General features: G+C 60.4%; 52 protein-coding genes, 3 tRNA genes and 3 pseudogenes. 20 read left to right on the top strand and 38 right to left on the bottom strand.

The window, feature by feature from the left end; all coding sequences use genetic code 11:
- Positions 1-13 precede the first annotated feature (13 nt).
- The 3 genes from DDE77_RS04940 to DDE77_RS04930 all read right to left on the bottom strand — a co-directional run bounded on the left by DDE77_RS04940 (position 14) and on the right by DDE77_RS04930 (position 2,940).
- Positions 14-901: an NAD-dependent epimerase/dehydratase family protein gene (locus DDE77_RS04940; protein ID WP_108396337.1), complete on the bottom strand. Its 888-nt coding sequence runs from the start codon at positions 899-901 to the stop codon at positions 14-16.
- Positions 902-964: 63 nt separating this feature from the next.
- Positions 965-1,960 carry an aldo/keto reductase gene (locus DDE77_RS04935; protein WP_108396336.1) on the bottom strand — a complete coding sequence of 332 codons (996 nt, stop codon included), beginning with the start codon at positions 1,958-1,960 and terminating at the stop codon, positions 965-967.
- Positions 1,961-2,010: 50 nt separating this feature from the next.
- Entirely contained in the window at positions 2,011-2,940 is a 930-nt protein-coding gene (locus tag DDE77_RS04930) for an aldo/keto reductase (protein ID WP_108396335.1), read from the bottom strand.
- A gap of 351 nt (positions 2,941-3,291) precedes the next feature.
- Here DDE77_RS04930 and DDE77_RS19390 point away from each other — a divergent pair.
- Positions 3,292-3,591, top strand: a pseudogene (locus tag DDE77_RS19390) (DUF1684 domain-containing protein); the annotation flags it as partial.
- On the opposite strand, the gene DDE77_RS04920 reads toward DDE77_RS19390, so the two are convergent.
- From DDE77_RS04920 to DDE77_RS04860, 13 genes are all read right to left on the bottom strand, one after another.
- Positions 3,473-4,198, bottom strand: coding sequence for an SDR family oxidoreductase (locus tag DDE77_RS04920; RefSeq protein ID WP_108396334.1), 726 nt, complete (start codon positions 4,196-4,198; stop codon positions 3,473-3,475). The pseudogene DDE77_RS19390 and the gene DDE77_RS04920 overlap by 119 nt on opposite strands.
- A 26-nt stretch (positions 4,199-4,224) precedes the next feature.
- Positions 4,225-5,844, bottom strand: a complete 1,620-nt coding sequence (locus tag DDE77_RS04915) for an FGGY-family carbohydrate kinase (protein WP_108396601.1) — start codon at positions 5,842-5,844, stop codon at positions 4,225-4,227.
- 23 nt (positions 5,845-5,867) lie between these two features.
- Positions 5,868-6,599 carry an SDR family oxidoreductase gene (locus DDE77_RS04910; protein ID WP_108396333.1) on the bottom strand — a complete coding sequence of 244 codons (732 nt, stop codon included), beginning with the start codon at positions 6,597-6,599 and terminating at the stop codon, positions 5,868-5,870.
- Positions 6,600-6,633: 34 nt separating this feature from the next.
- A complete protein-coding gene (locus tag DDE77_RS04905) occupies positions 6,634-7,608 on the bottom strand; it encodes an ABC transporter permease (RefSeq protein WP_108396332.1) in 975 nt (324 codons plus the stop codon).
- Entirely contained in the window at positions 7,598-9,100 is a 1,503-nt protein-coding gene (locus DDE77_RS04900) for a sugar ABC transporter ATP-binding protein (protein ID WP_108396331.1), read from the bottom strand. Before DDE77_RS04900 ends, DDE77_RS04905 begins: the two co-directional genes overlap by 11 nt.
- 59 nt (positions 9,101-9,159) lie before the next feature.
- Positions 9,160-10,071 carry an ABC transporter substrate-binding protein gene (locus DDE77_RS04895; RefSeq protein WP_170116480.1) on the bottom strand — a complete coding sequence of 304 codons (912 nt, stop codon included), beginning with the start codon at positions 10,069-10,071 and terminating at the stop codon, positions 9,160-9,162.
- 92 nt (positions 10,072-10,163) lie between these two features.
- Positions 10,164-11,045 (bottom strand): helix-turn-helix domain-containing protein, encoded by an 882-nt coding sequence (locus DDE77_RS04890; protein ID WP_108396329.1) that lies wholly within the window; start codon positions 11,043-11,045, stop codon positions 10,164-10,166.
- A 209-nt stretch (positions 11,046-11,254) separates the two neighbouring features.
- Positions 11,255-11,662: a VOC family protein gene (locus tag DDE77_RS04885; protein ID WP_108396328.1), complete on the bottom strand. Its 408-nt coding sequence runs from the start codon at positions 11,660-11,662 to the stop codon at positions 11,255-11,257.
- 151 nt (positions 11,663-11,813) lie between these two features.
- Positions 11,814-13,217, bottom strand: a complete 1,404-nt coding sequence (locus DDE77_RS04880; RefSeq protein WP_108396327.1) for a CehA/McbA family metallohydrolase — start codon at positions 13,215-13,217, stop codon at positions 11,814-11,816.
- An 83-nt stretch (positions 13,218-13,300) separates the two neighbouring features.
- Positions 13,301-14,404 (bottom strand): ABC transporter ATP-binding protein, encoded by a 1,104-nt coding sequence (locus DDE77_RS04875; RefSeq protein ID WP_108396326.1) that lies wholly within the window; start codon positions 14,402-14,404, stop codon positions 13,301-13,303.
- Between the two features lie 6 nt (positions 14,405-14,410).
- Positions 14,411-15,241 carry a carbohydrate ABC transporter permease gene (locus DDE77_RS04870; RefSeq protein WP_108396325.1) on the bottom strand — a complete coding sequence of 277 codons (831 nt, stop codon included), beginning with the start codon at positions 15,239-15,241 and terminating at the stop codon, positions 14,411-14,413.
- Positions 15,242-15,245: 4 nt separating this feature from the next.
- Positions 15,246-16,184 carry a carbohydrate ABC transporter permease gene (locus DDE77_RS04865; protein WP_245895092.1) on the bottom strand — a complete coding sequence of 313 codons (939 nt, stop codon included), beginning with the start codon at positions 16,182-16,184 and terminating at the stop codon, positions 15,246-15,248.
- A 173-nt stretch (positions 16,185-16,357) separates the two neighbouring features.
- On the bottom strand, positions 16,358-17,707 hold the full coding sequence (locus tag DDE77_RS04860; RefSeq protein ID WP_108396599.1) for an extracellular solute-binding protein: 1,350 nt from the start codon (positions 17,705-17,707) through the stop codon (positions 16,358-16,360).
- Positions 17,708-17,988: 281 nt separating this feature from the next.
- Between DDE77_RS04860 and DDE77_RS04855 the strand changes: the two genes are divergently transcribed.
- Positions 17,989-19,026, top strand: a complete 1,038-nt coding sequence (locus DDE77_RS04855; RefSeq protein ID WP_245895091.1) for a LacI family DNA-binding transcriptional regulator — start codon at positions 17,989-17,991, stop codon at positions 19,024-19,026.
- An 11-nt stretch (positions 19,027-19,037) separates the two neighbouring features.
- The gene (locus DDE77_RS04850) at positions 19,038-20,963 is read left to right on the top strand and encodes a DUF5054 domain-containing protein (protein ID WP_108396324.1); all 1,926 of its coding nucleotides are present in this window, start codon (positions 19,038-19,040) and stop codon (positions 20,961-20,963) included.
- A gap of 18 nt (positions 20,964-20,981) precedes the next feature.
- Here the strand turns inward: DDE77_RS04850 and DDE77_RS04845 are convergent, their stop codons facing one another.
- A complete protein-coding gene (locus tag DDE77_RS04845; protein ID WP_108396323.1) occupies positions 20,982-21,236 on the bottom strand; it encodes a hypothetical protein in 255 nt (84 codons plus the stop codon).
- A 102-nt stretch (positions 21,237-21,338) separates the two neighbouring features.
- Positions 21,339-21,806: an Lrp/AsnC family transcriptional regulator gene (locus DDE77_RS04840; RefSeq protein WP_108396322.1), complete on the bottom strand. Its 468-nt coding sequence runs from the start codon at positions 21,804-21,806 to the stop codon at positions 21,339-21,341.
- 122 nt (positions 21,807-21,928) lie between these two features.
- Here DDE77_RS04840 and putA point away from each other — a divergent pair, with 122 nt between their 5' ends.
- A complete protein-coding gene (putA, locus tag DDE77_RS04835; RefSeq protein ID WP_108396597.1) occupies positions 21,929-25,303 on the top strand; it encodes a bifunctional proline dehydrogenase/L-glutamate gamma-semialdehyde dehydrogenase PutA in 3,375 nt (1,124 codons plus the stop codon).
- A 309-nt stretch (positions 25,304-25,612) separates the two neighbouring features.
- Here the strand turns inward: putA and DDE77_RS04830 are convergent, their stop codons facing one another.
- The 5 genes from DDE77_RS04830 to DDE77_RS04810 form a co-directional block, all read right to left on the bottom strand.
- On the bottom strand, positions 25,613-26,101 hold the full coding sequence (locus tag DDE77_RS04830) for a GAF domain-containing protein (RefSeq protein WP_108396321.1): 489 nt from the start codon (positions 26,099-26,101) through the stop codon (positions 25,613-25,615).
- A gap of 133 nt (positions 26,102-26,234) precedes the next feature.
- Entirely contained in the window at positions 26,235-26,969 is a 735-nt protein-coding gene (locus tag DDE77_RS04825) for an ABC transporter ATP-binding protein (RefSeq protein ID WP_108396596.1), read from the bottom strand.
- Positions 26,966-27,799, bottom strand: a complete 834-nt coding sequence (locus tag DDE77_RS04820) for an ABC transporter ATP-binding protein (RefSeq protein WP_108396320.1) — start codon at positions 27,797-27,799, stop codon at positions 26,966-26,968. Before DDE77_RS04820 ends, DDE77_RS04825 begins: the two co-directional genes overlap by 4 nt.
- A gap of 37 nt (positions 27,800-27,836) precedes the next feature.
- Positions 27,837-28,739 (bottom strand): ABC transporter permease, encoded by a 903-nt coding sequence (locus tag DDE77_RS04815; RefSeq protein WP_210204346.1) that lies wholly within the window; start codon positions 28,737-28,739, stop codon positions 27,837-27,839.
- A complete protein-coding gene (locus DDE77_RS04810) occupies positions 28,739-29,752 on the bottom strand; it encodes an ABC transporter permease (RefSeq protein ID WP_245895109.1) in 1,014 nt (337 codons plus the stop codon). The genes DDE77_RS04815 and DDE77_RS04810 overlap by 1 nt, the downstream gene beginning before the upstream one ends.
- A gap of 194 nt (positions 29,753-29,946) precedes the next feature.
- Between DDE77_RS04810 and DDE77_RS04805 the strand changes: the two genes are divergently transcribed.
- Entirely contained in the window at positions 29,947-30,615 is a 669-nt protein-coding gene (locus DDE77_RS04805; RefSeq protein ID WP_108396594.1) for a helix-turn-helix domain-containing protein, read from the top strand.
- A complete protein-coding gene (locus DDE77_RS04800) occupies positions 30,612-32,198 on the top strand; it encodes an ABC transporter substrate-binding protein (protein WP_108396318.1) in 1,587 nt (528 codons plus the stop codon). The genes DDE77_RS04805 and DDE77_RS04800 overlap by 4 nt, the downstream gene beginning before the upstream one ends.
- A gap of 46 nt (positions 32,199-32,244) precedes the next feature.
- Here DDE77_RS04800 and DDE77_RS04795 read toward each other — a convergent pair whose 3' ends face one another.
- A complete protein-coding gene (locus DDE77_RS04795) occupies positions 32,245-33,480 on the bottom strand; it encodes an ROK family transcriptional regulator (protein ID WP_108396317.1) in 1,236 nt (411 codons plus the stop codon).
- Positions 33,481-33,615: 135 nt separating this feature from the next.
- Here DDE77_RS04795 and DDE77_RS04790 point away from each other — a divergent pair, with 135 nt between their 5' ends.
- The 4 genes from DDE77_RS04790 to DDE77_RS04775 all read left to right on the top strand — a co-directional run bounded on the left by DDE77_RS04790 (position 33,616) and on the right by DDE77_RS04775 (position 37,369).
- Positions 33,616-34,632 carry a sugar ABC transporter substrate-binding protein gene (locus tag DDE77_RS04790; protein ID WP_108396316.1) on the top strand — a complete coding sequence of 339 codons (1,017 nt, stop codon included), beginning with the start codon at positions 33,616-33,618 and terminating at the stop codon, positions 34,630-34,632.
- A gap of 71 nt (positions 34,633-34,703) precedes the next feature.
- Positions 34,704-35,768 (top strand): ABC transporter permease, encoded by a 1,065-nt coding sequence (locus DDE77_RS04785; RefSeq protein ID WP_210204344.1) that lies wholly within the window; start codon positions 34,704-34,706, stop codon positions 35,766-35,768.
- Positions 35,768-36,559 (top strand): ATP-binding cassette domain-containing protein, encoded by a 792-nt coding sequence (locus DDE77_RS04780; RefSeq protein ID WP_108396315.1) that lies wholly within the window; start codon positions 35,768-35,770, stop codon positions 36,557-36,559. The genes DDE77_RS04785 and DDE77_RS04780 overlap by 1 nt, the downstream gene beginning before the upstream one ends.
- A 117-nt stretch (positions 36,560-36,676) precedes the next feature.
- On the top strand, positions 36,677-37,369 hold the full coding sequence (locus DDE77_RS04775) for a spermine/spermidine synthase domain-containing protein (RefSeq protein ID WP_108396592.1): 693 nt from the start codon (positions 36,677-36,679) through the stop codon (positions 37,367-37,369).
- A gap of 35 nt (positions 37,370-37,404) precedes the next feature.
- Here DDE77_RS04775 and DDE77_RS04770 read toward each other — a convergent pair whose 3' ends face one another.
- The 3 genes from DDE77_RS04770 to DDE77_RS19385 form a co-directional block, all read right to left on the bottom strand.
- The gene (locus DDE77_RS04770) at positions 37,405-37,821 is read right to left on the bottom strand and encodes a GreA/GreB family elongation factor (protein ID WP_157959676.1); all 417 of its coding nucleotides are present in this window, start codon (positions 37,819-37,821) and stop codon (positions 37,405-37,407) included.
- Between the two features lie 165 nt (positions 37,822-37,986).
- Positions 37,987-38,514, bottom strand: a complete 528-nt coding sequence (locus tag DDE77_RS04765; protein ID WP_108396313.1) for a GreA/GreB family elongation factor — start codon at positions 38,512-38,514, stop codon at positions 37,987-37,989.
- Between the two features lie 112 nt (positions 38,515-38,626).
- The gene (locus DDE77_RS19385; RefSeq protein ID WP_157959675.1) at positions 38,627-38,797 is read right to left on the bottom strand and encodes a hypothetical protein; all 171 of its coding nucleotides are present in this window, start codon (positions 38,795-38,797) and stop codon (positions 38,627-38,629) included.
- 303 nt (positions 38,798-39,100) lie between these two features.
- On the opposite strand from DDE77_RS19385, the pseudogene DDE77_RS19850 reads away from it, so the two are divergent.
- Both DDE77_RS19850 and DDE77_RS04755 read left to right on the top strand, forming a co-directional pair.
- A pseudogene (locus DDE77_RS19850) lies at positions 39,101-39,377 on the top strand (hypothetical protein); the annotation flags it as partial.
- A pseudogene (locus tag DDE77_RS04755) lies at positions 39,378-39,717 on the top strand (helix-turn-helix domain-containing protein); the annotation flags it as partial. It lies immediately after the preceding pseudogene.
- A 113-nt stretch (positions 39,718-39,830) separates the two neighbouring features.
- Here the strand turns inward: DDE77_RS04755 and DDE77_RS04750 are convergent.
- From DDE77_RS04750 to DDE77_RS04730, 5 genes are all read right to left on the bottom strand, one after another.
- Entirely contained in the window at positions 39,831-41,456 is a 1,626-nt protein-coding gene (locus tag DDE77_RS04750) for an ABC transporter permease (RefSeq protein ID WP_245895090.1), read from the bottom strand.
- Between the two features lie 81 nt (positions 41,457-41,537).
- On the bottom strand, positions 41,538-42,551 hold the full coding sequence (locus DDE77_RS04745; protein ID WP_108396591.1) for an extracellular solute-binding protein: 1,014 nt from the start codon (positions 42,549-42,551) through the stop codon (positions 41,538-41,540).
- Between the two features lie 123 nt (positions 42,552-42,674).
- Complete coding sequence (locus tag DDE77_RS04740; RefSeq protein WP_108396311.1) at positions 42,675-43,760, bottom strand: ABC transporter ATP-binding protein; 1,086 nt, start codon at positions 43,758-43,760, stop codon at positions 42,675-42,677.
- A gap of 211 nt (positions 43,761-43,971) precedes the next feature.
- Positions 43,972-44,283, bottom strand: a complete 312-nt coding sequence (locus tag DDE77_RS04735; RefSeq protein WP_245895089.1) for an SDR family NAD(P)-dependent oxidoreductase — start codon at positions 44,281-44,283, stop codon at positions 43,972-43,974.
- A gap of 15 nt (positions 44,284-44,298) precedes the next feature.
- Positions 44,299-44,374 (bottom strand) — tRNA-Thr (locus DDE77_RS04730).
- 284 nt (positions 44,375-44,658) lie between these two features.
- Between DDE77_RS04730 and cysD the strand changes: the two genes are divergently transcribed.
- A complete protein-coding gene (gene cysD, locus DDE77_RS04725) occupies positions 44,659-45,567 on the top strand; it encodes a sulfate adenylyltransferase subunit CysD (RefSeq protein ID WP_108396310.1) in 909 nt (302 codons plus the stop codon).
- Between the two features lie 11 nt (positions 45,568-45,578).
- On the top strand, positions 45,579-47,453 hold the full coding sequence (gene cysN, locus DDE77_RS04720) for a sulfate adenylyltransferase subunit CysN (protein WP_245895088.1): 1,875 nt from the start codon (positions 45,579-45,581) through the stop codon (positions 47,451-47,453).
- 194 nt (positions 47,454-47,647) lie between these two features.
- On the opposite strand, the gene DDE77_RS04715 is transcribed toward cysN, so the two are convergent.
- Positions 47,648-49,075, bottom strand: coding sequence for a mannose-1-phosphate guanylyltransferase/mannose-6-phosphate isomerase (locus DDE77_RS04715; RefSeq protein WP_108396308.1), 1,428 nt, complete (start codon positions 49,073-49,075; stop codon positions 47,648-47,650).
- A 228-nt stretch (positions 49,076-49,303) separates the two neighbouring features.
- Between DDE77_RS04715 and DDE77_RS04710 the strand changes: the two genes are divergently transcribed.
- The 5 genes from DDE77_RS04710 to DDE77_RS04690 all read left to right on the top strand — a co-directional run bounded on the left by DDE77_RS04710 (position 49,304) and on the right by DDE77_RS04690 (position 52,927).
- A complete protein-coding gene (locus DDE77_RS04710; RefSeq protein WP_108396307.1) occupies positions 49,304-50,431 on the top strand; it encodes an S-(hydroxymethyl)glutathione dehydrogenase/class III alcohol dehydrogenase in 1,128 nt (375 codons plus the stop codon).
- 62 nt (positions 50,432-50,493) lie between these two features.
- Positions 50,494-50,973: a type II RES/Xre toxin-antitoxin system antitoxin gene (gene parS, locus DDE77_RS04705; RefSeq protein WP_108396306.1), complete on the top strand. Its 480-nt coding sequence runs from the start codon at positions 50,494-50,496 to the stop codon at positions 50,971-50,973.
- Positions 50,970-51,476 (top strand): RES family NAD+ phosphorylase, encoded by a 507-nt coding sequence (locus DDE77_RS04700; protein ID WP_108396305.1) that lies wholly within the window; start codon positions 50,970-50,972, stop codon positions 51,474-51,476. Before parS ends, DDE77_RS04700 begins: the two co-directional genes overlap by 4 nt.
- Positions 51,477-51,500: 24 nt before the next feature.
- Positions 51,501-51,971, top strand: coding sequence for a YaiI/YqxD family protein (locus DDE77_RS04695; protein WP_108396304.1), 471 nt, complete (start codon positions 51,501-51,503; stop codon positions 51,969-51,971).
- Positions 51,972-52,048: 77 nt separating this feature from the next.
- Positions 52,049-52,927 (top strand): polysaccharide deacetylase family protein, encoded by an 879-nt coding sequence (locus DDE77_RS04690; RefSeq protein WP_245895087.1) that lies wholly within the window; start codon positions 52,049-52,051, stop codon positions 52,925-52,927.
- On the opposite strand, the gene DDE77_RS04685 is transcribed toward DDE77_RS04690, so the two are convergent.
- From DDE77_RS04685 to DDE77_RS04675, 3 genes are all read right to left on the bottom strand, one after another.
- Complete coding sequence (locus DDE77_RS04685; protein ID WP_108396303.1) at positions 52,924-53,316, bottom strand: hypothetical protein; 393 nt, start codon at positions 53,314-53,316, stop codon at positions 52,924-52,926. The genes DDE77_RS04690 and DDE77_RS04685 overlap by 4 nt on opposite strands.
- Positions 53,313-54,068, bottom strand: a complete 756-nt coding sequence (rlmB, locus tag DDE77_RS04680) for a 23S rRNA (guanosine(2251)-2'-O)-methyltransferase RlmB (protein WP_108396302.1) — start codon at positions 54,066-54,068, stop codon at positions 53,313-53,315. The genes DDE77_RS04685 and rlmB overlap by 4 nt, the downstream gene beginning before the upstream one ends.
- Positions 54,069-54,310: 242 nt before the next feature.
- Positions 54,311-54,395 (bottom strand) — tRNA-Tyr (locus DDE77_RS04675).
- 240 nt (positions 54,396-54,635) lie between these two features.
- Between DDE77_RS04675 and DDE77_RS04670 the strand changes: the two genes are divergently transcribed.
- Positions 54,636-54,709: transfer RNA gene (locus DDE77_RS04670), tRNA-Gly, on the top strand.
- A gap of 18 nt (positions 54,710-54,727) precedes the next feature.
- Here the strand turns inward: DDE77_RS04670 and DDE77_RS04665 are convergent.
- Positions 54,728-55,018, bottom strand: a complete 291-nt coding sequence (locus tag DDE77_RS04665) for a hypothetical protein (protein WP_108396301.1) — start codon at positions 55,016-55,018, stop codon at positions 54,728-54,730.
- A gap of 206 nt (positions 55,019-55,224) precedes the next feature.
- On the bottom strand, positions 55,225-55,450 hold a 226-nt coding region (locus tag DDE77_RS19720), incomplete at its 5' end, for a hypothetical protein (RefSeq protein WP_210204342.1).

Here is a 55,450-nt window from a genome sequence, read left to right as displayed (position 1 = left end):
TTGGTTCAGCAGGCTAAACGTAGCGGCGCCAATTGTGCTCTTCCTTGAAGCCCAGAACCTCCCGTATTTTGCGGTTCGAGAGCGGCGCTTCCTGCCCCACCATAGGCCTGGTGAGCGGGGTATTGGGTGCCCATTTGGCAAGGAAATCTGCCGTGGGCTCGTTTGCAGTGATCTCGTCATTGACGGCGTTGAAAATTTGGAAGCCCAGCCCGTCTCGCGCAATGCAAAGGTCAACGATCTGGCCGAGGTCTCGGGCGTCGATATAGCTCCAGGCGTTGCGCTTGCGCGATGGGGGATCGGCTACAAAGCCGGGGAAGCGATCATATTCGTGCGGCTCCACGACATTGCCGATGCGGAGGGCGTATATGTCTGCGCCCGAGCGCATGGCAAAAGCCCGGGCGGTCTTTTCGTTGACCACCTTGGACAAGCCATAGCTGTCCATGGGGTCGATGTCGTAATCCTCTTCCAGCGGGAAGCTGTGATAATCCTTATCGCCTTCGGCAAAGCACACGCCGTAAATGGTTTCACTCGAGGCAATGATGATCTTGCGGATGCCCAGCTTCACCGCAGCTTCGATTACATTATAGGTGGAGACAACATTGGCTTGGAAGGTCACATTGTCGGGCTGAAGGAGGATGCGCGGCACGGCCGCAAAATGTACGACGGCGTCGACCGGGGCAGGGCCGTTGCCGGTCTCCAGCCCGCCGATGTCGAAGTGCATGGACAGGGCATTGAACACCTGTCCGCTGTCGCGAAGATCCACGTTGAGCGTGGTGACCCCGGGGTGATCAAGTGGCTGCAGGTCTAGATTAAAGACCTGGTGCCCTTTCCCCAGCAGGTAGGGCACGACGTGTCGGCCTGCCTTGCCACTGCCGCCGGTGAAAACAATACGCTTGCTCATGATGTTCTATGCCCTTTGTTGGGGTGCCTGGATGTCCGATGTGGCCGGCTCGCGGTCCTATGCCTAGATCGTAGGACGTTGCGGTCCGATCCCAGCGCCTGTGGTCTCGATAGCTTGGGCCACAGCGTCCAAATCCTCGCTGTCCAATTGCAGGCTTGCCGCATCGATCCAGGAGTCTACCTGGCCAGGAGAACGGGCGCCCACGATGGCGCCACTTAAACCAGGCCAGGACAGCGCCCAGGCTAGAGCTATGCTGGCCACCGAGGTGTCGTGCTTGGCAGCGATGGGGCGCAGGGCCTCGGCAAGAGCGAGGTTACGCTCGAGCTTGTCACCGGTAAATTCCGGGTTGGACTTGCGCCAGTCATTGTCGGGGAGCGCTTCTGCGCGCTCCCGCGTGAAGCTCCCGGTCAAAAGCCCTGCCTGCATGGGGCTATAGCAGATGACGCCAGTTCCATGATCCCGGCACCACGGCAATATGTCCTGCGCCGTGTCACGCCGGATCATGGAAAACGGCGGCTGCAACGTCTCGACATGCCCAAGCGCATCGGCGCGTTCCAGGGCCGGCAAGTCATGGTTGGAAAGGCCGACATGGCGCACCTTTCCCTCGGCTTTGAGCTCCAGCATAGTTCCCCAATAATCCTCGAGAGGAACGTCGTCGGCAGGCCAGTGGACTTGATAAAGATCGACCACATCGAGCTGCAGCCGCTGCAAGGAGGCCTCCACTTCGGCCCGCAGGTGTGCGCGTTCGCCGATACGGCGCGGGTTGAGACCCTGGCTGTCGCGAACAATGCCGCCCTTGGTGAAAACAAAGGGGCGGCTATCGGCGGGCATTTCCTTGAGGGCCCGGCCAATCACGGTTTCGGAGTGTCCGTTGCCGTAGACGGCCGCCGTGTCGATCCAGTTGATGCCATTGTCGATCGCGTGGCGGATCGCGGCGATTGAGTCAGCGTCGTCCTGCGGACCCCACATGTTTCCGCCCATGGCCCAGGCGCCAATGCCCAGGAGCGTGATGTCGATGCCGGTTCGGCCGAGCGGGCGGGTGGGTAGCGTCGTTTTCATGAATGCTTCCTGTCTCGAACTCAGGCTGTTTATTTGGGGTGCTTGATGTCTCAGGGAACGATGTGACCGGCAAGACGGAACAGGCGGTACCATTCTTCGCGCGTAAGTTGCACATCGGAGCCCGCGGCGCTTTCCCGGACACGGCTCGGCTTGGTTGTTCCGAGCACCACCTGGATGTTTGCGGGGTGCCGCGTTATCCAGGCTACGGCGATCCCGGTCGGCGTAACCTTGTAAGCCTCTGCCAGCCTGTCGAGTTCATCATTGAGTTCGGGGTAGTTCTCCCGATCGCCAACGAATACACCATCGAAGAACCCTTTCTGAAAGGGCGACCAGGCCTGCAGCATGACGCCGTTCAACCGTGAGTAATCGAGCAACCCGATATCGCGCGTAATCGACTGATCACTGCCGCCCATGTTCGCGGCAACGCCCTGCGCGATGAGGTTGGAATGGGTCATGCTCAGTTGAACCTGGTTGAAAAGAAGCGGCTGCCGAACGGCTGATTTGAGCAGCTCGATCTGGCCTGGGGTGTGATTGGAGACGCCGAAATGGCGAACCTTTCCGGCTGAATGAAGCGCTTCGAAAGCCTCGGCAACTTCCTCTGGCTCTACCAGCGTATCAGGACGATGCAGAAGCAGCACGTCGAGATAATCTGTTTGGAGAGCTGCAAGCGATTCATCCACCGTGTTCAGGATGTGCTCCCGCGAGAAATCGAACCAGCCCCGACGAATGCCGACTTTGCTCTGGATAAGTATCCGCTCCCGGTCGCTCTTGGAAAGCGAGACCGCTTGGCCAAACCGTTCCTCGCATCGATGGCGTTCGCCGCCATAAATATCGGCATGGTCAAAAACTGTAATGCCGGTCTCGACAGCCGTGTCGAAGAGCTCCCGGATTGCCTCGTCCTCCATGTCCGCAATGCGCATCAGTCCCAAAACGACGCTTGAAACGGTCAGATCGGCCTGCGGAACTTTGTAGAGCTTCATTCGAAATCCTCCTGAATCACTGATCATCCAGCTGGGGTTGCGCCGATGAGGGTGGGCGGATGAATTCGTCCCCGCGTCAATGTCTGGCGCTGATAATCGCTCCCCGCTGAGTTCTTCAAGCCGGGCTTATTGCGGTGGCGATACGATCGTCCATCCAGGCCTGTCCCGATACGCGATCTTGCAAGCAGAATGATCTATGCTGTCCGTCGAGCAAGGTTTGCGGCGGCAAAGGCTATTGTTGTTGGATAATGGGGATTGCTGACGCCCTGCGAAGCCGTCGGTGGGACGCAATGCTAGCCCAACAACACCTTCGCCGGCTGGTGCTTCCATCATCGCGAGGACGTCACCGAAAGCACAGTGGTGCTCGACTTCAACAAGGCGGTAAACCTGCCCTGTGAGCCCACCCAACACGCCGTCTGCTCACTGCCGACGCCGGAGAACGTGCTGCCCATCCGAATTGAAGCTGGTATGAACAGCCACTTATATTCTCGTGTAGGGCCAAGGGGACGAGCCGCTCTCCACAACGGCCCAATCAAACAGCCAGGAAGCCGCCGTCGACTGGAAGTACGGCGCCAGAGATCATGCGGCTGTCGTCTGACAAGAGCAGGGCGATGCTTTGGGCGACTTCGTCGGCAATGGCGAAGCGGTTGAGGGGGTGGCGCACCATCATTGGAGCGCTCTTGGCAGGATCGCTCCACGCTTCGGCAGCGAGTTCCGTCAGTGTGATGGTGGGCGCGACGCAGTTGACGCGAATGCCATGGGGGCCAAGCTCCTTGGCCATGACGCGGCTGGCACCCTCGAGCCCGGCCTTGGATGCCGCGTAGCAGAGGTGATCCTGGAAACCGCGATGGCCGGCGATCGATGTGATGTTGACGATGGCGCCCTCGCCACCTGCAGCAATGCGCGCGCGGGCAAATTCCTGGCAGGTGATCAGGGCGGCACGCAGATTGATGCCAAGCACGGCCTCATACCCCGCTTCAGTCATGTCCACGACGCTTTCAAGGACGTTGATGCCGGCGCTGTTTACCAGAAAATCGCAGGTGCCTGCCTCGGCCATTGCCGCGCGCGTGGTTGCAGGATCCGCTAGATCCACCCGGATAGAGCGTCCCCCGATCTCGGCACGAAGGCTATCAAGGTCCGACTGGGTGCGGCTCATAGCGATGATCTCGGCCCCACGGGCGGCGAGCAGTTGGGCACAGGCGCGGCCGATGCCCTTGCCGGCGCCTGTGATGATGATGGATTTGCCAGAAAATTGCATAGTGCCTCGAGCCGTGTGTGAGAAGCTTAGTTCAGGTGGGGTGCCGTCGTCGCACGAATGTCGCGGGCAGTCTTCTGCAGCAGAAGGAAGGCCTCGTATCGCGCATCATGCAGGGCGCGCACGCCGGAAACGGGGGCGAAGCTCGTTGCCACGCGTGACATGGCGGGCATAGCCGATTGAAGAGTCGGGTAGATGCCGGAGGCTACCGCGCCCAGCATGGCTGAACCGAGCAGGACCGGCTCCTCGCACGCGCTGATATCGACTGGCAGGCCCGTCGCATCGGCCAGAAGCTGGCGCGTAAGGGCATGAGCGCCCGCCCCTCCACTTAAGCTGATGGTTTCAACCGGAGCACCGTGCGCCGCCTGAGTTTCGACAATCTGACGCAGGCCATAGCCCAGGCTACAAACTCCGGCGACGTAAAGTGCCACCAGCGAGTCGGTGCCGCTGTCCATGCCTTGTCCCATGATGACGGCACGGGCATGGGGATCGGCAAAAGGCGCGCGGTTGCCCAGGAACTCGGGCACGACATGAAGTTCGCCGGCTAGATGTACGGATTGGCTTGCCGCTGCGGAAAGTTCCAGTGCTCGATCAGCCAGCCATTGCGGCAGCAATTTGCCCGCAGCCTTCGCATTGGCGCTGGCCTGGGCGGTTGCGGGGTGTAGTTGCACCAGTTGGTCGATGGCAGCACCGGCCGCAGACTGGCCACCCTCGTTGAGCCAGGCGCCAGGTACCATGGCGGAGAAGTAGGGGCCCCACACGCCAGGCACAAAGGCAGGTTGGGCCGTTGTGGTCATGGTGCAGGAGGAGGTGCCGAACACATAGCCCATGGCGCGCGTGGCATCGCCACCGGCAGCAACCGTGCCGACGCCGCCGGCATGAGCGTCGATCAGGCCCGCAGCAATTGCCGTACCGGGGCGAAGGCCCATGTCCTGGGCGGAAGCTTCGGTCAAGCCACTTCCGAGTGCTGTGCCAGGATCAACAACGCTCTGGCCAATCCGCAGGAAGTTTTGGTCGGCAAGATCGTCCAATCCGATCTGGCGGAAATAGCTGTCGTCCCAACGCCTCTCATGGGCGAGGTAGGTCCATTTGCAGGTGACTGTGCAGGCAGACCGATCAAGCGCGCCGCTTGCCTTCCAGGTCAGAAAATCGGTGAGATCAAAGAAGTTTTCGGCACGAGCGTAGGTGTCAGGCCGGTTTTCGCGCAGCCACAGGAGCTTGGGCGTTTCCATCTCGGGCGAGATGCGACCGCCGACATATTTGAGCACCTTATGGCCTTGCCGGTTGATGCGTTCGGCCTGTTCAAGGGCGCGGTGGTCCATCCAGACGATGATGTCCCGCTCGGGGTACGCCGGGTCACCTACGGGAAGGCTCTTGCCGCCCGGGCCAAGGACGACAAGCGAGCAGGTGGCATCGAAGCCGATGCCAGCCACATCAGCCGGGTCAATTGCTGCCTGAGCCACACTTTCCCGGACAGCGGCACAGACGGCCTCCCAGATCTGGACGCTGGATTGCTCGGCAATAACCCCAGCTTCACGATGCATGTCGATAGGGCGCTTGGCCGTGGTGAGCATGTGCCCGGCTGTGTCGAACACGCCCGCTCGCGCGGAGCCCGTGCCGACATCGATGCCGATCAGATACTGAGCCACGGCCATTCTCCCGTTGGAACGCGTTAGACGCGGTCGAAATTGGTTGGCAGGACGATCATGTCCCGGATGGTCACGGTGCGCTTGCGGGTGAGCATATAGACGATCGCGTCGGCGATCTCCTCGGGATCTATGAGGCTGCCGCTTTCCTTGGCCTTGCGCAGGTTTTCTTCAGGCCAATCTGCCAGGAGGGCCGAAACCACCGGGCCGGGAGAGACCTGAGCCACGCGCACGCCATGAGGGATCATCTGGCGGCGCATGCCCTGCACGAAGCTGGTGATCGCCCACTTCGAGCCGGAATATACGGGTTCCCAATAGGTCGGGAAATGGCCTGCGATAGAGCAGGTGACGATGATGTCACCCGTCTTGCGCTCGCTCATGTGCGGCACCACGGCATGGACGTTCTTCATCACCGCATTAACGTTGAGGTTGAGCATGCGGTCGATGGCTTCGGGCGTCGTTTCGGTCAGATCGCCGCCTATATAGGTGCCGGCATTGCAGTAGAGGATGTCGATCTGGCCGACCTTCTCCAGGATCTCGGGGATCATGGCATTGCAGCTCTCAGGGTCGAGCAAATTTGTGACCTGAGGAATAGCCTTTTCGCCAAGCTCGGCAACGAGGTCCGTGAGACCCTTTTCATTCCAGTCCACCATGACCACGGTGGCACCTTGGCCCAGCAGGGCCTTGGTGGTGGCAAGACCGATACCCGACGCCGCGCCGGTGATGACCGCGACCTTGCCCTGCAGCGACTCTGTCATTGTATTCTCCTGGTTGGATGAGTTTGGCCGGGGCTCAGCGCCAATCACGGCCGATATAGATCGCCAGCAGGATGATCGCTCCCTTGATCACGTCCTGCAGGTAAGGGTTGATACCCATCAGGTTCAGCCCGTTGTTGAGGATACCCAGCAGCACCGCGCCAATCAGCGTACCCAGGATAAGGCCGCGACCACCGGCGATGGCGGTCCCGCCTAGAACGACAGCGGCAATAGCATCGAGCTCGAACCCGACACCGGCATTGGGCTGTCCGCTCATCAGCCGGCCGGTGAGGATTACCGACGCGAGCGCCGAAGTCAGGCCCGAAATGCCGAAGACGATCAGCTTGACCCGGTGGGTCTTGACGCCCGACAGGCGCGCCGCGGTTTCATTGCCGCCCAGGGCATAAACGTGGCGCCCAAATGCAGTGCGTTCAAGCAGAACCCAGGCGATGGCGTAGATCACCACCATGATGATAACGGGCACCGGCACGACCCCGATGCGCCCCACGCCGAACCAAGAAATCCAGCTTGGCAGGCCGCTGATCGGGTAGCCGCCAGAATAGATGAGGGCAATACCGCGCGCCATGCCCATGGTCGCTAGCGTCACGATGATGGAGGGCATCTTTCCCCAGGCCACCAGGGCGCCGTTGAAGAGACCGATAGCGAGGCCCAGAAGCAGGCCCACCGCCATCGCTGCTTCACCGGGCAGGCCAGAATTGACCATCAGGCCCGCGGTGATGGTGCCTACCAGCGCCATGACGGCACCGACAGACAGATCTATGCCGCCCGTCAGGATAACAAAGGTCATGCCCACGGCGAGGATGCCGACAATGGACACTTGGCGTAGCACGTTAAGGAGATTATCCAGGCTAAAGAAGTTGGGGCTGGCGAGCGCCATCAATACCGAGACGACGATCAGCCCGACCAGTGGCAGGGTCAGAGGTGATTGCAGCAGGCGTGCAAAATTGCGGCCGGGGCTCGTTGCCTCGCCAGCAGCGGCTTCATGCGACATGTTCGATACTCCCGGTTGTTGCGTGCGTCATGATCTGCTCGGAACTGATGGCCTCGCCTTCCACGGTGGCCACGATGCCGCCCTGGCGGAACACACAGACACGGTCGGACATGCCGATCACTTCTGGCAGTTCGGAGGAGATCATGATGATCGCATTGCCCTGTGCGGTGAATTCGCGCATCAGGGCGTAAATTTCAGCTTTGGCGCCGACGTCAATGCCCCGGGTGGGCTCATCGAAAATCAGGACCTTCATTTGGTGATTGAGCCAGCGCGCGATGACCACTTTTTGCTGGTTGCCACCCGACAGCGTGTCGACGCGCGCATTGGGGCCCTGCGCCTTGACGCGAACCTGGTCCATAGCGGTCTGGGTCGCCTTGCGTTCTTTCTTGAGATCGAGGAACCAATGGCCCTTGCGATACTTGCCGTAATTGTTGAGCGAAATGTTCTGCAGGATCGAGAAGCTGGTGATCAATCCCTGCTCTTTGCGGCTTTCGGGCAGCAAGCCAATGCCGTGATAGAGCGCTTCGTCAGGGCCGGATAGGCGCTTTTCAACGCCATCGATCTTCAGGGTGCAACTGGCCACCGGGCCGGCGCTCAACATGGCAAGAACCGTCTCGGTACGGCCGGAACCAACCAGACCCGCAAAGCCGAGGATTTCTCCCTTGCGCAGCGTGAAGCGGGAGACCGGGCCATTCTTCTTGATCCGGAGGTTGTCCACTTCGAGCACAACGGGAGCGCTGGCTTCAAAAACCGGCTTCGGTGGGAAGCTGCTTTCGATGCGGCGGCCCACCATCATCTCGACAAGGCGGTCATTATCCACTTCGGAGACAGCGCAGGAGCCGACGAACTCGCCATCGCGCAGCACGGTGATGCGGTCGCAAATCTGGAAGATTTCTTCCAAATGGTGGGAAATGAAGATGATGGCGACGCCCTGCCGGCGCAGCTCGCGCATGACCTTGAACAGATGTTCGACTTCGGTTGGCGTCAGGGTTGCCGTGGGCTCGTCCAGAACTAGGATACGTGCATCAAGCGAGAGCGCCTTGGCGATTTCGACGAATTGCTGTTCGGCAATCGAGAGGCGTTGTACCGGCACATCCAGCGGCACATTGACGCCCAGCCGCTGCATGATCTCGCCGGCGCGCTTGCGCATGGCGCGACGATCCAGCAGCCCAAGGCGATTGCGCAACTCGCGCGCGAGGAACATGTTTTCGGCCGCATTAAGATAGGGAATGAGGCTGAATTCCTGAAACACGATGCCGATCCCTGCAGCTATCGCGGCGTCATAATTGGCGAAATGGTGTTCAGTCCCTTGGATGCGGATCGTGCCAGCGCTTGGCGGGATGATGCCGCACAGAATTTTCATCAGCGTGGACTTGCCTGCGCCGTTCTCGCCCAGAAGCGCGTGAACTTCGCCGGAACGCACCTCCAGATCGACCCCGTGCAGGACTTCGATCTTGCCGAAGCTTTTGCGGATGCCTTGCAGTTCCAGCATCGTGCGCTCCCTTGTTTGAGACTCCGCCCCTGCAACATGCGGGGCGGAGCGAGTAATAACTACCAGCTGAACTCAGCGGCGTTCTCTGCGTCAACGACCATGACGTCGATCGGCACTTCCTTGGGAACAACGCGAGCGCCCCACTTCTGCGCCAGCGCCATGGCAAGACCAACGCGAACCTGGTCACGCGGGAACTGCGCCGTGGTTTCGATGAACGGACCACCTTCGGAAATGGCCTGAACTGCTTCTGGCGCACCGTCGACCGAGGTCAGCTTGATGTCACGGCCCGAGCCCTGGATTGCGGCGAGAGCACCCATGGCGCCACCGTCATTCACCGAGAAGATGCCGGCGAGGTTGGGGTGGGACTGGATCATATTCTCAACGACGCCCAGCGCCACGGAACGATCCTGGCGACCGTTCTGCGTGGTGACGAGGTTGATGCCTTCGAATTCTTCGAGGGCAGCCTTGCAGCCTTCAACACGCTGCAAGATCGGCACGACGGGGATGCCGTCGAGGATTGCGACTTCACCTTCACCGCCGAGGGCTTCGCCCAGGTATTTGCAGGACATATAACCGGCATCGCGGTTCTTGGAGCCGACGAAAGTGTCGACCGGGCCATTGGCATTGGCGTCGACGGCCACGACGATCACGTCCTGTGCCTTGGCTGCATGGACAGCGGCTTCAATGCCGGCGGTGTCGGTGGGGTTGAGCAGCAAGATGTCGATACCCTGCTGGAGCATGTCCTCGACGTCCGAAATCTGCTTGGCAACGTCGTGAGCTGCGTCGGTTACGATGACTTCTGCACCCAGATCGGCAGCAGCTTCGTTCAGCGCTTCCTGCATGGAAACGAAATAGGGGTTGTTGAGCTCCTGGAACGTCATGCCGATCTTGATCTGCTCCTGGGCGGAAGCGCCAGAGGTAGCCAGAGCAAGGGTCAGCAGGGAAGCGGAAAGGAGTTTGGTGTGTTTCATTGTCATGGTCCTCCCATGTTAATGTGGGCAGATTTGCCCCTGTCCGGACGCCGTCATGGCGCCCGAATTCGATTAAACTGAATTGCGGCGTATCAGCCGGTCATCGCCAGGTTCCGGTTTGCAGCAAACTGGGCCTTGAACTGGGAGGGCGACATGCCCTTGAAGTTCTGGAAGTGGCGATTGAAATTGGAAAGATTGGAAAACCCGACCTCGTAGCAGATGTCTGCCACCTTGATGTCTGTGTCCGTGAGCAGCATCTGGCAGGCGAGGTCGACGCGTAGTTGATTGCGGTAGCGCACCAGCGTCGTTCCAGTATGACGCTTGAAGGCGCGCGAAAATGCGCTCTGGCTCTGTCCAACCATTTCAGCGAGTTCAGCCTCGTCTATCTGCTCGGTCAGATGATCCTTGAGATAGGCGATGGCACGATTGATGCCGCTATCGTTGAAGCGACTGAGATCGAGCTGGAAGCTGAGGCTAGCCAGAACCTCGTGCTGCCCTTGGACTAAATGATCGAGTACTTCCCAGAACAACGCCAGGCGGGCGAGGCCCTGTGCCTCAATCAGCCGTTCGATCAGCGGACGCACATTCCCGCTTGTCTCGGCATCAAACAGCAGTCCGCGCCGGCTGCGATCAAGCAGCGGGCGGACGGCTTCCATCTCAGGCATCTGTGCACAGGCGCCATCGATGAAAGATTGAGGAAATTGAACAACGAGGGAGCGAAGCGGCACGATCTCGCCCGGCTCAATATCGCTGATCCAGTTCTGTGGCAGATTGGGGCCCGTTACAATCAGCTGGCCGGGTTGGAAGTCACCGACAAAGTCGCCAATGTAAAACTTGCCGGATGTGGCAACAACCAAATGTATTTCGTATTCAGGATGATAGTGCCACCGCACAGTCCTGAATGGATAGCCGTGCATCCACGCCGAAAAGGATTCACCTTTTCGTATATGGACAAGCTCCAGATCGGGCTGCACTGGCAATCTCCCTAGAAACTATTCACCTGCGGGCAGTTCAGTGCCCCTGGAAGTTTCATCGTGTGCCTGCAGGTTACCCCATGGACTCGTAAACGATCCACCTCAGCCCGGGGGTGAATCTGATACTATTTTGACCACTATGCGTCAGAAAATGAGGATTCTGGGAATGTGGGTGCACGGCAGGTCTGCAAACAGGGAATGCAAATCGGTTAGCTGTTCGCCTGGAGCCATACGGGATCGGGTTCGATCGCGGAAATAATGTCGATGAGGATACCGTTGGGATCAGCCGCAATGAAATGCCGCTGGCCGAAGACTTCGTCCCGCAAAGGCTGAACGATTTTGACGCCTTCGGCATCCAGTCGCTCGTGTTCCAAGATCGCATCCTCGACGTAAAGGGACAACATGACGTTTTGCGTTGTTCCGCGCCCCTGAGGCGGGATCGTTTCATGATCGGGGACAATAAAGGCGAGTTCGAAGGGAATATCTCCGCCGGCACGAAGGTGAATGTACCAATCGCTTGAAAAAATGCGCGAAAAGCCGAGGTGCTGTTCATAGAACCGTGCTGCCGTTTCGATGTCTGCGATCTGAAGCAGGGGATAGAAGCTTTGTGTCTTCATCGGGCGTCTCCTTGTGCGGTTCAAGGCGACATCGTGCTTGGAAGGAAAGACAAGATTTGTCAGGAGGGATCCGGCAAGCGGGGTCGCTACTTAGGTCGTCTGCGTTTACTTAGGCAAACGCCCGGTTCGGGGCGTTGGCGTGCAGCAAGAGTTAGGGGCGGATATAGACGGGGTTGCCGAGCGCGCGGCGGATGGGCTGGTCGGCAAGGTTGACGCCGCGCAACTGCCAAGGCAGTTCGCGTCCTTTGAGCAAAGCAAGGAATTCGGCGGCGAGACGCTCGCGGCTCCCTTCGGCGATGATTTCCGCGCGGATGAAACCTTGCGCAGCAGGCATAGCCATTTCGTGCCTCCAGCTGTGGCTGGTGATAGGGATAGAGGCGATTTGTCCGGTCGCATCAATCAGCGATAAGCGGTCGCCGCCTGCGCCGCTCACTTCAAGAGCAAGTTTGCGCGCCGCTATGACTTCGGACCCCATGGGCTGGCCGTCGACGCTCATCACCAGCGAAGGACCGGTCGGACTCTCGGTGATATAGCCGCGCCCGGCCTTCATGGCGGCGAGAATGGCATCTTCGCCAAGCTCGGGCAGCCAGAGCACTGTAGTTGGTCGGGCAAGGACAAGCGGACCTTCTGGCCGGAGTTCGACAGGTTGATGATAGTCGGAGCCGCCGATCGCAGAAAGCCGCAGGCCGGATGCGAGGCGGTTCTGCCAGCGCTCAAGAGCGACCCAGTTCCAGGCCATCCAGGTGGATTGCCAGACTTCCTGGCAATCAGCTTCGGGCAGCTCGTATTCCCAAGCGATGGGTGGCTTGTCGTGGTTGATCGAGAGGAGCCCACCCTTGTCGTGCACCATCCGCGCAAGCATGTGCGCGTCGGACGGCTTGGTCATGCGGAAGTCGATCCAGTCGTCCACACCATAAACATTGGCGTGGCCTTCGGCGGTGGTGACTTCCATCGCGCGCACGAACACCAGATCGGGGGACGATTGCGGATGGAAGTAGCGGCGCTGGGTGATGGTGTTGTGATCGGCAATGGCGAGGAAGTCGAGGCCGGCCTGCTTGGCCGCAGCATGGAGAGTCTCGGGCGATCCCTTGGCGTCGGAATGGAAGGTGTGACAGTGAAGGTCTCCCTTGTACCAGCCGGCCCCCTGGCGCACGGGGAAGGTGCGCTCGGGTTGCGGCTCAAGCGGGCGAGGGGCGGCGTCGAGGACGATGGTGACAGTGACGTTGGTGCCGGTTTCGGGAACTTTGTAGAGGCCCAGGATCACGTGCCAACGGCCGGGCTGAATGGCGCCGTGGACGTAGCCAGGGGTCGCATCGTCGGTGGCGATAAAGAAGCAATCGCGCGCGCCACCGCTCCAGCCGCGGAATCCTTCCGAGGTGGGATAGCCAGTGTCGCGCGGGTCGAAGGCGCCGAGATCAATGATGCAGTCATCAGCTTTGGGGTAGGCGAGGGTAACGTCGATGCGCGTGGTGCCGGCGGGTACGTCGAATGGGATGTAGAAGTAGGGATTGGCGGCCTGATCAGCGCGGGTGATGTGGGCGGTGATGGTGGTCATTCTAGCAATCCAGTTCCATGCTCCCGCCCCAGGCACTGAGCGCTTCTTCCCGGAAGGAGAGGTGTCGACCAAGGCTATTAGCTCTATTCGCCCGCGGCGGGGATGCGGTCCCCTTTGCTGTTGAACAGGTGCACGTGCTCGGGCGAGAAGGCGAGGGTGACGGTTTCGCCTAGTTGCAGATGGTCGTCGGTGAAGATGCGGGCGGTCACGCGGCCGGCGTCGGCGCGATCCACCGTGACGAGGCTTTCGGGGCCCATGTTTTCGTTGGCAAACAGCGCCGCAGTGATGGTGTTGGGGGCGCTGCCCTGGGCGATGTGAAGGTGCTCGGGACGGACGCCGAGGGTGAGCTTGCTGCTGGTCGCCAGGGCCTTGCCAATGACGTCGGTCATGGGCAAGGGGGCGATGGAAAGGCCATCGGCACGAAGCTGCAGGCTTCCATTACCATGGCTGGCTTCTACCTCGACTAGGTTCATCGGAGGATTGCCGACGAAATTGGCGACAAAGGTGGTTGCGGGGAGGCGGTAGATCTCGATCGGGGAGGCGTATTGGACGATGCGGCCCTGGTCCATGACAGCGATGCGGGTGGCGAGGGCCATGGCTTCGGCCTGGTCGTGGGTGACGTAGACTGCGGTCATGCCCATGTCGCGCTGGAGATGGTTGAGGAAACCGCGCGCCTCGAGGCGCAGCTTGGCGTCAAGGTTGGAGAGCGGTTCATCGAAGAGGTAGACTTGGGAAGGATAGACCAAGGCGCGGGCAAGGGAGGTGCGCTGCTGCTGGCCACCGGAGATTTGGCTGGGGAGCCGGTCGAGCAGATGGCCGATCTTGAGCACATCGGCGACTTCCCGGGCGCGGCCGTGACGTTCGCTGACCGATTTGCCGCGCACCTTGAGCGGATAGGCAATGTTGTCGGCCAGGTTCATGTGCGGATACAGCGCATAGTCCTGGAACACCATGGAAATCTGGCGATCCTTGGGGTGGTAGTGCGTAACGTCTTGGCCACCGATCAGGACCTGGCCCAAGGTGGGTGTTTCAAGGCCAGCAATCATGCGCAGGCTCGTGGTCTTGCCGCAGCCGGAGGGGCCGAGCAGGCAGACGAATTCACCATCGCCAATCGAAAAACTCACATCGGACACGGCATTGAAGCTGCCGAAGCTCTTGGTGACGGAACGAAACTCAACAGATGCCATGGTGCGCTAGGCCTTGATGCCGCCAAAGAACCGGAAGCCGAACTTCCAGCTGACGAAGAGATAAAGGACGATGACGGGGAGCGAATAGATCAAAGAATAGGCAGCTAGGAGGGTGACGATCGGCGTGCCCGCTTCCGAGTAGAAAGAGTAGATGGCTACTGATGCCGGCATCTGGTCGTCGCTGCGCAGGAGGATGAAGGGGATCAGGAAACTGCCCCAGATATTAACGAAGCTCCAGACAACCACCACCACGATGCCCGGGCGAATGACGGGCAGGGCAACATCGAAAAAGGCCTGCACCGGGGAGGCGCCGGCCACCATGGCGCTTTCCTCATAGGATTTGGGGATCGAGTCGATGAAGTCGCGCAAGATGAACATGGCGGTGGGCAAAAGGCCGCCGGCAAAAGTCAGGATCACTGCAAGGTGCGTGTCGATAAGGCCCGCGGCCGAAACGATGAGGAAGATCGGCACCATGGCGGCAGAGCCGGACACGACCGAGGAAAACAGCAGCAGGATATAGGTGACCGCGCCTTTGCCCGGCAGCGAGGAGCGCGACAGGGCATAGGCGGCAAGCGTTGCGGCCGCGCCGACGAGGATCACGCCCCCGACCGATTGGATAAGGCTGTTCCAGAGCGCCTGGACGGCGAAATTATTGCCGAAGACGGTGACGAAGTTTGAGAGCGTCCATGGATCGGGAAGCGCAAGACCCAGTTCGGCGCGAGCATTGAATGGTGCAAAGAGAAACCACAGCAGGGGCAGTGCGAAGGCGGCGCCTATCAGCGCGGCGAGGGCCGAAAAGGCGATGCGGCCGACAAAGGCGGAAAGGGTGAGCTTCATGGGGTCACCTCTTCTTTTTGCGGCCGATGCTGAGATAAACCAAGGCAAAAGCGAGGTTAATCAGCATCATGATGACGCCCACGGCAGCGCCCTTGCCGAACTGGAAGTCATTAAAGGCCACGCGATAATTGTAGATGGAGACCAGTTCCGTTCGATAGCTAGGCCCGCCATTGGTGAGGAGGAATGGGGTAAAGGTGTTGAACGTCCACATGGTGATGAGGATCAGATCGGTGACGATGTGTCCCCGGATCAGCGGCAGACCGATATCCTTAAACTTCTGCCACGAGGATGCGCCGGCAACGTCGGCAGCCTGAAAATAGCTGGGCGGAATGGAGGAAAAGGCCGAGCTGAACAGCATCATGGAGAACGCCGCGCCGCGCCAGGTGTTGAACACCACGATGACCCAGAAGGGCTGCTGCAGGAGGAAATCGCCGGGCGGCAAACCGACGGCGCCGAGGAGGGCATTCAGCGTGCCCTGATCTCGGTCGAGGAAGGCGAACCAAGCAAAGCCGATGACGACTTCGGGGAGGATCCAGGCCGCGATCACGAAGGTTTCGGTGATGCGCTTGATCCAGGGTGGCACAGTTTGAATCAGCCAGGCGAGGAGCAGGCCAAGGAGAGCTTGGCCCAGCAGTGCCGATGCCAGGACGAACTGCGTGGTTAAGATCAACGAAAAGCCAAACTGGCCACGCTGGAAGAAATTGGCTGGATCGAACAGGGCAAAGTAGTTGGCGAGGCCGACGAACTCAGGGTTCAGCGCCGTCCGGCCCAACAGGGTGCGATTGGTGAAGGAAACAAAGATCACCCAGAAAAAGGGAGCGATCACAAAGATCGAGACCAGCAAACCTGCAGGGGTGAGGAACGCCGCGCCAGCCCGGTTGGACAGGAGAGCGAAGTTTTTCACCTTGCGTTTGGGCGCGTCTGAATGGGGTTCGGTGGTCATCTTGTGATCTCGCGTCGGCATCGCTGCGGCGTCTGCCCTGGATGATCGTTCACCCCACGGATTGGGCTTGCAGGTTTGTGGCCGCGACCTGTTGATTCGACAGCTCACCATGAGGGCTATGAACGTTCGGTGAGTGCCCGGCACGCCCTGGCGCACCGGGTAAAAGGAGGAGGCTAGAGCAAGCTGACGGTGTTCTCTTCGCCAACGATGCCGATCACAGAGGCCTTGTACTGAGCCATGGCGTCCTCGGGCGAGAGTTCGCCCGAGACGACAGCTTCGGTCATGCGCTGAATTTCGGCCGAAACGGCGTTGTAGTGCTCGTCGTTGGGGCGGGCCGTGGTGAGGGGGAGCAGGGTCTGGCTGGTTTCGGTCAGGAACGGGCTGTTGGGGATTTCAATATCCGTGCGGGCCGTGATGCGCGGCTGAATGGCCTGGAACGCATTTTGCATTTCGGGCTCGTTCATGAACGATAGCAGGGCCCAAGCTTCCTTGGGCGTATCCGTGGCTGGATTGAGCACAAAGCCTGTGCCGCCCGAGATAGTCACGAAATCCTGGCCGCGGATGCCGGTTCCGGGTTCCTTGGCAGGGATCTTTGCCCAACCCATGACTTCGTCGCGATTGGGTACGGCGAACTCCGACCCTTCAGGTGTTACCGAGCGGTAGAAATAGTCACCTTCGAACAGTAGGGCCGTCGTGCCGTCGCGGAAATTGGCAAAGGAGCGGTTGCGTCCATCAGCAAGGAGCTGTGCGCGTTGGTCGCCGAGTTGCTCGTCGACATAGATGGTCTTGTAGAGATTGAGGGTGTCCAGGATACCTTGGCTCGAAACGATGTACTTGCCGCTGTCGTCGACGACGCTTTCACCCGTGCCGAGCAGCGCAAGCCAATAGCCCTGCATGGTTGTGGCTTCGCCCATTGCCACGCCGGCGTTGAGCTGGATCGGGAAGCTATCGGGCTTGGCCTCCTTGATCGCGCGGGCAGCTTCGAGAATTTCCTCCCAGGAAGTGGGCTGCCAATTGTCGGCGTCGATGCCGGCTTCGGCAAGGATGTCCTTGCGCGTGTAGAGCATGCGCACGTCTGTGCCCAAGGGAATGCCGTAGTACTTGCCCTGGTACTGCATCAGGGCCCTGGAGCCTTCGGTGAGTGCCTCCCAGCCCGACCAGTCGTTGACTTCAGGGCCGGCCACTTCATCCAGCGGCTTCAGCAAACCGCCTTCCACAAAGCTGGGGATCAGGAAGCCGTCGAAAGCTGTCACATCGGGGCCGGCCCCGGTGGAGAAATCGAGCGCCAATTGCTGGGTAAGCTGGGCGTCTTCGCCGCCGAATTGATTGAGATTGACGTTGATGTCGGGGTTGGCCGCCTCGAAAGCCGGGATTACGCTGTTCTCGATCCACTCGGCTGTGCCGCTGTTGACGCCGCCGATGACACAGCGGCAGGTAATGTCCAGATCAACCGCGAAGGCGGGTGCGGCAAACGCCGTGGCACCAATCAGGCTAAGCGTAAGGCTGCGCAGACGATTGCTCATCGCAAAATCCTCCCATGTGATGGCTCCGAATTCTCCGGTAGCCGGCTTCGCCTTCCCAGGGGAAAGCTGCAGTGCAAGATTGAACACGATTTCAATCGCCGTCAATGCGGAGAATTCGCTTAGCGCGTGACTGATCCATTCGCTTTTGCCAAGCTCTTGTTACGGTGCTGTGACATAGCGCCGATAATTGGCGCCGCCAAAGAAACCTGTCTGGCGCTTGACAGTCGAAGGGCTGACGGTCAGTTAAATGAACACGATTTCATCGGTTCGGAGCGCTCTTAGTGGAGGAGGTTGGTGTTACGCGCGGCAGAGCCACGGCGGAAATGGTCGCCAAGCGCGCCAATGTTTCGCGCGTCGCTGTCTCGCGGGCATTCAACCCGCACACCTCACTCAAGCAGGAAAAGCGCGACCTGATCCTGCGCATAGCCCAGGAGCTGAACTATACGCCCGATCGTGCAGCGCGGGCGCTGGTAAGCGGCCGCTCGCATCTGGTGGGCATTATAGTGCCCGATGTCTGCAGCCATTGGGAAAGCCAGGAGATCGATGCGCTGACCACGGCGCTGCAGGGCGAAGGGTTCGCCACGCTGCTGTTCAAGACGCGAACCGACTACAGCATGGACGAGAAGCTCCTGGCCTATATGCGCGGCTTCAATCCGGATTCGGTGATTGCCTTTGTAGAGAACGTCAAACCGGCGATCCTGGCACGGTTTCTCGGTCGGGCCGTTCCGATCTATGTGCATTATCCCGACGTTCAGGTTGAGCGCGAGGTGGAGAAGGGACCACTGCATGACCGGCTCAATGTGCTGCAACGGGCTGGGCTGGAGCAGGCTGTCGCTCTGCTTCAAGGCTATGGCGCGCAGCAGATCGCCTATGTGTCCGGAGTACGCAAGTCTCTTGCCAATCAGGCGCGCGAGCAGATGTTGCGCACAGTGATGGTCGAGCGCGGGCTGCCACCGCCGATCATTGCGCCCAGTGATTACAGCTATGACATGGCCTACTCGGCGACGCTGGATCTGTTCCGCGTCGGGAAGGGCGCTGATGCGATCTTTGCCGCTAATGATGTCGGCGCCTTCGGTGTCCTCGATGCGCTGCGTCACGAGCTTGGCCTGCGGGTGCCTGAGGATGTCAAGGTCGTTGGGTTCGATGATATCGCCCAGTCCCACTGGAAGAGCTACAACCTCACGACGGTGAAGTTCGACCTCCAAGAACGCGTGCGAGCGCTTGTTCGCCTCATCCTCCGGCGGCTCAATAATCCCGACGCTCCGGCGCTCGAGGAAACTTTGCAAACCAGGCTCGTCGTGCGCGGCACCGTGGGCTGACGGATATTTCAATGACCAATTCCCTGATCCACCTCATCTTCAAGACCCATCTCGATATAGGGTTTACAGACCATGCCGCGCGTGTGCGGCGGCAATATCATGAACAGTTCATTCCGCAGGCCATAGCCACGGGGGAGCACTTCTTTGCTGAGAACCCGGAACAGCCAGCCTTTATCTGGACTACGGGCGCCTGGCTGATCTGGGACCATCTTAGTAGCCTAGACGCCGAGCGCGTTGAACGGCTGGAACGAGCCATAGAGCGCGGACTCATCGCGTGGCACGGCCTGCCGTTTACGACCCACACCGAGCTGATGTCGCCAGCCCTGTTCCGCGCGGGCCTGTCCTATGCACAGGAACTGGACCGGCGCTTTGGCAAGAAGACCATTGCCGCCAAGATGACCGATGTTCCTGGGCACACCCTGGGCATGGTGCCGCTAATGGCGGAGGCGGGCATTCAATTCCTTCACCTTGGCGTCAATACTGCCAGCCCGGTACCGGATGTGCCGCCGATCTTCCGTTGGCGGGCGCCCGATGGGTCGGAAGTGGTCGTCATGTACCAGGCGTCCTATGGCGCAACGGACTTTCCGGCCGGTTCGGACATCGGCCTCAGCTTTGCCCATACCAACGACAATATCGGTCCGCAAAGCGTAGGGCAAACAGTGGAGGCGCTGCGTCATATCCGCCATGCTAATCCGGGTGCGGAGATCAAAGCATCGACACTGGATGCGTTTGGCGCAGAGATGTGGGCGCGGCGCGAGCAGTTCCCGATCGTTGAGCACGAAATCGGCGATAGCTGGATACATGGCGCTGCAACGGACCCGCACAAACTGGCCTGTTTCCGCAGTTTGCAGCGGCTCTATGACGGGTTCGAGACGCTGACGCCGGAGCGGCTGGCATTCGGGCGCGACCTGTGCATGGTGACCGAACATACCTGGGGTGTCGACATCAAGACCTATTTGCGCGACGAGGCTGCCTGGGATCGAACCGACTTCGAAGCTGCGCGGAAATCCGACTATCGCTTTGCCTATGCCGAGCAGTCCTGGGCGGAGCAGCGCGGCTATCTCGATGCAGCGCTTTCACATCTCAGCCCCGCTGACAGCGCAACGGCGGAGAGCACCTTATCCGAATTGGTGCCGCCAACACCACCTTCCGAATGGCGGAGCGGCCAGAGCCTTGAGGACAATGGCTGGAGCGCGGAACTGGATGGAACAAGCGGAGATATCGTCCGCATCGTTTCTCCCAATGGCCGCACTGTTGAAGGATTAAACGGAGCGCTCTTTGCCTATCGGCATGAAAGCTATGACTGGTCTGAGTTGCAGCGCCACCTCGAAAGCTATCTGCAGCACCGAGATGAATGGGCCATCCTTGATCACGACAAGCCAGGTCTAGACAAGGCCCACACCGCCAGAACCGCTGTTTTCGCGCCTTCTCATCTGGGCATCAGCGGCGAGGGATGCGCCGTTTCCGAGCTGCCGATCGACGCACGCGAGCAAGTTGGAGGGCCGGCGCGCCAGGAGATTTCCATTCGTGGGCTAGACGCCGAGCGGCTCGAAATTAAGCTGGTGCTGCGGGACAAACCGGCAAACCGTATGCCTGAAGCCGGTTTCTTTAGCCTTAGCCCAGCCGCTGCGGATCAATGGTCTTTGCGCAAGATGGGCCTGTGGCACGACGGGCACAAAATTGCCCGCCGTGGAGGTGGTCAGTTGCAGGCTGTCGAGGCTGTGCGCGCCGCAGTTCAAGGCAGCTCGGTCGAATTCAGCCTGCTTGATGCTGCCCTTGTGGCGCCCATAGCAACGCCGTTCATCCCCTTTCAATCGGAAGTGCCGGACTTCAGCCAGGGGCTCCGCATCAATCTCTACAACAACAAATGGGGCACGAACTTCCCCATGTGGTGGGAAGGTACAGTGGTCTTCAGGGTTGTCGTTACGCTCTCATGACCCTTGCGGGACGTCAGCCTAGTTGCCTGGCGCAGCATCTTCGCCAGACTCTGGCTGTTCTTCGTCCACTTCTTCGGCGGCCATGAAAATTGCCAGCTCGGATATGAGCACGGCCGCTGTTTTGCGGTCGATTTCGAGCGAGATGAAGCCCTCTTCAATCTCCAGGTCCAGGATGCCCACATGGTCTTTTTCGACCTCGACCACGCGGATCTGACAGTCCAGCAACTTGTTCAGTTCGTCGTTGTCGAGTTCGTCGTTGTCGATCTCGCTCATGGGACAGTGCTCTCTTTGTAAGTTGAACTGCTACCCTTAGAGCTTCCAGCCCAATAAGCAAACGGCGAAGGGCGTTAGCCCTTGGGAATGGCCTTTAACCGCTCATTCTGCATCGTCTTTCACCGCTTCCATGGAGACATGGGTCGAGGTGTGGGCGACGTGGGGGAGGGCGGAGATCTTTTCGCCGAGCACTTCGCGATAGGCGCCAATGTCCTTGGTGCGGACCTTGAGGAGGTAGTCAAAGCTCGAGGCGATCATGTGCGCTTGCTCGACCTCCGGTAGGGCGCGGACGGCCTTGTTGAAGGCCTCGAGGGCTGCCTTGCGGGTGTCACTAAGGCGGACTTCCACAAAGGCGACGTGGGGCAGGCCGAGGCGTGTTGGGTCGATGACGGCGCGGTAGCCCAGGATAAAGCCTTGGTCCTCCAGGCGTTTGATGCGCGCTTGGCATGGGGTTTTGGAGAGGTTTACCCGTCGGCTGAGTTCGGCGACGCTGATGCGGCCGTCGCGCGCGAGCTCTTCGAGAATACGCCGGTCGATTTGGTCAAGTTGGCTCTGATCCGGGTTGGTCATAGGCGAAAGTCCTGAAGCTTGGACCATCTATGTAGCATTAGGCTGGCGTGGAAGGCGAGATCGGGAAAATAGCCGCATGCTGATCTGGCAGGATCGATCAGTTTTCCTTGGATGCTCTGCCCATGATTTCCGCTGCCGATGCACGCCGCGTGCTTCACTCCCGTCTTTACGCCGATGAGGCGGATTTGGTCCGCAGCCTCTTCGCCGAAACGAGGCTTGACGAGGCTGCCCGGGCCGGTATTTCGGCGGCTGCGGTGGAGCTGGTGGAGGCCGTCCGCAGCGGCACCAAGCTAGGGTTGATGGAAAGTTTCCTTGCTGAGTATGGGCTCGACAGCGAGGAGGGGCTAGCGCTGATGTCGCTGGCCGAGGCACTCTTGCGCGTGCCGGACAGCGAGACGGTGGATGCGCTGATCCACGACAAGGTAGGCGGGGCCGATTGGGCAAGCCATTTTGGTGGGTCCCCGAGCCCGCTGGTAAACTTCTCGTCCTGGGCACTGAACCTGACCGCCGATGTGCTGGGGGAGCCGGAGGTTGGACCCAAGAACGCGCTGCATCGGGCGGTGGCGCGGCTGGGAGAGCCGGTGATCCGGACGGCGGTGAGCCATGCAATGCGGCTGATGGGGAGCCAATTCGTGTTTGGGCGAACCATTGACGAGGCGATCGGAAATGCCCGGAAGCCTGAGGCGCTGGGCTATCGGTACAGCTATGACATGCTGGGCGAGGCGGCGCGAACAGCAGAGGATGCGCGGCGGTATTTTGATGCTTATCTCAAAGCGATCAATGGATTAGCGCCGCACTGCATCCATGGTTCGGTGCGTGACAATCCCGGCATTTCCGTGAAGTTGTCGGCGTTGCATCCGCGCTATGAAGTGGCCCAGCGCGATAGGGTGATGGTGGAGCTGGTCGAGGCCACGCGCAAGCTGGCGATTGCGGCGGCTAAGGCGAACATGGGCTTCAACATCGATGCCGAGGAGGCGGACCGGCTGGACCTGTCGCTCGATGTGATCGAGGCGGTGCTCGAGACGCCGGAATTGCAGGGTTGGCAAGGGTTTGGCGTTGTGGTGCAGGCCTATGGCAAGCGCGTGTTGCCGCTGATCGATTGGCTGGACGCCACGGCGGAGCGGCTCGATCGGTGCATCATGGTGCGGCTGGTCAAGGGCGCCTATTGGGATGCCGAGATCAAGCGCGCGCAGGTAATGGGTCTGCCCAATTATCCCGTTTATACCCGCAAGGCCGCAACGGACGTCAGCTATATAGCGGCGGCGCGCAAGCTGCTGGCGGCCAAGCGGATCTACCCTCAGTTTGCGTCGCACAATGCGCATACAGCTGCTGCCGTGCTGCACCTTGCCGATGCTGCAGGGCGTAGCATGGACCAGTACGAATTTCAGCGCCTCCATGGAATGGGCGAGCAGTTGCACGAAGTGCTGCGCAAAAAGCATGGCACGACGACGCGGATTTATGCGCCGGTGGGGGCGCACAAGGATTTGCTGGCTTATCTCGTGCGGCGCCTGCTTGAAAACGGCGCCAATGGCTCCTTTGTTTATCAGATCGCCGACAAGGACATTCCTGCGGCGCAGGTGGCGGAAGACCCCATCGGCAAACTGCTTGGGGCCGGCGACGCCATCCATAATCCGGCAATTCCGCTGCCCGGGGATATCTTTGGAAAACGTCGCAACTCCAGAGGCTTGGACCTGACCGATCCGCTGGCGTTCGGCGAGATGAGCGCGGCGCGGGAGGCTTTCCGCACCACAAGCTGGCATGCCTCTTCGCTTGGCGCGTTTGCGGCCGGAAGCGGCGAGGGCAGGCCGGTGATCAATCCAGCGGATTATGGCGACCATGTCGGCAGCGCGGTGCAGGCCAGTGCTGAACAGGTAGAGCAAGCCATTGAAGCGGCAAGCCATTCGGCTTGGCCAGACCGCCCGGTTGCGGAGCGTGCAGAGCTGTTGCGGCGGACGGCCGATCTTTATGAAGCCAATGCCGCCGAGTTCTTTGCGCTGTTGACCCGGGAGGCTGGCAAGAGTTGGCCCGACGCGGTGGCGGAACTGCGCGAAGCTGTTGATTTCCTGCGCTATTATGCCGATGAGGCTGGCAAGCTGACGGGCGCGCCGCGTGGGCCCTTTGCGTGTATTTCGCCGTGGAATTTTCCCCTGGCGATCTTTTCGGGGCAGGTGGCGGCGGCGCTGGTGGCAGGCAATCCGGTGCTGGCAAAGCCTGCGCCACAGACGCCTTTGGTGGCCTGGCGTGCGGTGCAGCTGATGCACGAAGCAGGCATTCCCACCGACGCGATTCAGCTTCTCATCGGTGGTCCTGATGTTGGCACACTGTTAACATCTCACACAGCACTTAGGGGTGTTGCGTTCACCGGATCGCTGCCGACGGCACGGCGGATCGAGCAGGCCATGGCGGAGAACTTGCCGCCGTCGGCGCCGCTGATCGCTGAGACCGGCGGGCTCAATGCCATGGTGGTGGATACGACGGCGCTGACCGAGCAGGCGGTGCGCGACATCATCGCCTCCGCCTTCCAATCGGCCGGGCAGCGCTGCTCGGCCCTGCGCATCCTTTATGTGCAGGAGGAGGCTGCTGAGCGCACCCTCCACATGCTCAAGGGCGCGATGGACGAGCTGGTGCTCGGCGACCCCTGGGCGCTGCGGACCGACGTCGGCCCGATCATTGACCAGCAGGCGCTCGACAAGATCACGAACTACATAGCCGAGCGGCAGGACCAGGTCATTCATCAGCTCCGGGCGCCGGGTGGCGGCACCTTTGTGGCGCCCAGTGTGATCCGGGTGCGGGGCATAGAGGAGATTCCCGAAGAAATATTCGGGCCGGTGCTGCATGTGGCAACATTCCGGGGGGACGAACTCGGCAAGGTCATCGGCGCGATCAATGCTTCGGGGTATGGGCTGACCTTTGGCATGCATACGCGCATTTCTTCGCGGGTGAAGAAGCTGGCGCGCCAGGTGCATGCCGGCAATATCTATGTGAACCGGAACCAGATTGGTGCCGTGGTGGGCTCGCAGCCGTTTGGTGGCGAGGGGCTGTCAGGCACCGGGCCAAAGGCTGGCGGACCGCATTATCTGCCGCGGTTTACGCTGGGAGCAGCGGAACTGCAAACTGGCGTGCTGGAAATGCCGGGACCTACGGGGGAGAGCAACCAGCTCCATGTTGTGCCGCGTGGGACGGTTTTGTGCCTGGGGCCGAGCGAAGCCGATGTGGCAGCGCAGCGGGCCATGGCGGAGGCGGCTGGGTGTGCGGTTGCGGTGGGGCAAGTTGATCCAGGCAGGCTGGTGGCGGGGTCGGGCTTTGAGGCGGTGGCCTGGTTTGGTGACGAGGCGGGGTTGCGGGAAATCCGCGTGGCGTTGAGCCAGAGGAGCGGGGCCTTGGTGCCGATCGTCACGGGACCGGGGGATGCCGGACGGCTGCAGCTGGAGCGGCATGTTTGTGTGGATACGACGGCGGCGGGGGGGAATGCTTCGCTGATGGCTTCGGCGGGGTAGGGGCGTGGGGTGGCACGCCCTCGTGGTTCGACAGGCTCACCATGAGGGCTACTGAAGGGGCAGGGTGGGCCTGGTCTATTACATCCGGCTGCTCGTCACCTTGGGCTTGACCCGAGGGGTCTGCACTTTTTCAACGTCCGCCAAGTGTAGTGCCCTCGGGTCGAGCCCGAGGGTGACGATTGGGAATGGGACGTCGTGCGCGGCACTGGCACACCCCCTCCCTGGCCCTCCCCGCAAGGGGGAGGGTGATATCGCGTATGTTGCGCCGCTTGTTCGTACTCCCGGGGGCCCCATCCCCTTGTGGGGTTTTTAGCGCGCGGCGAGGACGGCGAGTTTGGCGGGGATGGAGAGAACTTCGCGGATGGTTTGGAGGCGTTCGGGGGTGTAGTGGTGGGCGACGTCGAGCAGGTTCATGCAGCCGACGAGTTCGTCCTTGATGATGATCGGGACGTTGACCACCGACTGGCAGCCCAGCGAATTGATGAGCTCATGGTCGAACAGGACCTTGGCGATATCTTCGATGGTGTTGGCGACAAAGTATTCACGCTTGCCATGGACGATGTCGAACCAGGGACCGTAGTTGAGCGGCTTGGTGGCGGAGGTGGGGTAGCTCACCGGATCGCTGGTGTAGGCGCGGCGGGAGAGCTCGGCTTCCATATCAACCAGCATGATCGTGAAGAGCTTGGCGCCGACGGTGGCGCGGGCAAGGTCCTGCAGGGCGGTGAAGGCGGCTTCGGCAGTGGTCGCCTTGGCGATGGCATTGTCAAAGGCGACAAGGGCTGCGGTGTGGTCGATCATTGGTGGTCCTTGGTCTGGTTTTTGTGTGCTGACCTGAGATGGATCACCCGGACAAGCCGGGTGATGACGGTGGGGAGGGCGCCATGCTCAAATCAGCCGTTATTGCCGGGCTTGTCCCGGCAATCCATTCTCGTCAGCCGCTTGCGGTGGCTGCAAGGAGTTCCTGGGAATAGGGCTCGTTGAGCTTGCCGGCCTTGAGTTGCGCCGCATCCGCGATTTCGACGATGCGGCCCTGGCGCATGACGGCGAGGCGATCACAGAGGAAGCTCACGACGGGGAGGTTGTGGGTGACGAGCAGATAGGTGAGGCCTTGTTCGCGGCGCAGGCGCTTGAGCAGGTTAAGGATTTCAGCCTGAACCGAGACGTCGAGCGCGGAAGTGGGCTCGTCAAGCAGCATGATCTTGGGCTGGAGCATCAGGGCGCGGGCAATCGCGACGCGCTGGCGCTGACCGCCGGAAAGCTGGTGGGGGAAGCGGAAGCGGAAGCGCTGGTCGAGCCCGACATCGCGCAACACGGCCTCGACGCGTTCGCCGCGATTGCCAATGCCATGGATGGCCAGCGGTTCGCTCAAGGCTGCATCAATGGTCTTGCGCGGGTGGAGCGAGCCATAAGGATCTTGGAACACCATCTGCACCTGGCTCGAAACCTGGCGGTCGATATGATGGCTGCGCGCTTGGCCCAAGACGGAGATAGAACCCGTCCAATCGGGAGCAAGGCCGGCGATGGCCCGCAGAATGGTGGATTTGCCTGAACCGGATTCGCCCACCAGCGCGAAGCTTTCCCCTTCGGGAATTGCAAGATTGACGCCGTGGACGACCTTGGTGTCGCCATAGGAAATGTCGAGGTTTTGGATATCGATGGCGTTCATGTGCCAGCCCATTGGGTGCGGTCGAGCACCGGAAGTTCGTCGCGTGATTCATCGATTGTCGGCATGGCCGCGAGGAGCCCGCGCGTATAGGGATGTTGGGCGTTTTCGAGCTGCCCGGCCGCGCATTCTTCAACAACCCGGCCGGCGTTCATGACGAGGATCCGGTCGCAATAGCGGCTGACCAATGCAAGATCGTGGCTGATCAGGATCAGGCCCATGCCCTTGTCGCGTACCAAGGTGTCGATGATGTCGAGCACCTGGGCCTGGACGGAAACGTCGAGCGCGGAAGTCGGCTCGTCGGCAATCAGCAGTTCGGGCTCGGGGATGAGCATCATCGCGATCATTATGCGCTGGCCCATGCCGCCGGACACTTCATGCGGGTAGAGCCTGGCGACGCGCTCGGGATCGTTGATGCGCACGGCGTGGAGCATTTCCTGGATGCGGGCCTGAACGGCGCTGCGCGGCAGCTTCTGGTGGGTGACGAGGGCCTCGGCAATCTGCTCGCCCACGGTCATCACGGGGTTAAGCGAGAATTTTGGGTCCTGCATGACCATGGAGATGCGGGCGCCACGAATGGCGCGCATCTGCTTTTCGCTTTGGTCCAGAATGTCGATGCCGTCGAAGCGCAGCTTGTCGGCGGTGACTTCGCCGGGCTTGCGGATGAGCTTGAGGATGGAGCGGCCAGTCATGGACTTGCCGGAGCCCGACTCGCCCACAATGCCGAGGCGTTCGCGGCCAAGCGTAAAGGACAGGCCTTTGACGACTTCGACGCGACCCCGATTGGTGGGGAAGGAAACGCGCAGGTTTTCGACTTCGAGGAGGGTGGTCAATTCTTGCCCTCGCTGGTCTGTTGCATTTGCCGCTCAGTCAATTCTTGCCCTCGCTTTTGGGATCGAGCACGTCGCGCAGGCTGTCGCCGAGGAAACAGAAGCCGAGCGACACGATGATGATGGCAAAGCCCGGCATGGTCGCGACCCACCATTGATCGAGAATGAAGGTGCGGCCGCGCGAGATCATGGCGCCCCATTCAGGCAGCGGCGGCTGGGCGCCGAGGCCGATGAAGCCCAGGCCCGCCGCGGTCAGGATAACGCCGGCCATGTCGAGCGTGACGCGGATGATCATGGAGGAGGTGCAGAGCGGCAGGATATGCTGGATGATGACGCGGATCGGCCCTCCCCCCGCCAGCTGCACGGCCTGGATATATTCGGCATTGCGGATGGTAAGCGTTTCGGCGCGGGCGATGCGCGCATAGGCGGGCCAGGAGGTGATGGCGATGGCGATGATGGCGTTGTTGATGCCGGGGCCAAGGGCGGCAACAAAGGCCAGTGCCAGGATCAACTTGGGCAAGGACAGGAATATGTCGGTGATGCCCATGAGGATGCGGTCGACCCAGCCGCCGAAAAAGCCGGCAATGGCCCCGACCAGCAGGCCCAGCGGTGCCGAGATCAGCGCGACGAGACCCACAATCGTCAGGGTGATCTGGGAACCCCAGATGACGCGGGAAAAGATATCGCGGCCGAGCTCGTCGGTGCCCATCCAGTACTGCGAGGACGGGGGCAGCAGGCGCGCGGAAAGGTTCTGCCCGGTGGGCGAATAAGGCGCGATCCACGGCGCAAAGATCGCGGTGAGGACCAGCACGAGGATGATCAGGCCGCCCAGAACTGCGAGGGGATTGCGCAAGAGGGCCGTGAAGACGCGATAGGCGCGCCCGGCATTGGCCTGCATGCGGGAGGTGGGGGAATCGGCAAGGAGCCAGTCGCGGGTGCTCATCAGCGGGCCCTCGGATCGAGGACGCGATAGAGCACGTCCGACACTTTGTTGATGACGATGAAGACGGCGCCGATCACCAGGGTGGAGCCGAGTACGGCGTTCATGTCGGCATTAAGGAGCGCGGTCGTGAGATAATTGCCGATGCCGGGCCAGCTGAACACGGTCTCGATCATCACCGAGCCTTCAAGCAGGCCCGCATAGGACAGGCCGACGACGGTGATCAGCGGCACGCGGATGGGCTTGAAGGCGTGGCGCCAGATAACGACGCGCTCGGGCACGCCCTTGACGCGGGCGGTGGTGACGAATTCCTGGCTGAGCTGGTCGAGCATGAAGCTGCGCGTCATGCGGGCGATATAGGCGAGGCTGAAAAAGCCCAGCACCGAGGCGGGCAGGATGATGTGGGATACGGCGTTCCAGAAGATGTCGATCTCGCCACGGATGAGGCTGTCGATGAGGATCATGCCGGTGACGGGCTGCACCAGGCCATCATAGAAAATGTCGAGCCGGCCCGGGCCGCCAACCCAGCGCAGTCGTGCATAGAAAACGGCAAGGCCGACAAGGCCGAGCCAGAAGGCGGGAACGGAATAGCCGAGCAGGCCCACGACGCGGATCGCCTGGTCCAGCCAGCTGCCTTGTCGCGCGGCGGCGGTGACGCCCAGGGGAACGCCGAGGGCGATGCCGATTAGGATGCCAAGCGTGGCCATTTCAAAGGTTGCGGGGAAGAAGCGGCTGAGATCGTCGACCACGGCGCGGCCGGTCGAGACGGAGCGGCCAAGATCACCGGTCAGGACATTGCCGACATAGGAGATGAATTGCTGCCAAAGCGGGCGGTCGAGCCCCATGGCGATCCGGGCGGCGTCGTATTGGGCCTGGGTAGCGCGATCGCCCACCACGGAAAGCACCGGATCAATGGGGATGACGCGGCCAATAAAGAAGGTGATGGCCAGAAGGCCCAAAAAGGTGAGGAAAACTGTGAGGATGAAGCCGCCGACGGTGAAAGCCTGGCGGCGCAGACGCTTGTTGCGCGCGATCAGCGCTGCATCCAGGGGTGCTGATTGCTGGTCTAGCGCCACACAGAAATCCTCATTTTAGAACAAGCCATTAGCGACGGTGAACAAGTTCATCGCCGTGTTGCAGAAGCTGCATATTTCGCTTTCACCATATAGAAGATTTTGTTTATATCAAAAAAATTTTGGTGGAGGCGGGCTTGGCGGAAGCGCTGGCGAAACGGGAATCGGGGCACCCCAAGGTGGGTGCGCTGATCCGTGCACGCCGCCGCCAGCAGCAGCTGACGCTGGTGGCGCTGGGCGAGGCGGCGCAGGTGTCGGTGGGCTATTTGAGCCAGGTGGAGCGCGACCATGCAACCCCGTCGCTCGGTACGCTGGCCCAGATCGCGCGGGCGCTGGATGTTTCCATTGATTATTTCGTTGCAGCGCCGGCGACGCATAATGCCTTAACGCGGGCAGGGGAGCGCAACCGCTTTTCGCTTGATGGCTCCTCCATCGTTTATGAGCGGCTCGGCGCGGAGTTCCCCGGCAGCCAGCTTTCAAGTTTCGTGATGAGCGTGCCGCCAGGCTATCGCTCGGAAACGGTGGCGCATGAAGGCGAGGAAATCCTTTATGTGCTGGAAGGCGCCATCACGCAGCGGCTTGATGGCGAGGAAATGGTGATGGAGGCAGGCGATAGCCTCCATTTCCGCGGTAATCGTCCCCATTCCTGGTCCAATCATACCGACCAGCCAGCGCGCCTGTTGTGGACGGGCACGCTGGCGCTTTTTCGCTCGACGGCGCGGCCGCAGCCCGCTTTCGGCAAACCCAAAACCGGCGCCGACAAGCCGGTCCGAAAAAAAGTCAATCCAAAGGAGAAACGCCCATGAAGCTCTTCCGCGCTGCCCTTCTGGCATCCGCGCTGTCCCTGCCGCTGGCAGCAGGCGCCGTTTATGCCGCAACCCCGGCCGATGCACTGGTGATCGCCCAGAACATCGACGACATCGTCGCGCTCGATCCCGCGCAGGCCTATGAATTCTCGGCCGGCGAGATCAACGCCAATCTTTATGACAAGCTGGTGCAGTACGATGCCGCGGACACCACGGTCCTGGCGCCTGGCCTTGCCAGCGAGTGGACCGCTGACGAAGCTGCCAAGTCGCTGACCTTCACCATGCGCGAGGGGGCGACCTTTGCCTCGGGCAATCCGGTGCGTGCCGAGGACGTCCTGTTCTCGTTCAAGCGGGTGGTGACGCTGAATTTGACACCGGCCTTTATCCTGACCCAGCTCGGCTGGACGGCTGAAAATATCGACGAGATGGTGACCGTCGAGGGCAACACGGTCACGGTCAAGTGGACCGGCGATTTTGCTTCGGCGTTTGTTTTGAACGTCCTGGCGGCGCGTCCTGGCGCGATTGTTGACGAAGTTCTGGTGATGCAGAACGAAGTCGATGGCGACATGGGCAATGCCTGGCTCAACACCAATTCGGCAGGCTCGGGTCCCTATACGCTGACCGATTATCGTCCTGCGGAAATGGTTCGCCTTTCGGCCAACGAGAACTACTGGAACGGCGCTCCTGCAATGAAGCAGGTGCTGATCCGCCATGTGGCGGAAGCGGCCACCCAGCAGCTGCTCCTGAGCTCAGGCGACGTCGATCTTGCCAAGAATCTGACGCCGGACCAGATCGGTGGCCTGGGGGAAAACGTCAAGGTCGAGACCTATCCGCAGGCGGCCGTTCACTTCCTTTCGTTCAACCAGAAGACCGAAGAGCTGACCGACCCGGCTGTCTGGGAGGCGGCGCGCTATCTCGTCGACTATGACGGCATGACGCAGAGCTTCCTCAAGGGCCAGATGGAAAAGCACCAGGCTTTCTGGCCCAAGGGCTTCCCCGGCTCCTATGACGAAACGCCCTTCACCTATGATGTGGAAAAGGCCAAGCAGATCCTGGCTGACGCCGGCGTGGAAACGCCGATCAATGTCACGCTCGACGTGATCAATTCGGCCCCGTTCACCGATATTGCGCAATCGCTGCAGGCCGGGTTCTCCGAAGCCGGCATCGATTTCGAAATCCTGCCCGGCACGGGCGCCCAGGTGATCACCAAATATCGCGAGCGCACCCACCAGGCCATGCTGCTTTATTGGGGGCCGGACTTCATGGACCCGCACTCCAATGCCAAGGCGTTTGCCTACAACTCGGATAATTCCGATGACAATTACACGGCGACCACCACCTGGCGGAATGCGTGGGAAGTGCCGGCGGAGATGAACGAGCAAGTCAACGCAGCGCTTGCCGAGGCTGACCAGAACGTGCGCAACGAGATGTATGTCGAGTTGCAAAAGAAAGTTCAGGCGGACAGCCCCATCGTCATCATGTTCCAGGCGGCCCTGCAGATCGCCATGGCCAACAATGTGGAAGGCTATGTGAACGGGTCCAATTCGGACTTCGTCTACTATCGCCTTGTGACCAAGAACTAGGTTCTTGCATCCCGCGGCGGTCCCTGATGGGGCCGCCGTTTTTGAGCTATGCCGAAAGCCGAAGATTGCCGTTCATGAAGTAGCGGTCAAAAAAGGGGCTGGCGGCAGCGCCCAAGGCGCGCGCATTGGCCCCAATGGTGCCGGCTTCGATGCGCGGTGCGATCAAGCCGCGCATGTCCTGGTTGACGAGGTAGCGGCGCGTTCGCTCGACCAGCGCCTGCTTGATCGGGTCTGGAAATGCGCCATCGATCAGGATGGCCTCGAAGTCGATCACCGCGCAGACTGATAGGCTTGCCTTGGCGAGCTCCTGAGCGGTTTGACCCAGCCATGGATCAACGAAACGCCCGATGTGGCTCCAATCCTGGGGCTCTGCATAAAGCTGTTGCGGGTCCATGCCGTGTTCGGCAAGGCGTGTCTCCAGCAGGTGGATCGATGCCGTGTCGATCAGCTGCTGGCTTTCGCCGTGCGGGCCAAAACTGCGCATGGAACCCAGCGCTCCGGCATTGCCCTGGTGGCCCTGGTAGACGGAGTGATTGAGGACAACACCGCCGCCGATGAACGCGCCGATAAAGAAATAGGCGTAGTCGCGAAATTCCTTGCCACGACCATAGATGTGCTCTGCCTGGCAGCCAGCGGTCGCGTCATTCACAAGGCTCACGGGAAGCTCGGAAAAGCGGGCGATCTCAGCAAAGAAATCAACGTCTTTCCAGGCGGCAAATTCCTTGGCCGGAGCATCGACCAACTCGTTCCACTTCCAGAGCTCAAAAGGAGAGGCGATGCCGATGCCGCAAATGCGTTCGCGCTCGACAGGGCTGCAGCGGGCGATGATCTCGGCAATACCGTTCTGAAGGAACTGAAAAATAGGCGCGGGCAGGGGGTATTTGTAGCCAAGCTGCAGTTGGTGGCGAACATTGCCGCAAAAATCGCTCAGAAGCAGGACGGCGCTGCGCCGCCCAATTTTGTAGCCGAAGGATAGCACCCCGTTTTCCGCGAGGCGCATGGGAATTGACGGCTTGCCGACCTTGCCCTTGATCGGCATGCCGCGCGAAAGCAGGCCCTCTGCTTCCATCTCACGCAAAATGATCGAAACGGTTTGGGGGGAAAGATTTGCCAGGCGCGCCAGGTCGCTGCCCGGAGTGGGCCCGTTGCGCTGCAACAAGGTCAATAAGAGGCGCTCGTTGTGATCGCGCACACCGCTTTGATTTACGCCACTGCTGAGGCTGCGGATAATCGGAGAAGATATAGCAGCACCTTGATCAAGGGATTGACCCGTGAGGAACATACCGCCGGCTGATAAATAAATAAACTAGATTTATATATTGACGCGGGCTGTTGAACTGGACACGATATCGCAGTCTAATCAACGAACGTCAGCAGGAAGGGGAGGAGCCCGACCTGCCCAGACGAGGGAGAGAAAATGAAAAAGCTGCTTCTCAGCACTGCATTGTGCCTTGGTGTCCTGTCGGCTCCGGCCATGGCACAAGAGGCGATTACCGCCTGCCTCATCACCAAGACAGACACCAACCCCTTCTTCGTCAAGATGAAGGAAGGCGCCGAAGCCAAGGCTGCAGAATTGGGCATCACGCTCAAATCCTATGCCGGCAAGATCGATGGCGACCATGAAACGCAAGTGGCGGCCGTTGAAACCTGCATCGCCGATGGCGCCAAGGGTATCCTGATCACGGCTTCAGACACTTCGGCTATTGTGCAATCGGTGCAGCAGGCGCGCGACGCCGGTCTTCTGGTGATCGCGCTCGATACACCGCTGACACCGACCGATGCCGCCGACGCTACCTTTGCCACCGACAATTTCCTGGCTGGCGAACTGATCGGCAAGTGGGCTGCCGGCAAGCTGGGTGCGGAAGCGGCCAATGCCAAGATCGCCCTTCTCAATCTTGGCATCAACCAGCCGACCGTGGACGTGCTGCGCAACCAGGGTTTCCTGCAGGGCTTCGGCATCGATCTAGGTGATCCCAACAAATGGGGTGATGAAAGCGACCCGCGCATTGTTGGCCAGGACGTGACGGCCGGCAATGAAGAGGGCGGCCGCAAGGCTATGGAGAACCTTCTAACCAAAGACCCCTCGATCAACGTGGTTCACACCATCAATGAGCCTGCCGCTGCCGGGGCCTATGAAGCGCTCAAGTCCTTTGGCCGCGAGAATGACGTGCTGATCGTGTCGGTGGATGGTGGCTGCCCGGGCGTCGCCAATGTGCGCGATGGCGTCATCGGCGCAACCTCGCAGCAATATCCGCTGCAGATGGCGGCACTTGGCGTTGAAGCCATCAAGGCGTGGGCCGATACAGGCACCAAGCCCACTCCCACCGAAGGCAAGGACTTCTTCGACACCGGCGTGACGCTGGTGACCGATGAGCCCGTGGATGGCGTTGAATCGATCGACACAGCGGAAGGCGAGGAACTCTGCTGGGGCTAAGAGCGATCTGACGAAAACAAAGCAGGGGCGGGCACTTACCGCCCCTGCTTTATCTAGGAAATGGGGGAGGGATGCCCATGACAAACCAAGCCGAGGTCGACGAGGGCCTTGTTCAACGCACCGAAGCCGTTGCCAGTTTTGAGCATCAAGTGACGCTGTTGTCGCGGTTACAGCATGCGCTCCACTCCAATCCAGCATTGGTGCCGCTGATCGTCCTGATGATGTCGATTGCCGTGTTCGGGGCGCTGTTGGGGACGAAGTTCTTTTCGAGCTTTGCCCTTACGCTGATCCTGCAGCAAGTTGCCATTGTGGGCATTGTGGGAGCCGCGCAATCGCTGGTCATTCTCACTGCGGGCATCGATCTTTCGGTGGGCGCAATCATGGTGCTGAGCTCGGTGGTGATGGGGCAATTCACGTTCAGGCTCGGCATGCCACCTGCTGTAGCCATAGCCTGCGGGCTGGCGGTGGGCACCTTTATCGGCTTCATCAATGGCTGGCTGATCGCGCGGGTGAAGCTGCCCCCGTTTATCGTGACGCTGGGCATATGGCAGATCGCGCTGGCGACGAACTTTCTTTATTCCGGCAACGAGACCATTCGTGCCCAGGAAATCGAAAGCCAGGCGCCGCTGCTGCAGTTCTTTGGGCACTCGTTCTCTTTTGCCGGGGCCGTCTTCACCTATGGCGTCATCTTCTTCATCGTCCTTGTGGTGTTCCTCGCCTATGTGCTGCGGCATACCGCCTGGGGTCGCCATGTCTATGCAGTGGGCGACGACCCGGTTGCGGCAGAGCTTTCGGGCGTTAACACCAAGCACATCCTCATTTCGGTCTACATGCTTTCGGGCCTGATCTGCGCGTTCGCCGGCTGGGTGCTGATCGGGCGCATCGGCTCGGTGTCCCCCACCTCCGGGCAGTCGGCCAATATTGAATCCATTACCGCAGTGGTGATCGGCGGCATCTCGCTCTTTGGTGGCCGTGGATCGATCCTTGGCATGTTCTTCGGCGCGCTGATCGTTGGCGTCTTCTCGCTTGGGCTTCGACTGCTCGGTGCCGACGCGCAATGGACCTACCTGCTTATCGGGGCGCTGATCATCGGGGCCGTGGCGATCGACCAGTGGATCAGAAAGGTGTCTGCCTGATGGAACCCATTCTTTCCGCCCGTGGCCTCAACAAGCGCTATGGCAAAGTTACCGCGCTCAACAATTGCGACTTCGACCTTATGCCGGGCGAGATCCTTGCCGTTATCGGTGACAATGGTGCCGGCAAGTCGTCGCTGATCAAGGCGCTCTCGGGCGCCATCCGGCCCGACAGTGGCGACATCTTCCTTGATGGCAAGAAGGTGAGCTTTTCCTCCCCCATTGACGCACGCAATGCCGGGGTGGAGACGGTCTACCAGACATTGGCTATGTCTCCCGCTCTTTCAATCGCCGACAACATGTTCATGGGGCGCGAGTTGCGCAAGCCTGGCTTCATGGGCAAAGTGTTGCGCCAGCTCGATCGGGCGGAAATGGAGCGCATTGCCCGCCAGAAGCTCAGCGAGTTGGGATTGATGACGATCCAGAACATCAACCAGGCCGTGGAAACGCTATCCGGCGGTCAGCGCCAGGGTGTTGCCGTCGCGCGTGCTGCGGCCTTTGGCAGCCGGGTCATTATTCTAGACGAGCCGACGGCGGCACTGGGGGTGAAGGAATCCCGCCGCGTACTGGAGCTGATCCAGGATGTACGAGCCCGTGGCATTCCCATTATCCTGATCAGCCACAACATGCCCCACGTGTTTGAAGTGGCTGACCGTATCCATGTGCACCGTCTCGGGCAGCGCCTCTGTGTCATCGACCCCAAGGACTATACGATGTCGGATGCGGTGGCCTTCATGACTGGCGCAAAATTGCCATCCGTGCACGAGGCGGGAGCTGAAGCGGTAGGAAACTAGGCGAAGGCAGGGCGGCTGCCTGGCTCAGGCAGTGTTGCAATGCCTGGGTCGTAAGGACGTGCGAGAACATGGCCATGATGCTATGGAAGCGGCTTGTTCTTGCATGAAAGCTTTGCCGTGAATCCTTGGGTCCTGATCGACACCGTTCCGCTGCCTGATGGGCGCGGGGATATTCGCCTGATCCAGCGCGCGGATGAGTTCTCGATCATGCTGGGCACTATCGCCCTCATGAACAGCCGGCTTAGCGGTTCGGAAGAGGCAATGGCAAGCCTCGCCTGGGCGCGGATCAGCGATCGTCCTCGTGCGCATATGCTGATTGGCGGCCTGGGCATGGGGTTCACGCTGCGCGCAGCCCTGGCCGAGTTGCCCGCGACGGCAAAGATCACCGTGGCTGAATTGATGCCGGCGGTGCTTGCCTGGGCCAAGGGGCCCATGGCGGCGATCTTTGACGGATGCCTTGAGGATCGGCGTGTTGATATCAAGATCAACGACGTTCGCAATGTGATCCGATCAGCCAAAGGCGTTTACGACGCGATCCTGCTGGATGTGGACAACGGCCCCGATGGGCTGACCGTAGAAACCAATGACGCGCTCTACAGCATTGCGGGGCTTGCGACTGCCAAGGCTGCCTTGCGGCCCGGCGGTGTGTTGGCTGTTTGGGCGTCAGCGCCTGACCGCGCCTTTACGCAGCGGCTCGAGCGTGCCGGGTTCAAGGTTGAGGAGGAGCGTGTACGGGCCCACCGCAAGGCGCGGGGTTCCCGCCACGTTATCTGGTTGGCGCGCAAGCCTGTTTCCAACAACAAGGCGTAAGGCGACCATCCCCTCGCAATAGGGCGGATGGATGTTTATTTGCGCAATGCCTGAACCCGCAGCAGTTCACCATCCGCTTCTGGCTGCATCATGATCATTTCGATCTCGATGTCCTCGCATCTGTCGGGAGATTGCCAGGCGGTGAAAGCGTCACCCTCACGCATGCCCAGCAGCGCCAATCCTCGCACGCTCTTGATGGAGAGCGTCTGGTGCTCCTGATCGTTCTTGGAATAAAGGGCCACGTTGTGCTCCATGGCGCCGCCCTTGTTGACCCTGTAGCGAACCGAGCTGCCAAGGGTCACTACATCCGGGTCGATAGCGTCCGACGGCACCACGACGGCCTTCTGCAATTTGTCATGCAATTGCTGAAGGTAGGTCGCCGTATGACGGCCTCCCTGGCGAACCAATCCGATCAGGATGGCGTGGGTTCTTTCGGTAAGAAGCGGTTTCATCGCGCTGGTCATAGCAATTGATCCGGAATTGCAAGGCTTCAGGCATCGGCCGGAAAGCACCGAGCCGAAAACTATGAGGTGAGGGACAGCCCGATCGAGGCTGATTGCGCCGCATCGGGCAGCATCTGCATCAGCTGGGTTGCTGTTGGGCCCAAATGGCACCACCTAGGCAGCACTGGGCCCGGGGTCGTCGTCCCATTCTCCAGTGAAGCTCGCAGCTTGAGGCTCCCTCAAGGCGAAAACGTTCGGGCCCGGTGGCGGCTGGGCGCGCGAAACGAGGCGCAGCGCAGGGCCGGCCCTTTTCTGTTCAGGCTGGAACAGAACCGCTTCGATAAGCACCTGCTCCGTTGTCCCGTCTGCTTTGGGCAGTTGAACAATATTACCGGCAGCAGCGCCAATCATTGCAAGTCCCAAGGGAGATGCCAGCGCCACGTTCCCCTCTGTGCAATCGCCGCTGAGTTCCCTTGCCAGCGAACATTCCTGCGCTGGCTTGGACCCCACGCGAAAACGCACTCGACTGCCGAGCGTCACGACATCAACGGGTATGTCTGCGGGGAACATGATCGTTGCAGCATCCAGCTTGCGCCGGATCATTCGGCTCGCGCCGGCGAAAGGCTCCCGCCAATTGCCTGCCAAATTCTGAAGAACAGTGAAATCTGCCGAAGTGAGAACAATGGGTAGCTGAACAGTCATCAAGATTGCTCCGGATCATTTTGGGCGCCTGCAAATGCATCCCTGATCCGAGGCAATGCCCGGATCAGGGATGCGATCTAGTTTGCGTCAACCTTTGGGTGCTGCGTCGCAATCACGCCTCCAACCGTACGAGGTCCAACGCAGTCGCGGAGCCAACGGCTATTCGGGCGCGCTCCATTTCGACGGAAAGGCTTTCCGCCCTCAAGGCGGAGGCGCCAGCAGCCAGGCAGAGGAGCTGCTCGAAATCGGAGTGGCTGAGCGTGCAATGTTTCTGAATGAGCATGATTTATCACTAAGCAAGCGAAAGTACGCATCGGACGAAAGCGCCCGGATTGCTGATGCGACAATGGATATAATGACCCTGACCCTAAACCCCGCGACAAGGCGCGCTGGCTTAGGGAAACTATCCTTCGACCGGAATATACCGGCGAGCAAAGCAGCTCATGATGCTGTAGATCTGGCTCATGATCTTCAAGGTAGGTGATAAAAGATTAAAGTCAAGCAGGCCGCCCTATGCCCTTGACGCGCGGCAATAAATGGCTCGGCCTCGGGGCAAGGAACAGGAGAAGTCAAGCCGCTCAGCGGCGATGTGCAAGGGGTGGTCACGCTGGACGAGAGTCAAGCTTGGTGCGCATCGCCGCCCAGAACTCTGGATAAGGCCGGGCTATGTCATGGAGGCCGATGTTGGGAAGGACATAGCTGCCGGAAGGCCGGTGCGTGTTCTTGAGGACTGGACACCACCTTTGGCGCCGCTTGCCTTATACTATCCCGGTCGAAAGAACCCGCCAGCCGCCCTGGTTACCACCGGTGATGTCGCAGTTTCCTCTCCAGTGAGCGGACAGGCACTTGATGATGGTTGCTAGCACTGGCTGCAGACAAATGGCGCAAGGGAGCAAACGCTGCGGCAGATGGCACAAGAGGCCGGGCTTGAGGAGCGAACCCTTCTGCGGCGATTCAAGAGCGCAACGGGGTTGCGTCCCACCGAATACACCCAGCAGATCCGCATCAGCAAAGCCCGCGAGGCGCTTGAGCTGACGATTCGTCCAGTGGAGCAGATAGCCTGGCTATGGCGACGCCTCTGCCTTCCGGCGATTATTCCAGCGACTTACAGGCCTTATGCCCAATGAGTACCGCAGACGCTTCGGGGTGCGGCAGACCCATAGCGCAACAGCGAACACCCAGGCTGAACTGCTGTCTCAATAGAGCTTTCAACAGCATTGAACTGCCGCGGGGTCGCAAGCATCGGTGCATCGGTGCAACACGCGACCCGCTGTCCCTTGGTAATCTTGCAGGTTGTAGGCTTGGGCTTTGCTCGCCTACCGAAAGGTTCTAGACGTTTTCGCCAAAAGAATAACGGGAAGAATGCCTATGGCAACGATGATCAGGGCGGCAAGGGCGGCGTCCTCATAGGTGCCGCGGGCTGCTTCGCCGTAAAGAAGCGTCGCTAAACTCTCGAAATTGAGCGGGCGCAGCAGCAGCGTTGCCGGTAGCTCCTTCATGCAGTCAACAAAGACCAGGAGGCCGGCAGCGGTGAGGGAAGAGCGTGATAGCGGCAGATGAACGCGCAGCAGTGTTCCTATTGCCGGATGCCCCAATGTGCGCGAAGCATGATCATAGGCAGGGGGGATGCGGCTGAGGCCCGCCTCGATGCCTCCCACGGAAATGGCCATAAACCGAGCTGAATAGGCATAAACGAGCGCAGCTCCAGAGCCAAGAAGGAGTAGCCCTCCCGGAAGGCCGGTCCATGCATGCCATGCGCTACCTAAGGTGCGATCCACCGCGGCTACCGGGACCAGAATACCGATGGCAAGAACGGTGCCGGGGACTGCGTAGCCGATAGATGCGAGCCGCATCGCTGTTGCCGACCAGCGCGCTGCATGAATCCGCGCCACGTACGCCACTGCGAACCCAACGGATAAAATAGCAAGGGTCGCTATGGCGGAAACACTGACCGTGTTGAGGGTGGCTCGCAGCAGCGAGGATGAAAAGCCGGCAAATTCAATGCGGCGGATGGCTGCCACGACCAGATAAAGTGCCGGTCCCGCAAAGCCGATTGCAATGGGGGCAAGGCCAAGAGCGAACGCCAGTACGGCAGAATGCCCGCGCAAGCGCTGGCGCTGCATCTGCCGCGCATTCTGCGCAGCGGCAGCGTAGCGCTGGTTGCGCCTGGCCCAGCGCTCCAGCATCAGCACGGCTAGCACGATCGCCAACATACTCAGGGCGATTTGCGAAGCCCCCGCCAAGTCCGTTCTGACGACCCAGGTCGTATATACAGTGGCAGTCAAGGTTCGTACGCCCAGAAACTGGGAGGCGCCGACATCATTGAGCACTTCCATAAGGGCAAGGGAGACGCCCACGGCGATCGCAGGGCGCGCTAATGGCAGCGCTACGCGCCAGAAAATTCCCGAGCGCGGCACCCCCAATACGCACGCAACCTCGGTGACGTTGGCGGCCTGGGTCAGAAACATCGCTCGGGCGGTGAGATAAACATAGGGGTAAAGCACAAAGCCGAAAACCAGGATGGCGCCCCACATCGCCCTGATATCGGGTAGTCGGAACTGTCGAGGACTGGAGTAGCCCAGCACCCATCGCAACACGCCTTGCACCGGACCGAGCGGATTGAGGATGTCGAGATAGGCATAGGCCATGATGTAAGTCGGCACGGCCAAGGGCAGCAGCAGCGCCCATTCGAGGAACGCCCGTCCCCGAAAGTCATAGGCGCTGACGATCCAGGCAGCGCCTGTGCCTACGAAAGTTGCGATCAGACCTGTTCCGGCAAGCAGTACAAGCGTGTTCCAGCTTGCTTGTGGCAGCACGAACTGGACAATGTGGCCCCAGAGGTCGCCGGTATCTGCAACGGCAGTGGCAGCAATGGCAATGATAGGCAACAGCGCTAGAGCCGCCGCGGCGAATGCCACGACGGCCCAGAGGCTGATCGTCATCCGTGGGCGCTTATCTCGGCGCCCTGCAGTTATTTCGGCCATAGGCGATTGCGGTATCCCCGGGGGTGCCGATATTTGTGCTTAGTTGCCGAAAGTATCGAAATTGACCTCGTCAACGAGTTCGCTGGCACGAGCCCGGAACGGCAGCACTTCGGTAAGAGACTGGCCATCGGGTTGAAGGGTGCCGAATGCAGCAATCAGGGGATGCACTTCGGCCGTTGCGGAAACCGGATACTCGAAATTAGCTTCTGCGTAGAGCCTCTGCGCCTCGTCGGACACCAGATATTCAAGCAGCTGGACTGCTTCGTCCCGATTTGGCGCATGAGCCGCAACTGCAGCGCCGCTGACATTTACAAGCGTGCCGCCATCCTCAAATGTTGGGAGGATGACCTTGACCGCATCTGACCAGGCCTTCTGCTCGTCCCCACCGGCACCGCTCGCCATCAGGCCATAATAGTAGGAATTGGCCACGGCGATGTCGCACAGACCGGCAGCAATGTCGCGGGCGCCGTCCCGGTCCCCGCCGGCGGCGGCACGCGCCTGATTTGCCTTGATGCCCTGGAGCCAGGTCTTGGTTTCCTCCTCACCATGCTTGGCGAGATAGGCTGCAAACATCGCGGTGTTGTAGGGATGCTGGCCGGAGCGAATGCAGAGCTTGCCGCGGAACTCCTCGTCGTCGAGCTGCTCATAAGTGATGCTGTCGAGATCAAGCTCCTTGGAGGCATAAACAACGCGGGCCCGACCAGAAAGAGCAAACCATTGTCCATCAGCGTCGCGCAGCGACGCAGGAACTGCCGCATTCAGCACTTCCGATTGCACAGGCTGGGTCACTCCAGCATTCACCAGGTCAATCAAGGCGCCGAAGTCCACCGTCATCAACAGGTCTGCAGGAGAGCTTTCCCCTTCGGCCTTAACGCGCTCGATGAGACCGCTTTCCAGGAATACCGTGTTCACCTTGATGCCGGTTTCGGCATTGAAGGCATCAAGGATCGGTTGGATCAAACCGGGTTCGCGTGTTGTGTAGATGTTGACCTCTTGGGCCAGCGTAGGGGCAGCGGCGGCAACAGCCAAGATGCCGGCCGCGCCCAATGTCATGATGTGATTGCGCAAAGTCGATCTCCCAAGATGATACGCAAAAGATGGGCGGGAACTTCCGCACCATCATTCACATGGAAGAAGTCTTTATTTGATAGAGAATGTCAACTTATTCCGCGCGCTTTAGAATGCTTCTAAGTTATTGAAGGAGGTGACCGTTCCCAGCTGCGCTGCATCTTGGGGAAAGATCATGAGCTTGCTCTCGTCGACGGAGACAAATACTTCGTCGCCAGGTCGAACATCGTGTCGGCCGGTTCCACGTATGATAAGCGGCTCATGCATCCCGCTGACGGATACCAATAGTTGTTCGATTTCTCCCAAGATCAATCGTTCAACCACCCAGGCGGAAATACCCACGGGCGAGAGATGGATGGATTGAGGGCGGAGCAACACGGTTGGAACGCCCTCCAGGGCTGGAGCGGCAAACCTGCCGAGCGGTGTTTCAAGAAATTTGCCATTGAGCTGCGCCGGTATCACGTTCATGCGCGAAAAGAAGCGTGCGGCATAGGCTGTCCAGGGAGCATCGTAGATGCGAGCGCCCGTGCCCACCTCCACCAATCGCCCCTTCTGCATCAAAGCGACCATGTCTCCGATGGCCAAGGCTTCCTCCGGGTCATGAGTAACCACCACCGCTGTCATCCTTAGATCCCGCACAAGAGAGAGCGTCTCCTGCCGCACCCGATCCCGCAGGCCGCGGTCCAGATTGGAAAAGGGTTCGTCCATCAGCAGGAGACGGGGCTGCGGTGCCAGTGCCCGGGCCAAAGCCACGCGCTGCTGTTCGCCCCCCGACAGCATGTGTGGATATCGATCAGCAAGAGCCTCGATCCCGATGCGCCCCAACACATCGGCAACCCGTTCCTCACGGTGGCGTCGTGAAAGGAGATGAAGCCCGAACCCGACATTCTGCCGCACAGTCAGATGCGGGAACAGGGCGTAGTCCTGGAACATGAAGCCCACGCGGCGGTGTTCAGGCTCGACGAATGCATCGCCACCTGAGACGATCGTGTTGTCGATGCTTATTGTGCCGTTGTCGAGCCTCTCGATGCCCGCAATCGCCCTGAGCAATGTGGACTTTCCGCAACCGGACTGACCAACCAGGCATAGAACTTGTTCGTTGCCCAATTCGAGGGAAATATCATCGAGCGCGGCAACCTCTCCGAAGCGGCGGCTGACACCTGACAGGACGAGCATGGATCTTGCACTGTTCATGTCGCGCTAGTGGCCGCGAGCTGGAAAGCTTGTCAAGTAAACGCTGCCCATCAAGGCTCCGCATTGTGAGGGATTGAAGCAACCAGCCAAGTATCGAAGAGCCCGAATGGGGCGCTATGCCGTATAGGAGGGACCGACCCTGTTCAGGTCATTGTTCGCTGGTGGACATGCCGACTAGCGCTCCGCGCTGAAGCACCGAGGTCCAAGCTGCCTACCAGGGCACTATTCCAGCTGGTTCCACGAAGCTGCCAGATACGGCACCTTCACCCAAAAGGGCATATTGTACCGGCAGGCGCGCACCTTCCTGGGGTGTCATGAAGCCGTTGCCGCCGGTCAGGTCTGTCTGGACATAGCCAGGTGCCACCGAATTTACCAGGATGGGAGTATCTTTCAGCTCGGCCGCCAATTGCACGGTCAGCATATTGAGGGCCGCCTTGGAAGCATTGTAGCCGATCAGACGTGCTTCGTAATAGGGCGAGGTTGGGTCGCCATTGATGGTCAGCGATCCCAATGTGGTCGACAAACGCTTTTGGATCTATGGTGCCGGCAGCAGGGTTCGAACCCGCGACCCCCTGATTACAAATCAGGTGCTCTACCAACTGAGCTATACCGGCATGCGTGGGGCTTTAGCACTCTCGTTGTGGTTCGGCAAGCGGAGGGTGGGGCTGAACTATTTTTCTGCACAGCGGAGGGGTGGCGCATTCTGCGCTGCTTGAAAAAGCGCTTCAGCAAGCGGCGTTTGCAGGAGGAGGCGGGTGCGCAGATGTTTGTGCCTCCAGGCTCCCCAAGTGCCCGCCGCACAGCGCTTTTCGGCTTGTCGCTCGAGCCGCCGCGGCCTAACTCACAAGGCTGAAACTGGCGCTGTTCCTGGCGCCTTTTGCGTGGGAGTAGAGCGGCCTTGAGTGCACCATCCTTGACCCATCTGCAGATCCTTGAGGCCGAAAGCATCGAGATCTTGCGCGAAGTGGCGGCGAGCTTCGAGCGGCCCGTGATGATGTATTCCATCGGCAAGGACTCAAGTGTGCTCTTGCACCTGGCGCGCAAAGCCTTTTACCCCAGCAAGATTCCGTTTCCGCTGCTGCATGTCGATACGACATTCAAGTTCCGGGAAATGATCTCCTTCCGCGACCGGATGGCCGAGCAATTCGGGTTCGACCTGATACGGCATACCAATCCTGACGGCATCCGGGACGGGATCAATCCCTTTGACCATGGCTCGTCGCGTTACACGGACATCATGAAGACCCAAGCTCTGCGGCAGGCGCTCAATGCCGGTCGCTATGATGCGGCGATCGGTGGCGCGCGGCGCGACGAGGAAAAGTCCCGCGCCAAGGAGCGTATCTTTTCCCATCGCAATGCCAGCCATGCCTGGGATCCCAAGAACCAGCGGCCCGAGCTTTGGCGCGTGTTCAACACCCGGCTCAATCCGGGCGAAAGCATGCGCGTGTTTCCGATCAGCAACTGGACCGAGCTCGATGTCTGGACCTATATCTATTCGGAAGGCATCGAGCTGCCCTCGCTTTATTTCGCCAAGCCGCGGCCCGTGGTGGAGCGCTCCGGCACCTTGATCATGGTGGATGATGAGCGCCTGCCGCTCGGGCCGGGCGAAACGCCGCGAGAGGAGATGGTGCGGTTCCGCACGCTAGGCTGCTATCCGCTCACCGGCGCCATCCGCTCATCGGCGGCCGATCTGCCATCGATCATCATGGAAATGCAGGCGAGCCGCACATCGGAACGCGAGGGTCGCCTGATCGACAGCGACAGCGCCGGTTCGATGGAAAAAAAGAAGCAGGAAGGTTATTTCTGATGAGCCTTCCCATGACTGCTCCAGATACCGAACTCGACCTCTGGCTCAGCCAGCAGACTGAAAAATCCCTGCTGCGGTTCCTCACCTGCGGTTCGGTTGATGATGGCAAATCAACCCTGATCGGGCGCCTGCTTTATGATAGCCAGCTCGTGCTGGATGATCAGCTGGCGAGCCTCAAAAAGGAATCGCGCAACCGCATGGTTGGCGATGAGGGGATCGATTTTTCGCTGCTGGTTGATGGTCTTACCGCCGAGCGCGAGCAGGGCATCACCATTGACGTGGCCTATCGATTCTTTTCGACCGACAAGCGCAAGTTCATCGTGGCGGATACGCCGGGGCATGAACAATATACCCGCAACATGGCGACGGGCGCCTCCAATGCCGATCTGGCGCTGGTGCTCGTTGATGCGCGCAAGGGCGTGCTGACGCAGACGCGGCGCCACAGCTTCATCCTATCGCTGATTGGCGTGAAGCACGTCGTTGTGGTGGTCAACAAGATCGATCTGGTAAATTACGATCAGGCCGTATTCGATAGAATCGTTGCCGAATATCGCCAGTTCGCCGAGCCGCTGGGCTTCAAGACGCTGGAGACCATTCCTGTATCTGCCCTGCGCGGCGACAACATGCTCGCGCCAAGCGCCAACACGCCCTGGTACAAGGGTTCGGCGCTGGTGCCCTATCTTGAAACCATCGACATCGCTGAAGACCGCAGCAGCCAGAAGTTCCGCTTCCCCGTTCAATGGGTCAACCGGCCGAACCTTGATTTCCGCGGCTTCTCGGGCACGGTCGCGTCCGGCGCCATCTCGGTGCGCGATGAGGTGCTGATCGCCTCGTCCCGCAAGCCCGCGCAGATCAGCCGGATCGTGACCATGGATGGCGATCTTCAAACTGCGATTGCCGGGCAGGCCGTGACACTGGTGCTCGATCGCGAGGTGGATCTGTCGCGTGGCGATGTGCTGACGTTGCCGGGCGAGACGCCGGAATATTCCAACCAGTTCCAGGCGCGACTGGTGTGGATGAACGACGAACCGGCCTATCCAGGCCGATCCTATCTGCTCAAAATTGGTGCGCAACTGGTGCCGGCGACCATCACGGATCTCAAGTTCCGCACCAATGTGAACACATTGGAGCAAACAGCGGCGACCAAGATCGATCTTAATGAAGTTGCGACCGTTACGATTGCCACCGACAAGCCGATCGCCTTCGACGCCTACCGCAGCAATGCCCTGACCGGCGGCTTCATTCTGATAGATCGGCTATCCAACGCGACACTGGCCGCCGGCACCATCGAGTTCGGCCTGCGCCGCGCACAGAACTTGACCTACCAGTCGTTCGACGTGAACCGTGATGTGCGTGCCGCCATGAAGGGGCAAACGCCCCAGATCGTGTGGTTCACGGGCCTGTCGGGCTCGGGCAAGTCGTCCATTGCAAACCTGCTCGAAAAGCGCCTGACGGCCGAGGGTCGCCACGCCTATATCCTTGATGGCGACAATGTCCGTCATGGCCTCAACAAGGATCTGGGCTTTACCGAAGCTGCACGCGTCGAAAACATCCGTCGCGTGGCTGAGGTCGCCCGGCTCATGGCGGATGCGGGGCTGATTGTGCTTGTCTCCTTCATATCGCCGTTTGAGAAGGAGCGTCGGCTGGCGCGCGAGATTGCGGGCGATATCAGCTTCACCGAAGTTTATGTCGATACGCCGCTGGAGGTTTGCGAAGCGCGGGACCCCAAGGGGCTCTACAAGCGGGCGCGGGCAGGGGAGATCAAGAACTTTACCGGGATCGACTCGCCTTTCGAGCCACCCACCAATGCGGAGCTCGTGCTGCATGGGGCCGAGCAAGAGCCGGTGGTGTTGGCTGACGAGTTGCATGCTTGGTTGAAGCTCTAAAGCTCTCGAGCTCGAACGCACTGAATTGCGTTTGACCTCAACTTTACCGGATCCGTCCGTCCATCGTCATTACCCGGCTTGTCCGGGCAATCGAGTGGCGCCGGCCCAATAATGGATCACCCGGACAAGCCGGGTGATGACGGTGTGGAAATGTTGTGCCAGACCATGAGTTCGGCAGGGCAGGTCACCAGGCTTTACGCGCGCCCGAACTCGTCTTCGATGCGGATAATGTCGTCTTCGCCCAGATAAGAGCCCGTCTGCACTTCGATCAGTTCGAGCTCGATCTTGCCGGGATTGGCTAGCCGGTGCGTGCAGCCCAGGGGCAGGTAGATCGACTGGTTCTCGCTTAAAATCGTGATGGTGCCATCCACGGTGACCTCAGCCGTGCCGCGTACCACGATCCAGTGCTCTGCGCGGTGGTGGTGCTTTTGCAGGCTCAGCTTCTTGCCGGGTTTGACGAACAAGCGCTTGACCTGGAACCGCGAGCCATTGAGCACGGAGGAATAGCCGCCCCATGGCCGATAGGCCGTCTTGTGGATGTCGGTAAGGTTTGACGTTTCCTTGTTGGCGCGCAAGGTCTTGACCATGGCGCCGACTTTTTGCGCCTCGGTGAGCTTGCCGACATAAACCGCGTCGTTTGTCGCGACCACCACCACGTCGTCGAGACCTTCAACGGCGACGTGCCCGTCGTCGGAAATCACGAGCGAATTGCTGACATTGCTTAGCGTTACCGGACCGCGGGTAGCGTTCTGTGCAGCATCCTTGTCGCTCGTTTTCCAGACCGCGTCCCAACTGCCCAGATCCGACCAGCCGAAATTCACCGCTACGACAGCCGCCCGCGCGGTCTTTTCGAAGATGGCATAGTCCACCGAGATGTTGGGCGCGCTGGCGAAGGCGGCTGCATCGAGGCGAACGAAGTCGAGGTCCGACTTGGCTTCCCGGACGGAATGCTCGGCTGCCGACAGCGTCTCCGGTGCCAGTTTCTGCGTTTCGTCCAGGAACGCTCCCGCCCCGATCATGAACATGCCCGAGTTCCAGAAGTAACCCCCATCGGCAAGCATGGAAACCGCGCGCTCCCGATCCGGCTTTTCCACGAACCGCTCCACAGCCTGGACCTCGCCGCCAATGGCGGCATTGGCCTTGATGTAGCCAAAGCCGGTTTCCGGGTGGGTTGGCGCGATGCCGAAGGTAACCAGATCGCCACGCGCGGCAGCTTCGGCTGCGGCCAGAACAGCGGCTGTATAGCCGGCATCAACTGAAACATCGTGGTCCGAAGGCAGCACATGCAAAACGGCATCAGGCCCGAACTTGGAGCGGGCATAAACGGCAGCAGCGGCAATGGCCACGGCAGTGTTGCGAGCCACGGGCTCGAGGAGCACGCCGGCCAAGGGCGCACCAAGCTCATCGGCCTGTTCGGCGACAATGAACCTGTATTCCGAATTGGTGATGACGATCGCGGGCGCATAGAGCGAAGCATCCGACACACGCTGCAGCGTCTGCTGGAAGAGGCTCGATGTACCCACCAGTTGAAGGAACTGCTTGGGTCGGGCGGCGCGCGACATCGGCCAAAGACGGGTGCCCTGTCCGCCAGCCAGAATTACGGGTACGATCAATTGCGGCATGTCTGGTGGCTCTACTTGAGTTGATCTGACGCTTGCGAAAGCAGCATTGCTGTGGGGCTATGTAGCCGACCAGACGAGCGCAAAACAATTGGGGAGACCGGTTTTCTTTGTGCGGGCCGTGCCCAGAGTTAATCGGGCGACCTGCTGTCGCGATCGGTCAAGAGGCGGTTGTCCATCCCGGCGCCCCATGCGAAAGCTTGGGCAAAGATGGTCTAAGGAGAATCCGCAATGAAAACTCGTGCCGCCGTAGCCTTCGCCGCTGGCAAGCCGCTGGAAATCGTCGAAGTGGATCTGGAAGGACCCAAGGCCGGCGAGGTGCTGATAGAGATCAAGGCGACAGGTATTTGCCACACCGATGATTTCACGCTCTCAGGCGCGGATCCCGAGGGGCTTTTTCCGTCGATCCTGGGTCACGAAGGCGCTGGTGTCGTGGTTGATGTCGGCCCGGGCGTCACGAGCCTCAAGAAGGGCGATCACGTGATCCCGCTCTACACGCCGGAATGCCGCGAATGCTATTCCTGCCGCTCCGGCAAGACCAATCTCTGTACCGCCATTCGCGCAACGCAAGGGCAGGGGCTCATGCCCGATGGCACCTCCCGCTTCTCTTTCGAAGGCAAGCCCATTTTTCACTATATGGGCTGCTCGACCTTTTCCAACTTCACCGTGCTACCGGAAATCGCCGTTGCCAAGATCGATGCCGCGGCGGCTTTCGACAAGGTTTGCTATGTCGGGTGTGGCGTCACCACCGGCGTTGGCGCGGTGATCAACACGGCCAAGGTGGAGATCGGCGCCACCGCCGTCGTGTTCGGTTTGGGCGGTATCGGGCTCAACGTCATCCAAGGGCTGCGGCTGGCCGGCGCCGACATGATCATCGGCGTCGACATCAACAACGACAAGAAAGCCTGGGGGGAGCGTTTCGGAATGACACACTTCGTCAATCCGACCGAGATCGAGGGCGACATCGTTCCCTATCTCGTCAACCTCACCAAGCGCCGTGGTGATCTGATCGGCGGCGCCGACTACACGTTTGACTGCACGGGCAATACGCAGGTCATGCGCCAGGCGCTCGAATGCAGCCACCGCGGCTGGGGCAAGTCGGTGGTGATCGGTGTTGCCGCCGCTGGCAAGGAAATCTCCACCCGTCCTTTCCAGCTGGTGACCGGCCGCACCTGGATGGGCACCGCCTTTGGTGGCGCAAGGGGCCGCACCGACGTGCCAAAGATCGTGGACTGGTATCTCAATGGAAAGATCGAGATCGATCCGATGATCACCCACACGCTGCGTCTCGAAGACATCAACAAGGGCTTCGACATGATGCATTCGGGCGAAAGCATCCGCAGCGTCGTCGTCAACTAACAAGCGTTGCAACCTCTTGCGTCACGTGTCATTATAAGTCGGTCACGTGACGGAGGTTCATCATGACCGGCTTTGCTGAAGCGCCCCAAATGCCATTTGGCACGGAACTGGACCGGGTCGGTCATCTGCTGGGCGGATCGCGCGTGCTCAAGCGTAGCTTGGGCACGGCGTTCGATGCGCATGAAATGCTGCTCGAAGGCTTGCCCGGTGACGCCCTAACCCAGCTGGAGCGGCGCCTGCAGGTGCTTGACGCTGCCGCTCTCGAAAAGGCTATCGGCATGAGCCTGCGGACACTGCAGCGTCGGCGGGCCGATCCGAGCCAGCCGCTCAGTGTCGATCAAAGCGGCCGCGTCTGGCGGTTTGCCGAGATCCTGGCCAAGGCTACCGAAGTCATGGGCAGCCAGCGTGATGCCGAGGAATGGCTGAGCGAACCGGCTATCGGGCTCAACGGGCAAAAGCCGATCGATCTTCTGGCAACAGCTGCTGGCACCGAGCTGGTTGAAACCTTTCTCGGCCAGATCCAATACGGGGTGTACGTTTGAGTCCACCGCTTCCCGGTCCCCTGGGCGGCACGGAGCTGATAGGCTGGCGCATTGATGCGCGCCCGTTTGCCCCGACTTGGGACAGCGGGGAAGGGGCCTTTCGCTTTGGCGGGCGCTGGAACAGCCAAGGCGTGCGCGCGGTTTACTGCGCGCTCGATCCGGCGACCACTATTCTGGAAGTTGCCGTCCATCGCGGCTTCAAGCGCATGGACACTGTTGCCCATGTGCTCACGTCCTTCCACATCACCAATCCGGCCGATGTCCATGTCGTTCAGACGGACGATCTGCCCAATTCTAACTGGTTGCGATCCGGGCCGCCGAGCGCGGGGCAACAAGCGTTTGGCGACAGCCTGCTGCAGGCGCACAAATTCGTGCTGGTCCCCAGCGTGGTATCGCCAAATAGCTGGAACCTGGTTTTTACCGCCGCGCGCGCCAGCGGCGCCTATACGTTGCGGGTCCAAGAGGCGTTTGCCCTCGATACCCGGCTCCACCCGGTCGCTTGAAGCAATGGATGAGACACGAAACGGATGACCCAGGCAGCACCAAGCATTTTCGTGGATGCCGACGCTTGTCCGGTAAAGGACGAGGCTAGGCGTGTGGCCGAGCGGCTGAACCTCCACATCATCTTCGTCAGCAATGGTGGAATTCGCCCCTCGCGCGATCCCATGGTCAGTGTCGTTGTGGTCTCGTCCGGTGCCGACGCGGCCGATGACTGGATTGTCGAACACGCGCAAGCCAACGATATCGTTCTCACAGCCGATATCCCGCTGGCTAGCCGGGCCATCGACAAGGGCTGCCACGTGCTTGGGTTCACCGGCAAACCCTTCACCCCTGCCTCCATTGGCATGGCCCTGGCCCTGCGCGACCTCAAGCAGCATCTGCGCGAAACTGGTGACATCAAGGGCTATAATCCCGGCTTCCGGCCCGCAGATCGTTCTGCCTTCCTCAGCGCCCTCGATACACTCGCCCGGCGAGCGCAATCGCTTGTAGGTAAGTAATCCTTAAGCTCTTGCGAGCGGAATATTAACCATAATCGCAAAAACTGCGCTCAGTTGTTTCCTGCTGAGTTCATGCCGTGGTGCTTTCGCGTTTTGCTTTGTCTCTTGTGCTTGCGGGCATGTTTCTTGGCGGTTGTGCCAAGCCACCCAGCCAGCACGAAACCCTGATGCAGCCTGTGGACACGACCCTCACCACGGCCAGTATTGCGCCCGCAACCGTGTCTGTGCGCGACCAAGAAATGCCCAGGCGCATCTTCAGCGCCGGACCCCTGAGCGGCCGCACCCTCGCTGTCGCATCATCGGCCGATATCGTGCTCCAGCCCGGCGAAGTGGTGCTGACCTTTGACGATGGTCCGCGTCCCGGCAGGACAGACAAGATCCTTGCAACGCTCGACGAGTTCGGCGTCAAGGCCAGCTTCCTGATGCTGGGCTCCGCTGCCCAGGCGCAACCAAGGCTCGCGCAGCAGGTCGCGGCGCGCGGCCATACCGTCGGCAGCCACACCTTTGCCCATGTGGACCTTGAAACCCTCGGCCGCCAGGAGGCTCTGGACGAGATCGCCAAGGGCGAACGCGCGGTGGCCCAGGCGCTGGCGGGAAGCGGGCAGGCTCCTGCGCCGTTCTTCCGCTTCCCCTACCTCTCGCAAAGCGGGTTCCTGCGCACCAATCTCGGCCAAAGCGGCCTTGTGGTGCTTGATGTCACCATCGACAGCAAGGACTACTACAAGGACACGCCCGCCATAGTCGCCGCCCGCACCCTCGCGCGCCTTGACGCTCGCGGCAGCGGCATCATCCTTTTCCACGACATCCACCAGCGTACGGTCGACATGCTGCCGGACTTCCTGGCCGAACTGCGCCTGCGCGGCTATTCCGTGGTGCGTCTCGTGCCTAAGGATAACGGTGTCTTCGGCCGCTCCCTCATAACGGCCGATGCGCCAGCGCTCAGCGACGCCCTCTAGTCCTCTTCGTCTTCCTCGACATCCGTGAGGTAGACGGAAAACTCAATATCGATGCCATGCCCGGTAAGGGCCGCGGCAACATGGGCGGGCAGGCGGGCTGACATAGCTTCGCCTGAATCGGGAAAATCAAACGCCAGATCGAGCACGGCCTTGCCGATCCGCCGATCATCGAGCATGGCCGAGATCGTTGGCCCCGAGCGTTCCGCCAGCTCCAGCAGGGCGCGCACCGGATTGTCGGCGGACACATCCACCTGCGCATAAAAGCTCTGCTCGGCATCCTCGGCCTCATAGCGGCTGGTCAGCTGCTTGAGTGCGCTATCCAGATCATTCTGGCCCAGCGTCACGCCGGACAGGCGCAGCGCCATGGCAAAGGGCGAGAACTGGCTCATGAATTTCTCCCCGCAGTGGCGGCAAAGAGGGCAATCGCTGCCGCATTGGACACGTTGAGCGATTTGATCGGGCCAGGCATGTCGAGCTTGACCATCTCGTCGCACAGCTCGCGCGTACGCTGGCGCAAGCCCTTGCCCTCGGCGCCAAGCACGATCACGAGCGGCTGATCGCCCTCGCGCGGCTGCAAACGCTCCTCAGCTTCTGAATCAAAGCCCAGCACCAACATGCCGCGGCTCTTGAGCTTTTCGAGCGCGTCGCCAAGATTGCGCACCTCGATCATGGGCACCATGTCCAGCGCCCCGGACGCCGATTTCGCCATCACGCCCGTTTCACGCGGGGAGTGACGCGCCGTCGTGATCACCGCGTCTGCCCCAAAGGCGCAAGACGTGCGCAGAATGGCCCCCACATTGTGCGGATCGGTAATCTGGTCGAGCACGACAACCAGCTTGAGCGGCGAAATATCGTCGAGACCAAACCGCCCAACCGGATCCACCTCTAGCGCCACCCCCTGATGCACGGCGTCTTCGCCCAGTAGCCGGTCCAGCTCCTTGGGCGTTGTTTCGGTTACGGGCACCTTGCCGATCTCGCCGGTTTCCCGAAGCCGCATCATGGCGTTGGGCGTTGCCAGCAGAGCCTTTTTGATGCGGTTCTTGTTGTCGAGCGCCGCTCGCACGGTGTGGAGCCCGTAAAGGTACACCGGGCCGTCATCGGGATTGTAGCGTTGTTTTGGCGGAAATTTGTTGAAGCTCATGGCGCCAGCCCTAGCGCTTTTGCCCCCAGCCAGCAAGCGCCGACAAAGCGCACCGGTACTCGCCACAGCCTCAAAGAAAAGCGCCCACCTCGTTTCAGGGCGAGGGGGCGCAGAAATGCATGGAACTGCCTTTGACCTAGGCCCGAGGCGTTCCGCCCGCAAGTGCGCGGTTAAGAACTGGTTAATTCACCTGCGGGAGCAGGGAACTGCAAACCGGCGGAAAGGGGAGCCCCGAAGGGCGTTGGTGGAGGGGACTGGATTCGAACCAGTGTACGCTAAGCGGTCAGATTTACAGTCTGATGGATTTAACCACTCTCCCACCCCTCCACAGACAACGTCGCTTGGGCAGGAAACGAAGCGCCGGGGCGCGTCGTCGGGCCGGTTTATGGTGGTCTGCGCCGAGTGTGTCAACACCCGTTTGACTCCCTTGCGAAGTTTTCCAAAGAGAGCCCGGTTCTGCGGGCACTTCTCTGCGCGAAAACCACCAGTTTGTCCCTGAGTGAGCAGGGAGGGCTTGCTTCGCACCGCCGTCTCGCGCTATTGCCATTCGCGTCGGTCACCGACCGGGCGGGTATAGCTCAGTGGTAGAGCAGCAGCCTTCCAAGCTGAATATGCGGGTTCGATTCCCGCTACCCGCTCCAGACTCCCAAGAAATTCAGTTAGCCAGAAGCTGCGGGAGGACAGGACCAGGTGCAGGTCGCGACTGTCCAGTTGCTGATCGTCCGCATCCTCAACGAGCCCGATCCCACCAAGCGCTCCACGCCGGGCATCTTCGACTTAACCGCGCTCCGCCACCCTTCGACCGCCTCGGGCGAAAAGCCGAACTCCGTGGTGGTAATCGGGAAGAAATCTTCGCGCGAGCGATCAATAGCGGCAACGTTGCTATCATGCTCAAGGATGCGCGCGACGCGTTCGTCAGCGCCGGCGGCAAGCCCCGGAACCAGCAGCATTGCCGCAAGGGTAAGCCGTAGGATGAGCCGTGCGATCCTGTTCCGAGGTTGTCCGCACACTGGCTGCCCGAATCGTGTTCATCGACGTGAATGGCGATGTCTGGCTCAGAGGTGGTACGGTGAACTCGCGCTCCATGAGATTGGATGATGAATGGACAGGCTCGACGCTGACCCGCGCTGCCCACGGGCTCGAGGAAGGGCGCGCGTCAGCTTTTTGCGCATAGCAACTTCAGAGCAGACGGTCTGGAATCCACCCCATATCTGTCCTTGAGAATGGCGGCCTTGAAGGGCAGGGTAGGGGCCGGGGAACTAACCCGCTGCGCGGGAGGGTGCGCGCGGTGAGATAACGGCAAGGCACCGGTCGCAACGGCTTGGTTGAGGATCGCCTGGTTCAGGAGTTCCCTTTTGGCTCCTTCAACCCAGGAGCCGAAC

It is taken from the genome of Devosia submarina (assembly GCF_003056345.1).
Taxonomy (GTDB): domain Bacteria; phylum Pseudomonadota; class Alphaproteobacteria; order Rhizobiales; family Devosiaceae; genus Devosia; species Devosia submarina.
The sequence above is the reverse complement of the archived record's forward strand: the minus strand, read 5'-3'. Positions and strand labels throughout refer to the sequence as shown.

What these genes read in the sequence shown, in the direction of transcription:
- DDE77_RS04710 (WP_108396307.1), top strand. Translation starts at nt 49,304, where the DNA reads ATGAAAACTCGTGCCGCCGTAGCCTTCGCCGCTGGCAAGCCGCTGGAA.
- DDE77_RS04865 (WP_245895092.1), bottom strand. Translation starts at nt 16,184, where the DNA reads ATGACCACCGAACCCCATTCAGACGCGCCCAAACGCAAGGTGAAAAAC.
- DDE77_RS04840 (WP_108396322.1), bottom strand. Translation starts at nt 21,806, where the DNA reads ATGACCAACCCGGATCAGAGCCAACTTGACCAAATCGACCGGCGTATT.
- rlmB (WP_108396302.1), bottom strand. Translation starts at nt 54,068, where the DNA reads ATGAGCTTCAACAAATTTCCGCCAAAACAACGCTACAATCCCGATGAC.
- DDE77_RS04685 (WP_108396303.1), bottom strand. Translation starts at nt 53,316, where the DNA reads ATGAGCCAGTTCTCGCCCTTTGCCATGGCGCTGCGCCTGTCCGGCGTG.
- DDE77_RS04695 (WP_108396304.1), top strand. Translation starts at nt 51,501, where the DNA reads ATGACCCAGGCAGCACCAAGCATTTTCGTGGATGCCGACGCTTGTCCG.
- DDE77_RS04930 (WP_108396335.1), bottom strand. Translation starts at nt 2,940, where the DNA reads ATGAAGCTCTACAAAGTTCCGCAGGCCGATCTGACCGTTTCAAGCGTC.
- DDE77_RS04935 (WP_108396336.1), bottom strand. Translation starts at nt 1,960, where the DNA reads ATGAAAACGACGCTACCCACCCGCCCGCTCGGCCGAACCGGCATCGAC.
- DDE77_RS04860 (WP_108396599.1), bottom strand. Translation starts at nt 17,707, where the DNA reads ATGAGCAATCGTCTGCGCAGCCTTACGCTTAGCCTGATTGGTGCCACG.
- DDE77_RS04940 (WP_108396337.1), bottom strand. Translation starts at nt 901, where the DNA reads ATGAGCAAGCGTATTGTTTTCACCGGCGGCAGTGGCAAGGCAGGCCGA.
- DDE77_RS04895 (WP_170116480.1), bottom strand. Translation starts at nt 10,071, where the DNA reads ATGAAACACACCAAACTCCTTTCCGCTTCCCTGCTGACCCTTGCTCTG.
- DDE77_RS04745 (WP_108396591.1), bottom strand. Translation starts at nt 42,551, where the DNA reads ATGACATTGGGCGCGGCCGGCATCTTGGCTGTTGCCGCCGCTGCCCCT.
- DDE77_RS04790 (WP_108396316.1), top strand. Translation starts at nt 33,616, where the DNA reads ATGAAAAAGCTGCTTCTCAGCACTGCATTGTGCCTTGGTGTCCTGTCG.
- DDE77_RS04715 (WP_108396308.1), bottom strand. Translation starts at nt 49,075, where the DNA reads ATGCCGCAATTGATCGTACCCGTAATTCTGGCTGGCGGACAGGGCACC.
- DDE77_RS04795 (WP_108396317.1), bottom strand. Translation starts at nt 33,480, where the DNA reads ATGTTCCTCACGGGTCAATCCCTTGATCAAGGTGCTGCTATATCTTCT.
- DDE77_RS04870 (WP_108396325.1), bottom strand. Translation starts at nt 15,241, where the DNA reads ATGAAGCTCACCCTTTCCGCCTTTGTCGGCCGCATCGCCTTTTCGGCC.
- DDE77_RS04750 (WP_245895090.1), bottom strand. Translation starts at nt 41,456, where the DNA reads ATGACGATCAGCCTCTGGGCCGTCGTGGCATTCGCCGCGGCGGCTCTA.
- DDE77_RS04900 (WP_108396331.1), bottom strand. Translation starts at nt 9,100, where the DNA reads ATGCTGGAACTGCAAGGCATCCGCAAAAGCTTCGGCAAGATCGAAGTC.
- DDE77_RS04765 (WP_108396313.1), bottom strand. Translation starts at nt 38,514, where the DNA reads ATGACTGTTCAGCTACCCATTGTTCTCACTTCGGCAGATTTCACTGTT.
- DDE77_RS04825 (WP_108396596.1), bottom strand. Translation starts at nt 26,969, where the DNA reads ATGAACGCCATCGATATCCAAAACCTCGACATTTCCTATGGCGACACC.
- DDE77_RS04665 (WP_108396301.1), bottom strand. Translation starts at nt 55,018, where the DNA reads ATGCTGCTGGTTCCGGGGCTTGCCGCCGGCGCTGACGAACGCGTCGCG.
- DDE77_RS04910 (WP_108396333.1), bottom strand. Translation starts at nt 6,599, where the DNA reads ATGACAGAGTCGCTGCAGGGCAAGGTCGCGGTCATCACCGGCGCGGCG.
- DDE77_RS04880 (WP_108396327.1), bottom strand. Translation starts at nt 13,217, where the DNA reads ATGACCACCATCACCGCCCACATCACCCGCGCTGATCAGGCCGCCAAT.
- DDE77_RS04885 (WP_108396328.1), bottom strand. Translation starts at nt 11,662, where the DNA reads ATGAAGACACAAAGCTTCTATCCCCTGCTTCAGATCGCAGACATCGAA.
- DDE77_RS04815 (WP_210204346.1), bottom strand. Translation starts at nt 28,739, where the DNA reads ATGAGCACCCGCGACTGGCTCCTTGCCGATTCCCCCACCTCCCGCATG.
- DDE77_RS04920 (WP_108396334.1), bottom strand. Translation starts at nt 4,198, where the DNA reads ATGCAATTTTCTGGCAAATCCATCATCATCACAGGCGCCGGCAAGGGC.
- putA (WP_108396597.1), top strand. Translation starts at nt 21,929, where the DNA reads ATGATTTCCGCTGCCGATGCACGCCGCGTGCTTCACTCCCGTCTTTAC.
- parS (WP_108396306.1), top strand. Translation starts at nt 50,494, where the DNA reads ATGACCGGCTTTGCTGAAGCGCCCCAAATGCCATTTGGCACGGAACTG.
- DDE77_RS04800 (WP_108396318.1), top strand. Translation starts at nt 30,612, where the DNA reads ATGAAGCTCTTCCGCGCTGCCCTTCTGGCATCCGCGCTGTCCCTGCCG.
- DDE77_RS04780 (WP_108396315.1), top strand. Translation starts at nt 35,768, where the DNA reads ATGGAACCCATTCTTTCCGCCCGTGGCCTCAACAAGCGCTATGGCAAA.
- DDE77_RS04830 (WP_108396321.1), bottom strand. Translation starts at nt 26,101, where the DNA reads ATGATCGACCACACCGCAGCCCTTGTCGCCTTTGACAATGCCATCGCC.
- DDE77_RS04845 (WP_108396323.1), bottom strand. Translation starts at nt 21,236, where the DNA reads ATGAGCGAGATCGACAACGACGAACTCGACAACGACGAACTGAACAAG.
- DDE77_RS04785 (WP_210204344.1), top strand. Translation starts at nt 34,704, where the DNA reads ATGCCCATGACAAACCAAGCCGAGGTCGACGAGGGCCTTGTTCAACGC.
- DDE77_RS04905 (WP_108396332.1), bottom strand. Translation starts at nt 7,608, where the DNA reads ATGTCGCATGAAGCCGCTGCTGGCGAGGCAACGAGCCCCGGCCGCAAT.
- DDE77_RS04740 (WP_108396311.1), bottom strand. Translation starts at nt 43,760, where the DNA reads ATGAACAGTGCAAGATCCATGCTCGTCCTGTCAGGTGTCAGCCGCCGC.
- DDE77_RS04850 (WP_108396324.1), top strand. Translation starts at nt 19,038, where the DNA reads ATGACCAATTCCCTGATCCACCTCATCTTCAAGACCCATCTCGATATA.
- cysN (WP_245895088.1), top strand. Translation starts at nt 45,579, where the DNA reads ATGACTGCTCCAGATACCGAACTCGACCTCTGGCTCAGCCAGCAGACT.
- DDE77_RS04875 (WP_108396326.1), bottom strand. Translation starts at nt 14,404, where the DNA reads ATGGCATCTGTTGAGTTTCGTTCCGTCACCAAGAGCTTCGGCAGCTTC.
- DDE77_RS19385 (WP_157959675.1), bottom strand. Translation starts at nt 38,797, where the DNA reads ATGCTCATTCAGAAACATTGCACGCTCAGCCACTCCGATTTCGAGCAG.
- DDE77_RS04770 (WP_157959676.1), bottom strand. Translation starts at nt 37,821, where the DNA reads ATGAAACCGCTTCTTACCGAAAGAACCCACGCCATCCTGATCGGATTG.